Origin of the sequence: Microbacterium amylolyticum (genome assembly GCF_011046975.1) — a bacterium.
GTDB classification, from domain to species: domain Bacteria; phylum Actinomycetota; class Actinomycetes; order Actinomycetales; family Microbacteriaceae; genus Microbacterium; species Microbacterium amylolyticum.
In genome coordinates this window covers 684,469-741,090 of record NZ_CP049253.1, presented here as the reverse complement: position 1 = coordinate 741,090, position 56,622 = coordinate 684,469, and the positions used below count along the sequence as shown (strand labels likewise).

Genomic DNA, 56,622 nt, shown 5'->3' with positions numbered 1-56,622 from the left:
CCGACGGCGATGATGACGAACGGCGTGGCACCGGCAGCGCCACCGTCTGCCCCGTGGCCACCGAACTGGCTCAGGCCATAGACGATTCCGCCGAAAGCGACGACAGACAGCAGAACCGACACAACATCGATCGGCGCCTTTGTGGTCTCGCCGAGATTCGTCATCCACTTCGCACCAGCCGCCATCGCCACAACGGCGATAGGGAGAACGATGCCGAACAACCAGCGCCATCCGAGCGAGTCCAGAATGATCCCGGACATCGTCGGGCCCAGTGCGGGCGCGAGCGAGATCACCATGCCCACGCGGCCCATCATGCGGCCGCGTGAGTGAGCGGGGACGACATTCATCATCGTCGTCATGAGCAGGGGCATCATGATGCCGGTACCCGCCGCCTGGATCACCCGTCCGGTGAGAAGCATCGCGAACGCCTGCGGGCCGAAGGCCACAAGGCACACTGCGGTTCCGGCCGCGAACGTGATGATGGCGGCGAGGAAGACCTGGCGTGTCGTGAATCGCTGCAGGAGGAAGCCCGTCGTCGGAATGACGACAGCCATCGTGAGCATAAAGGCGCTCGTCAGCCACTGCCCCTGCTCCGGGGGAATTCCGAGTGCGGTGTTCAGCTCGGGGATGGCGATGGCCATCGTGGTCTCATTGAGAATGGCGACGAACGCCGCAACGAGGAGCAGCCAGATGACCCGCATTCCAGCGGGATCAATCGTGCCGTTGTTCGCGGGCTGGGCGCGCACGGCGCGAGAAGAGGTTGTCACGAGCGGTACTCCGGTACGGAAGAAGCCTGACTGCCCCGGGCCAGAGGCACAGAGCTCCTCTCGCGGGCAGACGATCCAGGTTAACCGCGCTCTCGGGCAAAATATTCCTGGCTCATGACGGATTCACGGGAAATCCCCGTGTTGGCTTCCGCGTCCTAAGCTCGTGTCGTGAGCATGGAGGATCGATGAGTGGAGGAGGCCGCGGGATGCGCCCCGTGGATGAACAGGCGCAACGCCGAATCAATGCGCAGGCGCCCAAGGTGCCACATCTCGGGCGGCGCGTGATCGCTCTTTTCTCCCCGTACCGCGCACGAATCGCCGTCACCGCTCTGCTCGTCGTCGTCGGCGCAGCACTTGGCGTCGTTCCCGCGCTGATCATCCAACGCCTGTTCGACGACGCACTGTTTCCTGCGGATGGTGTCGTCCAACTGGGCCTGCTGAGCACTCTCGTCGGCGTGATGATCGGTTTGTACGTTCTGAGCGCCGTCGTCAGCGTCGTCCAGACCTGGTTTACCTCGAGCGTCGGCAACCGCGTCACCGGCGATTTGCGTATCCGCATGTTCGAGCACCTTCAAGGGATGGAACTCGGGTTCTTCACACGAACGAAGACCGGAATCATCCAGTCCCGGTTGCAGAACGATGTTGGCGGTGTCTCCGGCGTTCTCACGAGCACGATCACGTCGATCCTCGGCAACACCGTAACGGTGATCGCCTCGATTATCGCGATGGCCCTGATCGACTGGCGGCTGACACTCATCGCGCTTGTGGTGATGCCGCCTCTGATCATGATCCAGCGACGCGTCGGTCAGGTGAGGGCGCGGATCGCCTCGCAGACGCAACAGTCGCTCTCCGAGCTAACGGCGATCACCCAGGAGACGCTGAGCGTGTCCGGCATCCTCCTGTCGAAGTCGTTTAATACGCAGGCAGCAGAATCAGGGCGCTACGCGGCGGAGAACGCGAAGCAGATTCGCTTGCAAGTACGCCAGACCATGAGTGGACAAGGGTTCTTCGCCGTTGTGCAGGTGCTGATGTCGTCCGTTCCTGCGGTGATCTATCTCGCAGCGGGTCTCCTGATTACAGGAGGATTCGGCGCCATGACGGCTGGAACGATCGTGGCGTTCACCACCGTTCAGGCGCGCCTGATGATGCCGCTGACGAGCCTGATGCGCGTTGCGCTGGAGGTGCAGACATCGTCTGCGCTGTTCGCCCGCATCTTCGACTACCTCGATCTGAGCCCCGCCATCGTCGATCGTCCGGATGCGAAGCAGGTCGATGAAGCGGGGGAGGATCTGGGCCGAATCGAGTTTCGCGATGTGCGGTTTCGTTATCCTGACGCCGGGCCCGACGGTCGGCCGACACTCGACGGGGTGTCATTCGTTGCGGAGCCCGGGCAACACGTCGCCTTCGTCGGCCCGTCCGGCGCCGGAAAGACAACGATTCTTTACCTCACGCCCCGGATGTACGAGGTGTCGGAAGGCTCGGTTCTGTTTGCGGGAACCGATGTTCGTGACCTCGAAGCTCGATCGATTATCGACCACGTCGGCATTGTCAGCCAGGAGACGTATCTCTTTCACGCGTCGATACGCGACAATCTGCGCTACGCCAAGCCTGACGCAACGGACGACGAGATCGAGACCGCCTGCCGAAGGGCGAACATTCATCACGTCGTCGAGAGCTTTGATGACGGCTATGACACGATCGTCGGCGAGCGTGGTTATCGGTTGTCCGGCGGTGAGAAACAACGCATCGCCATCGCGCGGGTGCTGCTCAAAGATCCACCCGTTCTTCTTCTCGACGAGGCAACGAGCGCCCTGGACACCGTCAGCGAGAGGGTGGTGCAGGAGGCGATCGATTCCGCGGCACGAGGACGGACGACCGTCACGGTGGCCCATCGCCTCTCGACCGTGATCGACGCAGATATCATCCACGTTGTTGAAGAGGGGCGGATCGTGGAATCCGGAACCCACGATGAACTCCTCGGGCGAGGCGGTCTCTACGCCGCGCTCGCCGCGGAGCAAAGGGCAGCGACGAGAAACCTCGATCGCTGATTAGGCGATCGGCCCCCTGGTCGACAGATCGGGGCCCGCGTTGTACCGGAACAGCTGGGCGGGTCGATGATTGCCCGTGCGAAAGCTGTCTGTGGGAACGAGCGCTTCTGAGCCCTCCAGAAGCCGGCGAAAATTCGACGGGTCGAGGCGGCTGCCGAGAACGGTTTCGTACACGGAGCGGAGCTCCGCCAGGGTGAACTCATCGGGCAGCAGGCCAGCAGCGATCCGGCTATAGCCGACCTTGTTGCGCAGTCGCCACACGGCGTACTCCACGATCGCGTTGTGATCAAACGCCAGGGCCGGGAGGTCATCGACGTCGAACCACTCGACATTGTCTGGCGCACCGTCGGCGGCGCGCTGTGCCTCGACGTGATCGCTGCGGAGCAGAGCCCAGTACACGATCGACACAACACGGGTCGGCGCGCGCTCCACGTCGCCGAACGCATAGAGCTGCTCGAGCCACGTTGGTGCCAGGGCCGTTGTTTCGGCGAGGGTGCGGCTTGCGGCGTCTTCCAAACCCTCATCCTCGCGGAGCCACCCACCGGGAAGCGCCCACATTCCGTCATGGGGATCTCGTGTGCGCTTGACGAGGGGAATCATCAGAGAATCCCCCTCTGTGCGCGCACGCAACGAGAAGATCACCGTTGACACAGCAATGCGTATGTCGTGATTCAGCGGTGTGTGCACTCTTCGAGCCTACATTTTCGTTCGTCAGAGGCGATGGGAGGAAACCGCTTCGCTGAGTGCCGTCGCAACGGGAGTGAGGTCGGCGCGCAGCGTTCGCGGAAGCGAAAAGCGCAGCGCGGTGCGAGCAGTCGATTCGTCCATGCCCAGAGCCAGGAGCACGTGGGAGGGCTCGGTGTTGCGCGCGGAGCACGCGGATCCGCTGGAGGCCGTGATGCCGCGCTGTTCAAGATCGAGGAGGAGCGTTTCGCCGTTGACACCGTCGATTGTGAAGCTGGCAACGTGCGGCAGTCGGTCCCTGGGGTGACCCGTCAGACGGGCTCCCGGCACCTGCCGCAGAACGTCGGTAATGAACCGGTCGCGGATGGCGGAAAGTCGCGGCGCGGCCTCCGCCCGTTCCGTCTCGGCGAGTTCGAGGGCGGTCGCGAGGCCGACGGCTCCGGCGACGGACTCCGTTCCTGATCGTCGCCCGCGTTCCTGCCCGCCGCCGTGCAGCAGCGGTTCGAGAGGAATCCCCGCTCGAATCGCGACGGCGCCCGTTCCCTTTGGTGCGCCGATCTTATGACCGGAAACAGCGATCGCGTCCCCGCGAGGAACGGGGCACCACCCGATGCCCTGAACGGCATCGATGTGCAGGGGGACGCGCGCCTTTCGGCAGATCTCCCATATCTCCGCGATCGGCTGCACGGTTCCAACCTCGTTGTTTGCGTGACCGATGGCAACAACGGCTGTGTCATCGCGCAGCGCGGACGCCAGGCTGGTCTCATCGATCCGGCCGTTCAGATCCACGGGGAGGAAGGTCACCTCGGCGCCATGAACACGGCTGAGGTAGTCGACCGAGGCGAGAACGGAAGAGTGCTCGATCGGGGCCGTGATGATGTGCCGAGCGCCGCTTTCTAGCCCCGCCGCGATAGCGATGCCCTTGATGCCGAGGTTGTTCGCCTCCGTGCCGCCGGAGGTGAAGATCACATCATTCGTGCGGACACCCAGCACGTGGGCGACGCGCCGCCTGGCGTCCGCGAGGGCCGCCGCCGCACGTTCTCCGATCTGATGGCTACTGGAGGGATTGCCGAACTCGCTCGTCAGAAAAGGCGTCATCGCCTCGAGTACCTCGCGACGCACGGGCGCCGTGGCGGCGTTATCGAGGTACAGCATCGATGTCCAGGCCGAGGTCGAGAGCCCGCGCGGAGTGCGTCAGCGCGCCGACGGAGATCACATCGACACCCGTTCGCGCGATATCGCCAACGGTGTCGAGCGAAACCCCTCCCGATGCTTCGACGACGGCACGACCATCCACGATGGCAACACCGGTACGAAGATCATCGACCGAGAAGTTATCGAGCATGATCGTGTCGACGCCGGCGGCGACGACGGCCTCGATCTGATCGACGCGGTCAACCTCCACCTCGAGATGCGCCGTGTGCGGCAGTCGCGCGCGGACATTGCGGAGCGCATCGGTGAGCGATCCTTCTGCCCCCCGCATTAAGAGCGCCAGGTGATTGTCCTTCGCCATGACAGCGTCCGAGAGGGAGAAGCGATGGTTGCTTCCGCCGCCGGAGCGAACGGCGTGCCGTTCGAGAGCGCGCAGCCCCGGCGTGGTCTTTCGCGTATCTGCAATACGGGCACGCGTGTCGACAACGGCACGCACATAGCGATTCGTCAGCGTGGCGATCCCCGTCATGCGCTGAGTGAGATTGAGCCCGACGCGCTCGGCCGTGAGAATGCCGCGAGCCGGTCCGGTGACGGTTGCCAGCTGCGCTCCTTCGCCGAACATGTCGCCATCCTGCGCGTGCGTCTCTACCGTGATGCGCGGGTCGGTCAGTCGGAACGCCGCGGCAAACAGGTCTATGCCCGAGAGCACCCCGCCCTCGCGCGCAACAAGAAGAGCTCGGGCAGTGGCGTCGGCCGGGATGAGAGATTCGCTGGTGAGATCTCCCCAGGGGGCGTCCTCATCGAGCGCGGCGGCGACCACACCGTCGATCTGACGTACGGTGAGCATCAGGCGGCCTCCAAGGAGCGTTCGGTGTCTGACCTTACGTGCGCTCCGACGGAGTCGCGACGCACGATGGCCGCATGGACGATAGCGCGGGAAACGATGAGCAGGTTGCGATCCTCGACCTCTCGTGGGGACACCGGTTCGGGAACATCGTGCAGCCAGGCGTCGATCGTCCTGCTGGCTGCTCCGAGTCGCTCGCCGCTGCGCACGAGCCCCGCTGACTCCCACATGAGTTGTTGGAGTTTGCCCCGATCGAACGCCGCGTGACGGCGCGCAGGAACGGTCCGGGAGATGGGCCGGGATCGCCGTGAGCGGTTCGGTGCGACCGCCGCGGCAGTTCGGCCAGCGATCGCCCCGAACACGGCCCCCTCGAGAAGCGAGTTCGAGGCCAGCCGGTTGGCGCCGTGCACTCCGGTGCGGGCGACCTCTCCGGCAGCAAAAAGGCGCTCGACGCTCGTGCGTCCACGAAGATCCGCCTCGACGCCGCCCATCAGATAGTGAGCGGCGGGCCGCACGGCGATCGGATGACGCCCCCAGTCCAGGCCGCGCTCGCGCACGGCGCGGTCGATCGTGGGAAAACGTCGAGCGAGGAACTCTGAGCCGAGCGCCGTCGCATCGAGCAACACGGGGCGGCCGTCCTGGGAAGCTTCCGCCTCAGCGATCGCTCTCGCGACAACGTCGCGTGGCGCGAGTTCGGCGTCGGGATGGGCATCGGCGGTAAAACGCCGGCCGGACTCGTCGATGAGAACCGCGCCCTCGCCCCTCACCGCCTCAGAGACGAGGAACGTCCCACCGTCGGCGAGCGTTGTGGGGTGAAACTGAACGAACTCCATATCGCGAACCGCGGCGCCGGCGCGGATGGCGGCGGCGATTCCGTCGCCCGTGGCAACGGAGGGGTTCGTTGTGTGCGCATACGCTTGGCCGGCTCCGCCCGTGGCCAGAACGACCGCGTCCGCGCTGATCCGCGTGACGACACCTGCCGCGCTCATCACATCGGCTCCCGTCGTTACCCCGTTCACGATGACGAGGTCGACGAGGGTGAGGTTCTCTCGAATGGTGATGGATTCGGCCCGGGTCGCGGCCAGCAGAGCGCGCTGAATCTCGCGTCCCGTTGCGTCTCCTCCTGCGTGCAGGATCCGTGCGAAGGAATGCGCGCCTTCGAGGCCTCCCGCGAGTTCTCCGGAGGGGGAGCGATCGAAGGCGACACCCCTGTCGATCAGCTCGGCAATCCGGTCCGTTCCGTCTCGGACAAGAAGCGACACAGCAGCCTCATCGGCGATTCCAGAGGCTGCGCGGAGCGTATCGCGCTCGTGAGATTCGTGCGTGTCGCCGGGAAAAACAACACCAGCGATTCCTCCCTGTGCGGAGGATGTGGCCGCGTCATCCGCCCGCCTTTTCGTGACAACGGTGACGTTCGCTCCCGCAGCCCGGGCGTGCAGAGCGGCTGTCAGTCCCGCGACCCCCGAACCGACCACGAGAACGTGGGTCATGACGGCTTCGCTTCAAGCATCCGTTCGAGCGCGACGCGAGCCGGGTCGGCGACCGCGTCGGGGACCTCGATCTGGTTCTGAACCGTTCCGTCCACGAGACCCTCCAGTACCCAGGCGAGATAGCCCGGGTGGATGCGGTACATCGTCGAGCAGGGGCAGACGACGGGGTCGAGGCAGAAGATCTCGTGCTGCGGGTTCTGCGCAGCGAGGCGCTGAACCAAGTTGATTTCGGTGCCAATCGCGAATGTCGTCGGCTCGGTCGCGCCCTCGATCGCCCGACGAATGACGTCGGTCGATCCCGATTCGTCTGCCGCGTCGACAACCGCCATCGGGGACTCGGGGTGGACGATCACGCGGACGCCCGGGTGCTCAGCGCGAGCCTTGTCGATTTGGTCAACCGTGAACCGGCGGTGAACGGAGCAGAAGCCGTGCCAGAGGATCACGCGCCCCTCCGCGATCTCCTCGGCGCTTGAGCCTCCGAGCGGTCGGTTCGGATTCCACATCGGCATCTGATCGAGGGAAACCCCCATCGCCTTTGCCGTGTTGCGTCCCAGATGCTGGTCGGGAAAGAACAGCACCCGGCGACCACGCTGAAACGCCCAGTCGAGAACGGTGCGCGCGTTCGACGATGTGCACACGATTCCGCCGTGACGGCCGACAAAGCCCTTGATGGCCGCCGAGGAATTCATATAGGTGACAGGGATCACCGGGAGCAGACCATCCTCGTCCGGCGTATCGAGATCCCCGAGAACGTCGGCGAGCTGCTCCCAGCAGTCTTCGACCTGATCGATATCCGCCATGTCCGCCATGGAACAGCCCGCGGCCAGGTTCGGGAGGATGACCTTTTGCGTGGGTCCGGAGAGGAGGTCAGCGGTTTCTGCCATGAAGTGGACGCCGCAGAACACGATCGCCTCGGCCTCGGGGTGTGCCTTTGCGGCCTGAGCGAGCTGGAACGAGTCGCCGACGTAGTCGGCGTGCTGCACCACCTCGTCCCGCTGATAAAAGTGGCCGAGGATGACAACGCGGTCTCCGAGCGTCTGCTTCGCAGCGACAATTCGCTCCGTGAGCTCCTCGTCGGACGCTGTCCGGTAGCGAACGGGAAGCTCACCCTGCCGAGGAGCGCCAGCGGGAATGACGTCACCCATCGATGATCCCGGCCCGTATCCCGGAACCTGATCGAAGGACCATGGCGCATCGGCAAGATCGGACGAGCAGGTATCGCCCGCTCCGCCGGCCGCGATGAGGCGGATCTGTTCGTCAACGGACGCGCCAGACGGGCGCTCCTGAAGGGTGATCTGCTGTGCGGCCATGTTCTTCCTCGGTTTCGCGAGTATTGGTCAAAATGACGCGAAGGGTGCGAGGTCAGGTTAGGTGCATCTGACCATAAGGGCAAATGCGGGGCGAAACTCACGGTTCCGATAGGGTCGTCGAGATGACACGGGGTGTCCCCGCCGGGGACTGAGAACACACCCGATGAACCTGATCTCGTTGACGCGAGCGGAGGGATGTCGATGGCAATGCACAACGCCACAGGGCGAAAGACCGCGAAAAACCGGAGCGGGGACGCCTCATGAGGCGTCCCGTCGACCTGAGCACCTATCTCGTCGCGGACCTCGCTACGCTGGATCACCGCGACGCGGCTGATGTCGTGCGTGCTGCTGTTGACGGCGGCGCGACAATCGTGCAGGTGCGCGGCAAAGACGTCGGGGCAACGCGGCTCCTCGAGGTCGTCATCGCCTGCGCCGAGGCGAACGCGGGGCGCGCCACGCTGGTCGTGAACGACCGCATCGACGTGTACCTCGCAGCCCGAGCTGCCGGTGCCGACGTCCATGGCGTCCACATCGGACAGAGCGACGTCCCCCCGGTCTCGGCGCGGCAGATTGTCGGGCCCGACGCGATCATCGGCCTGAGCGCCAGCACACCCGAGAACCTCGACCGCGTGCGGGCATTGCCTCCCGGAACCGTCGACTACCTCGGAACCGGAGCCGTGCGTGCGACTCCGACAAAGCGCGATCACCCCGTTCCCCTCGGCTGGGACGGGCTCGCACGTGCGATTGCCAGCGCCGGAGGGCTTCCCTGTGTGGCGATTGGTGGGCTCGGCCCCGGCGATGCCGCTGACGCCTATGCTGCCGGAGCAGACGGAGTCGCTGTCGTTCGCGCAATCTGCCTGGCGGACGACCCTGCGGGCGCGGCGCGCGAGCTCCGACGAGAATGGAGCCGCGTTTCGGCGCCCGTTCCCAACATCCTCGCGATCGCCGGCTCTGATCCGTCGGGAGGCGCCGGTATCCAAGCCGACCTCAAGACGATTCAGGCGACGGGTGGATACGGCATGGCCGCTATCACGGCGCTCACAGCACAGAACACCCAGGGCGTCAGCGGAGTGCACGTGCCCCCGCTGTCATTTCTTCGCGCACAGCTCGATGCGATCGCGAGCGATGTGACGATCGATGCCATCAAAATCGGCATGCTCGGAACAGCCGATGTGATCCAGACGGTGACGACCTGGCTCGACGGGCTCGGCACCATACCGGCCGTTGTTCTCGACCCGGTCATGGTGGCAACAAGCGGCGACCGGCTTCTTGATGACGAATCGGAACGCGCGCTCTTCGCCCTGATTGATCGCGCCGATGTCGTCACCCCGAATCTGGTCGAGCTGGCGGCACTCACGGGCGGAGACGTCGCACAAACATGGGACGAGGCTCTGACGCAGGCGAGGGCGCTTGCCGCGCGGCACGCCGTTCTGGTTCTGGCTAAGGGCGGGCATCTGCGCGGAAGCGCCTGCCCCGACGCCCTCGTGGGGACGGACGGGCCGATCATTCAGATGGATGGCCCCCGGATCGTCACCGAGAACACCCACGGAACGGGATGCTCGTTGTCATCCGCGCTGGCATCACTTCAGGCTCGCACCGGTGATTGGGCATGGTCGACGCGGCTCGCGCGGGACTGGTTGCGCGGAGCGATCACCGCGGCGGACACGCTCGCGGTCGGCGGCCCCGGCGGGCACGGGCCGCTCGATCATGCGCACGCGATCCGCACGGGCGCGCGTCCGCCACGCCTCGCCGCCGAGCCCGATTTCTGGTGGGAGCAGATCGCCCAGATTCGCGCCGATATCGATGCCGGAGACTTCGTTCGTCAACTCGCCCAGGGAACGCTCCCCGCCGAACGCTTTGACCACTATTTGCAGCAGGACGCGCTCTACCTCCAGGCGTATGCACGGGTTTTGCGGAGCGCGGCAGATCTGGCCCCCACCCGCGAGGAACGCGACTTCTGGGCCGCTTCCGCTGAGGGCTGTCTGGTCGCAGAGATGGAGCTTCACCGCTCACGAGGCGCTGATGCCCGCGCAGAGGAATCTGCCGAAACCGCCGCGTATCTCCGGCACCTGCGTGATGCGGCAGAGGCGTCCGACTACGCGCTGCTTGTCGCCGCTGTTCTTCCGTGCTTTTGGATCTACGACGATCTCGGCAGGAGGCTTGCCGCGGCCTCCTCTGAGGGACACCCATACGCTGACTGGCTCGCGACGTACGGCGACCCGGCATTCACCCGTGCCACACAGCAGGCGATCGAGGTGGCACGACGTGCGGCGCGGCGTGAGTCCGATGCGGGGCTCGCGAGGATGATGTCCGCGTTTACGCGCTCGTCCGAGCTCGAGAAGGACTTTTTCGCCCAGCGCCCGCGCGTCTTAGTCTCGCGATAGGACGGCAATGGGCGCGCCCCGAAGGACGCGCCCATTGCCGTGTGGCTTACTCGGCCGGAATCACCAGGCCGTCGTATGCCTCCTCGAGCCAGGCGGCTGCTTCTTCGGACGTCAGCAGCTCATACAGCGTTTCGATGCGCGGGTCGTCAGCGAGCTCGGCCCGCGTGGCCAGAACGTTGAAGTAGCGGCTGTCGAGACCCTCCGTCAAGATCTGCAGCTCGCTGGAGAGACCCGCGGGAGCGGCAAAGCTGAAGTTCACGATCGAGGCGTCCTTCTCCTGCAGTGCCTGCGGCAGGCTGGCCGCCTCAACCTCGTCGAAGCGGAAGTTGCGGGGGTTGGCCGTGATGTCCGACACCGTCGAGGGGTTGTCGTTCACCTCGATCAGACCAGCATCCGCGAGCAGCAGCAGTGCGCGGGACTCGTTCGACGGGTCGTTCGGCAGCGCGATACTCGCTCCGTCCGGCAGGTCGTCGATCGAATCTACGGTCTGCGAGTACAGGGCCAGCGGCGGGAGGTAGACAGGGCCGACCGCCGTGAGGTCGTCGTCCGCGTTGTCGTTGTACATCAGCAGGAACGGTTCGTGCTGGAACAGGTTGGCGTCGTTCGTTCCGTCGGACAGCGCCGGGTTGGGCGTGTTGTAGTCGCTGTACTCCTGGATGTTGATCGTGAGTCCGGCGTCCGGCGCCAGCTCATCCGCGACGAAACGCAGCAGCTCAGCGGCGGGCATCGCAGTGGCACCGACCGAGAGGGTGTTCTCATCGTCGCCCTCACCGCCGGCACATCCAGCGAGTGTGAGCGAGAGGGCCGCGGCGGCGGCGAAACCGATGGTGGGGCGCGTAAAGCGAGACATGGTGTGTCCTTTCGGGTGCTGTGAAAGTGCGGGTCAGCTGGCGGGCTGCCGGGCGGAAGCGGGGGCCGGGCGGTCTGCGCTGCGACCTCTGTCGAGGCGTTTCGCGAGCCACTCACCGAATGACTGGAGTGCCTGCACCAGAACAACGAGAACGACGATGACGCAGATGATGTATTCCGTGCTGTAGCGCTGATACCCGTAGCGAACAGCGAGATCGCCGAGTCCTCCCGCGCCGATCGTGCCGGTGATCGCGGAGAAGTTGATGATCGAGACCACTGTCGTGGCGAATCCGCGGATCATGCCGGGAAGCGCCTCGGCGATGAGCACCTTCGACACAATCGCCCAGCGCGTTGATCCGAGCGCCTCCGCGGCCTCCACCTTGCCGGGGTCGACCTCGCGCAGTGAGATCTCCGCGAGCCGGGCGAAGAACGGAATCGCGCATATCGACAGCGGGACGATGGCCGCTGTCGTGCTGAATGCGCTGCCGAGGAGCAATCGCGTGAAGGGGATCAGCGCGATCATCAGGATGAGGAAGGGAATCGATCGCGTGAGGTTGACGACGATCGTGAGCGCAACATTGATTCCCCGGCCGAGTCCGCGCCGTCCGAACGGCGCCTGCAGTACGCCACCGCGATCGGTTGTGACGAGAAGAACGCCAAGCGCGAGGCCGACGATGAACGTGACGATCATCGTCACACCCACCATGTAGAGCGTCTCGTACGTCGCCTTCCAGAGATTCGCCAGAAGCGTCGGCCAGAAGTCCGGGCTCGATGTGTCGATCATGCGACGACCTCCACGACGATTCCTTGGTGTTGTAGCGAGGCGACGGCAGCATCCACATTGGCACCGGACGGAAGAGCCAGGCGTGTGCGTCCCGTCTGTTCGCCATCGATCGTCTCGATTGCCGCTCCGAGCAGACCAACGTCGAGCCCCTGTTCGCGGGCGAGGCGCGCGATGACGGGGTCTTGCGCGGTCAGCTCCGTGAACGTCAAGTCGAGCACGGTGGTGCCGGGCGACCTCGGTGCCTCTCCGAGGGGAAACAGCTGCCGCGCGATGAGGGAGCCCGGGCGCAGGAGAATGTCCCGCAGTCGCCCGCCCTCGACGATGCGGCCATGCTGCATGAGCGCTGCCGATGTGCAGATCTGTTTGACGACGTCCATCTCGTGGGTGATGAGGAGAATGGTGAGGCCCAGTTCGCGGTTGAGCTGTTTAAGGAGGCCGAGAATTTGCGCGGTTGTTTCCGGATCGAGAGCGCTCGTTGCCTCATCGCTGAGGAGAACCCGGGGGTTCGTCGCGAGCGCCCTGGCGATCCCCACGCGCTGCTTCTGTCCGCCCGACAGCTGAGCGGGATAGTGATCTGCCCGGTCGGCGAGGCCCACGAGATCGAGGATCTCGCGGATTCGGGTGTTTCGCCGCGCCTTGTTCATCCCGACGGCTTCCAGAGCCAGCGAAACGTTCCCGGCAACGGTGCGGCGCGACAGCAGGTTGAAGTGCTGGAAGATCATGCCGATGCCGTGTCGTGCTGCGCGAAGTTCGTCGCCGGAGAGGTTTGTGATGCGCGTCCCCGCAACGTCGACGGTGCCAGAATCGGGGGATTCCAGACCATTGATTGTGCGAATCAGAGTGGATTTCCCCGCGCCCGATGTGCCGACAACGCCGAAGATGTCTCCCTCAGCGACGTCGAGGGAGACATCGTCGAGAGCGCGTGTTTCGCCGTACGCCTTGATGAGATGGGAAGCGGTGATCATAACCGGGCAATCGTTCGTGAGTCAGGTTGCGGTGGCGGTGAGGAACATCAGGGTTGTGCGGGTGCGTGACGACGCGATATTGTCCGAACAGTTCTCAGCAGGGAAGCGTGAACACGGAGGCGCGGTGCTCACGACCGTGATCGCCCCGGTCGGGGTGTCTTCACTCACCGCTCTGAATCGTACGCACTCGCGGATCACGCTGTCACCTTCGGGGAAAGACGACGTCATCTCTGCGCGGAGTGGGTGGACGGGGCATGCGGAGGCGAAATCCGTGTGCTTTGGGTTCGATCGAACCGGTTCAACGTCCCGATGAACCCACCATCACATGCGCGTCCGAAGGGGATTACGCGATGACGCAAAAGTCCATCGACGGCGTCGGCATCGTCATCCGAGAGGATGGCGCATCGCTGTCCAACGGGGACATTCGCGTCGAGCTGAGCACGGCGTCCGGACACCACGAGATCGTCGGCTACGAGGTGAACAGATGCGAGCTCGGCGTAGAGCTCATGGTGTCGATCTGGCCGCAGATCTCCGTCGAGTCGGAGAACTTCTCCTCCCTTCGCGCCAACAACATGCTTGTTCGCTCTGATCGCGGGCTCGATGTGCAGATGAGTTTTCAGGGGCCGATCGTCAACCTCGTCCGCTCCGCATGGGCGGGAAGTCAGCGCTACGGCGCACTCGCGTGGTCAGGGGATATCTCGTCAACGTGGTCCGACTTTGCACGACAGATCACCGCTGGAATCCACATGGGAGTTGCCGGGATCGCGTGGTTCACCACCGACATTGGGGGGTTTCACGGGGCAACGTGAACGACCCCGAGTTTCGCGAGCTTCTTGTGCGCTGGTTCCAATTGGGGGCGCTCAGCCCCGTGATGCGGTTGCACGGAGACCGATTGCCGTACGAAGACATCACCGCGGCGGACGGCACCCCGCGGCTCCGCTCCGGCGGACCGAACGAACTGTGGAGCTACGGCGACGAGGTGTACGAGATCCTCTCGACGTACGTGCACCTCCGCGAACAGATGCGCGACGACGTCAGAGAAGTCATGCGGAGCGCTCACGAAGACGGTCAGCCCGTGATGCGGGGCCTGTTTCACGACTTCCCCCAGACGATCGTCGTTGACGCGCCGCTCGAGGTGATTCCGCTGTTCACGCGTGACGGCGCTCGCATACCGATCCCGTCCTGACGCCTGTATCGTTGACGTCACAACTGCACACGCGCCCCATGACCCGCGCGGGAGAGCGCCGAGCACCACTCGGCCACCGAAGGAGCAAGCCTCCCCGCCAATCTCTCAGGTACCGCTACCGCGACGGACAGGGCAACTCTGAAAAGCGCAGCCAGTGCTGCCGCCGACGGTGAAAGACGCACATCGCGTCGAAACTCTCAGGCTCATGACAGAGGGGGAGTTCTCGTCACCTCATCCGAGGGGGCAACGACAGGAGAACTCCCGTGACACCACCGAACCTCCGAGAAACGCCGCTGACCAGTGAGCACATCGCGCTCGGCGCGGCTCTCACCGACTTCGGCGGGTGGCGGATGCCCGTTCGCTACACATCCGACCTCGCGGAACATCACGCAGTTCGCCAGGCGGCCGGCCTTTTCGACGTTTCGCACATGGGCGAGATTCTCGTCACCGGACCGGAAGCGGCGGACTTTCTCGACTACGCGCTGGCGGGGCGGATTTCCTCGGTTGCGGGTGGCCGTGCGAAGTACACGATGATCCTGGACGCCACCGGCGGGATCATCGACGATCTCATCGTGTATCGCATGGACGACGATCGATTTCTCATCGTCGCGAACGCCGGCAACCGCGACATCGTCGCTCGCGAGCTACAGGAGCGCGTCAACCCCTTCGCGTTTCGACGCACGACCGATCTCGTGGACGATAACGGATCGTTTGCGTTCACCTCCGGTACGCCCGGCATCACGATCGAAGATGTTTCGGACTCATTCGCGCTGATCGCCCTCCAAGGCCCGGCGGCGCACGCGATTCTTCCGCTGATTGACGGGATCGGCGCGATCGACGATCTCGATGCTCTGAAGAACTATGCGTGGTGCCCGGCCACTTTCCATGATGCGCCCCTCGTCCTCGCTCGCACGGGCTACACGGGCGAGGATGGATTCGAGATGCTCGTTCCCGCAGGAAAGGCCGTTGAGCTGTGGCGAGCAGCGCTCGCCGCTGGTGCGCCGCATGGCCTCGTTCCCGCAGGGCTCGCCGCGCGCGACACCCTCCGACTCGAGGCAGGCATGCCGCTCTACGGCAGCGAGCTGACGCGTGACACCGCTCCGTGGCAGGCCGGTCTCGAGCGGGTGATTCCCGCGGGTAAGGCCGGTTTCGTCGGCGAGCAGGCTCAGGCAGCTCGTCCCGATGCGCGCATTCTCGTCGGACTCGTCACGGACGGTCGTCGCGCCGGACGTTCCGGTTACGCGGTCCTCCGCGACGACCAGCCCGTCGGCGTGGTCACATCCGGAGCCCTCAGCCCGACCCTCGGCCATCCCATCGCCATGGCATACATCGACGCGGATGCCGCCGACGCCGAAGACCTCGCAATCGATGTGCGAGGAACACCCGTCCCCGCACGAATTACCACCCTCCCCTTCTACCGCCGGAGCGCACGATGACCGACCTCACCGCACTCACTTACACCGCCGAGCACGAGTGGATTGCCACTGATGGCGACACTGTCACGATTGGCATCACCGATCACGCCGCCGATCAGCTCGGGGACGTCGTCTACGTGGACCTGCCCGCCGTCGGCACCACCATCACGGCCGGCCAGGTCTTCGGCGAGATCGAATCAACCAAGTCCGTCTCGGAGCTCTACGCACCGGTGACGGGGGAGGTCCTCGAGATCAATGCCGATGTCGATGCTGACCCGTCGACCGTCAACGCCGACGCCTTCGGCGCCGGGTGGCTGGTGCGCGTGCGGGTTTCGGCCCACGCGGACGGGCTCCTCGACCGCGCCGCATACATCGCGCTGACGGGGCAGCCCGCGTGAGCGTCGATTTCGCAGAGCGCCACATCGGTCCGTCCGCGGCCGACCAGGAGCAGATGACGTCTGTGCTCGGCGTCGACCGTGCGCACAACACGATCTCACCGGCAGCAGATCTCCTGGGACGCGCGATTCCGCGGGCCATTCGCAGCGAAACGGCAGGGATCGTCCCGGGAATCGGCGTCGCAGAGCAGCAGGCTCTCGCGGAGCTGCGCCAGCTCGCCGCCAGGAACGTCATTCTCACTCCCATGATCGGGTTGGGTTACAGCGACACCGTGACGCCCTCCGTCATCCAGAGGAACGTCTTCGAGAACCCCTCCTGGTACACGGCCTATACGCCGTACCAGCCCGAGATTTCTCAAGGCCGGCTCGAGGCGCTGCTGAACTTCCAGACAATGGTCGGTGACCTTGCGGGGCTGCCCGTCGCCAACGCATCGATGCTCGACGAAGCCACCGCTGTCGCCGAGGCCATGCTCCTCGCGCGCCGCGCCATGCGGGGGAAGACGTCAGACGTCTTCGTCGTCGACCGCGACGCGCTCCCGCAGTCGATCGACCTTCTGCGTGTACGCGCAGACGCCCTGGGAATCACCCTGGACATCCGGGACCTTGCCGGCGGGGAACCACTCCCAGACGACTGCTTTGGCGTTCTCCTTCAGTACCCCGGCGCCTCGGGGCGAGTCTGGGACCCAGCTGGCGTCATCGAACGCGCACACGCTGCCGGTGCGCAGGCCATCGTCGCAGCAGACATCATGGCGCTTGTCCTCCTCGCCTCGCCCGGGTCGATGGGGGCAGACATCGTCGTCGGGTCGACCCAACGCTTCGGCGTTCCGCTGGGATTCGGCGGACCCCATGCCGGGTTTATGGCTGTGCGTGCGGGGCTGGAACGACAGCTGCCAGGGCGTCTCGTTGGCGTCTCGAAAGACGCGGACGGCAACATGGCATACCGCCTCGCGTTGCAGACCCGCGAACAGCACATCCGACGCGAAAAGGCCACGAGCAACATCTGCACCGCTCAGGTGCTGCTGGCCGTGATGGCAGCCATGTACGCGGTCTACCACGGCCCGGACGGCCTTCGCCGCATCGCCTCGCGCATCGCCGAGAACACCGCGCTCCTGCGCGAATGGCTCCTCGCCGGCGGCGTTGATGTTGTGAGCGATGCTGTCTTCGACACGATTGAGGCACGACCCGCGGGAGGATCAGATGCTGCGCTCGCCGCGGCACGCTCCGCCGGTGTTCTGGTGCGTCGCGTCGATGACGCCACGGTCGCTGTCGCCGTTGGCGAAGCGACAACGGTCAGCGATCTCGCTCGCGTTGCGACGGCGCTCGGCGGGGATGTTCCGGCAACCTTCGGGATTTTCGACGGCGCCGGAACGGGCCGCGTCCCGCACGATCTGTTGCGATCGGACGAGATTCTCACGCACCCCGTTTTCCGCGAGCACCACTCGGAAACGGCCATGATGCGCTACCTCAAGAGCCTCGCCGACAAGGATTACGCGCTCGATCGCGGCATGATCCCGCTGGGCTCATGCACGATGAAGCTCAATCCCGCCGCGGCCATGCAGGCCGTGTCCTGGCCTGAGTTCAGCCGCATCCATCCCTTCGCCCCGAGGGAGACGGTCGCGGGCTATCTGGAGCTCATCGCCCAGCTCGAGGAGTGGCTCGCGGACCTCACCGGCTATGACGCGGTTTCGTTGCAGCCAAACGCCGGGTCGCAGGGGGAGCTCGCCGGTCTTCTGGCGATCCGCCGCTACCACCTCGCGCGCGGCGACGACGGACGTGACGTGTGTCTCATCCCCTCATCTGCCCATGGCACCAACGCCGCATCGGCTGTCCTCGCCGGAATGCGCGTTGTCGTGGTCGCGTGCGACGAATCGGGCGACATCGACCTTGATGACCTCCGGAAGAAGATCGCCGAACATCAGGAAGCCCTCGGCGCGATCATGGTCACCTACCCGTCGACGCACGGGGTCTACGAGGAGGGCATCCTCGAGCTCACCGCCGCGGTCCACGAGGCGGGCGGCCAGGTGTACATCGACGGCGCCAACCTCAACGCCCTTGTCGGCTATGCCCGATTCGGCGATCTGGGCGGCGACGTCTCGCACCTCAACCTGCACAAGACGTTTGCGATTCCGCACGGCGGTGGCGGACCCGGCGTCGGCCCCGTTGCGGCGAAAAGCCACCTCGTACCGTTCCTTCCGTCACATGATCTGGCACAGGTCGACCGCGACGGGATCGGACCGGTCTCGGCTGCGCCGTACGGATCGCCCAGTATCCTCCCCATCACGTGGGCGTACATCCGCATGCTGGGCCTCGAAGGGCTCACCGCGGCGACCGGCGCGGCCGTTCTGAACGCTAACCACATCGCCAGGCGCCTGGCGGATCACTTCCCGATTCTCTACACGGGCCCGGAGGGCCTCGTCGCGCACGAGTGCATCGTTGATGTGCGACCGCTGACACGCGAGACGGGCATCACGGTCGACGATGTCGCAAAGCGCCTGGTCGACTATGGGTTCCACGCGCCGACGATGTCGTTCCCGGTTGCGGGAACGCTCATGGTCGAACCGACGGAATCAGAAGATGTCGCTGAGCTCGATCGCTTTTGTGATGCGATGATCTCGATCGCCCGTGAGGCGCGCCGGGTGGCAGAGGGGGAGTGGCCTGCGGACAACAACCCGCTCGTCAACGCTCCGCACACGGCGGCGTCGCTCGTGACGGAGTGGGCGCACCCGTATACCCGTGAAGAAGCGGTCTACCCGGCGGGCGTGACGGCCGCGAAGTACTGGCCACCGGTCCGTCGCGTCGACCAGGCGTACGGCGACCGCAACCTTGTGTGCGCCTGCCCGCCCCCGGAGGCGTTCGCCGGCTAGCGCCCGCCCGCTTCCGCCCACTGAATCGGCCTGACTTTCGTTCCGTTCTTCAAGCAAGGATGGAACACGATGAATCAGAAGTACTCGCCAGAGATGCGTGAGCGTGCGTTGCGGATGCTCGCAGAGACGCGGCCGTCGCACCCGAACATGATGAGCGCGGTCCGTCACGTCGCTGGCCTACTCGGGATGAGCCCGGAGACGCTACGGCTCTGGCAACGCCGATACGAGGTCGACGCTGGCGTGAAGCCGGGATTGACGACCGATGCTGCGGCGGAGATCAAGCGCCTGCAGAAGGAGAACGCTGAGCTGCGTAAGGCGAACGAAATTCTGAAGGCTGCGAGCGTGTTTTTCGCGAAGGAGCTCGACCGCCCCTGACCGAGATGATCCGGTTCATCAACGAGTACCGGGATCGTTTCGGGGTCGAGCTCATCTGCCGGGTGTTGCGCCCAGCAGTTCAAGGGTTTCTCACCGCTCGCGGGTATCGTGCCGCGGTCGTCCGTGCGCCATCGGCCCGGCAGCTGAAAGACGAACTCCTCGTCCCGGAGGTCGCGAGACTGCATGCGGAGAACTACGGCGTCTACTCGCGCCGGAAGATGCACGCCCTCCTGCGCCGTCAAGGATGGGAGATCGGCCGCGATCAGACCGAACGACTTATGCGCCTGGCCGGGGTCCGCGGCGTGAGGAAGTCGAAGCGGGTGTTCACCACGCGCTCCGACAAGACCGCGACGCTGCCGGGCGACCTCGTCAACCGGCGGTTCACCGCGCCAGCGCCTCGTCGCCTCTGGGTCTGCGACGTGACCTACGTGGCCACGTGGTCCGGGTTTGCCTACGTCACGTTCGTCACCGACGTCTACTCGCGACGCATCGTCGGGTGGAACGTCGCGGCGACGCTGCGCTCGGAGATTCTGCCGTTGCAGGCCCTCGACATGGCTGCCTGGAACGTTGGCGGGCGTCTCGACGGACTCATTCATCACGCGGATCATGGGTCGAATTACACCGCGATGGTCTACACCGACCCGACTTTTATCAGGTTAGTGCCCCGCGGAGACGCGGGTTTTGATCGCCTCAACAACTGCCGCGGCGTCCTCGTCGAGAGGGACCGCGGTCGCGACCTCCTGGTCGCCGATGGTCACGACGCCCTCGCGGTAGACGCGTAGCGTCCGGACGATCTTCCGGATGGACCAGCCCGTGGTCTCTTCGATCCAACGCGACACCGCGAGGGACGCGATCACGATCTGCAGGTGTGCGTCGATCGAGTCCCGCAATCGCGCGTAGATCGGCCGCGCCTTCAAGTCGCCCTTCGACATGCGGAAGCTCTTCTCGACCTGCAGGAGCCGGTGATACGAAGCGATGACGAACTCTGCTGGTTCATCGACGAGATTCGTCACGTAGCCCTTGATGCCCGCCAATGCGCGTGCCTTGTCCTCGAGCTCACGGTTGACGGTCTTGTCGCCGCCGGTGAGCTTGACGAACCTGTTGCGCTTGACCGGTGTCTTCCCGGCGATGGCGTTCTCGGCCTTCGAGACCTGCTCCGCGATGCCTTTGAGCGTCCGGCGAGCGTTGTCGTGCTTGTAGCGGTAGTAGTAGACCTGATCACGTCGGCCATCCGTGGGGCCGGCGGGCCAGGGCTGTGTGAACACGTGTCCGTCGGGAATCGGCTCCCCGGGATGCTCGTTCCGCCAGCGCTCGATCACATACGGGACCTTCGGGGTCTTCGCGCCGAGGATGAAGTTCAACCCCGCCTGCTCGATGGCCTTCTGGTTCGCCTTGGACACCATGCCCGCGTCCGCGACGACCGTGATGTTTGACAGGCCGTGCGCCGTCATGAACGCCTCAAGCGTCGGCAGCATCGTCGCAGTCTCTGCTTTGTTGCCCTCGAACGCCTCAACCCGCAACGGGAATCCCGCCGCATCAGTGAGCAGGCCAACAGTGATCTGCGGCTCCAGGCGCCGCTCCTTGCTGAACCCGGGCTCACGGAACCCGTCACCCTCGTGAGCTTCGTAGTAGAGCGTGGTCACGTCGTAGAGCACCAGCGCCGCAGGACCGAGCTCCGCGTTCGAGGCGAGAACTCGCGCGAGATCATCTCGGAACGTGTCGGTTGCAAACACCGGCAACCGCCGATTGATCGTCGGATACGACACCGATGAGACACCCGCCTCTTCGAGCACCCGCGGGGTATCGAGCTTGCTGGTCGGCTCGATGATCCGCGCGAGCACGAGCTGCCGGAAGACGTCATCTGCCCCATCGACATCGCCAAACCGAAGCGCATCGAACGCGAGATTCAGACACCTCCAGAGCGGACCCATCGTCAACCGCATCGGCAACGGTCCACCCCGGTCTGGATCTGGCTCCAGCCCGAGGTCCAGCTCGGGCTGGGAGCCTGCGAGTTTCTGCCTCCCCGCGGCCTTCAGCAGCGCGACGTCCTCGGGCGTATGCGCGGACCCGAGGTGCTCGACGATCCGCCGCGAGCCCTGCTTCTTCTCCACGATCTGCACCGCGGTCGCGCCAGAGGCGGTCTTCACGGTGCGCAGATACGGAGACACCCCTCAAGATTAGTGCCCCGAAACGGGCCCGCATCGCGAGAAAACCCCAGGTCAAGACACCCCGACATCACGAACCGTCCTCACGGTGATAAAAGTCGGGTTACACCGCGATGGTCTACACCGACCGTATCGTCGAACTCGGCGCCATCCCATCCACCGGGACCGTCGGCGACAGCTACGACGATGCCCTCGCAGAGGCGATCAACAACCTCTACAAGACCGAACTGATTCGTCAGCGAGGACCCTGGCGGACGGTTGAGCAGGTCGAGCTCGCGACCCTCGAATACGTGTGGTGGTGGAACAACTCCCGCCTCCACGGAGAACTCGACATGCGCACCCCGCTCGAGGTCGAAGACGCGTACTACGCTGGCCTGGAATCAGCTGGTCCGGCACCTGCCGGACAAGGCTCCCGATAGGAACGAAAGTCAGGCCGATTCATATTCCCAGAGCCATCGAGGTCAGTCTGCGTCTAGTGGTTGACTGTCCTCGGTCTGGCGCATGCGCCCGGCCAGCAATGCGATCAACGCGAGAGCTGGCGGAATGACTCCCGCAATCACAAAGATGATGGGGATGGGAACCAACAGTGAGAGCGGCCCTGCGATGGCGATTGAGACCGGCATGAACGCGATCGAAACGAAGAAGTCGAGGCTGGCGACTCGGCCGATCATGTCGAGCGGCACCAACCGTTGTAGCAATGTTCCCCACACGACAACGCCAGCCCCGGTGAGTGCACCGACGACAAAGAGCGCGGAGAGCATGAGGATCAAATTGTCGGCAACGCCAATGACCGCAAGAGGTAGTGTTCCTCCACCCCAGCACAGGATCATAAACGTCAAGTACCGACGAGGAAGCTTCAACGACGACACGATCAGCGAACCGACAGCCCCACCTATCCCATAGGCGGCCAGAAGGAACCCGAAAGTAGCTTCAGCATCCTCGAATCGGTCGCGGGTGAGGAACGGGAGGAGAACTTCGATCGGGCCTTGGACAATGAGCGCAAGCGAAGACCCGAAGATCAGCGTCCAAAGCAACCAGCGTGTACGAGCCACGTAGGCAACGCCCGCACGAAGGTCACCCCAGACGCTCGGGCGATCCTCGGGAGGAGTGGGCTCAGTGTGTTCGTCACGACGGCTAAGAAACAACGTGATGACGAAAGCAATCGCGTACGAAGCCGCGACGATGACCGCTCCGATAGCGGGGAAGAACATACCGACGATGACTCCACCGAGGGCCGGGCCCAGCCCTTGCCCCATCGATGGACGGAGCGCCCCTTCGAGCCCATTCGCGGCCAGGAGTTGCTCCGGCGGAAGGACCACAGGTAGGTAAGCGCTGTACGCAGGGTAGAAAAAGGCGCTCCCGGCACCCATCGCGAACGAGGCTGCGGCGACGTGCCAAAGTTCGATATTCCCGGTGAGCGACAGGACCGCCACGGCGGTCATGATCGCGGCCGTTGAGCCCTGCACTGTAATGAGAATCCGCCGTTTGGAGAACCGGTCTGCGACAACCCCACCGAGAACGGAGAACGCAAACAGGCCAAGACTCATTCCGGTTGCAACCGCCGACAAGGCAAGTGGGCTGTCATCGAGTGCGAGTACTTGGAAGACCATGACGATCGTCCACATACCGGTCCCGAATACCTCGATGCTGACGGCGGCAAACAGGAGACGGTAATCACGTGATGCCAATGGGCGGAGTGCGCGTAGCTTGATGGTGTTGCTCATACCATTGCCTCGCCTTCAGCCATCGCCATCAGATGTACATGAGGCCATTGGGCGACATCGCGCAGGAGTTGCCGATCGTGGGTCGACAGTACGACGGCCGCTTGGGTAGCCCCGAGTGCCTCGGTGAGTTCGTCAACGAGCGCGATGGAGAGGTGGTTGGTGGGCTCGTCTAGTAGTAGCACGTGCGGGCGTGCCGCGAGTACGAGCGCCAGATCGAGGCGTCGTTGTTGACCCATCGATAGTTCACCCACTCGTTTGCCTGCCTCGCGCGATCGCAGCAGTCCAAGTTGACCGAGACCGACCGCCTCAGATGATTGAAGCGTTCCTTGACCGACGAGTTCGTCGAGGTGTCGGGCGTATACCTCGTTCGCCCGGCGATCAGGCGGCAGCATCGTCTCCTGACGAAGAAAACCCAAACGCGTGCCACGGGATGTCCGCACTGTTCCCGTATCTGGCAGTAGTTCGCCCGCCGCGATACTCAGGAGCGTCGACTTTCCGGCCCCGTTCGAGCCGGTGACCACGAGCCTGCCGCGGTGCGAGAGTTCGAACGACACTGGCTGCGCTAACCGCCCGGCAAGGCTCACGTTGTCGATGTTAAGTAGCACCGCCCCTTTTCGTGTGGGCAGGTCGGGGAGCTGGAATAGCTGCGGTGGTTCAGGTACCGTCACCGCGTGTGCTTCGAGTGCTTCCTGGCGTCGGTGCACGCTCTGCACCAGCCCGCCCGCGCGCGTCGCGCGGCCGTGCTTCGGTGACCCCTTCTCCGGTCGCCAACCCGATACGAGTCGGTTCTGTGCAGCGCTGAGACTGTCCTGTAGCCGGGCTTGCTCCTGCTGCTGGCGGTCGTACTCCTGCTCCCAGCGTTCCCGCTCGGCCACGCGCCCTTCTCGGTATCCCGCGTACCCGTTGCCGTAGATGCGGGGGCGATCATCAGGTGTCGGATCGAGGTCGACCACCGTCTCCGCAATGTCAGAGAGCAGCGCGCGATCGTGGCTGACGATGACGACACCACCGTTGCGCGTGCGGAGTTGCATGGTCAAGAAATCAAGTCCGCTGCGGTCGAGGTGATTGGTGGGCTCGTCCAGCAGTAAGAAATCATCTTCAGCCCCCAACAGGCAGGCCAACCGCACTCGATATCGCTGCCCCACAGACAGATCAGCGAGCAACCGCGTCATGTCGGTTTCGGCGTCGAGTGCTTCGAGCGCGATTTGTACCCGGCGCTCGGCATCCCAAGCGTCGAGCGCTTCCGCATCTTCCAAGGCCGCAGCGTACTGCTCTGCGGCCTCGCTACTCCCTTCCGCGAGAGCGGCAGCGGCGTCGTCGAGTGTGGCCAGCGCTGCGAGCGGTTCGGCGATGGCCTCCGCGACGGCCTGCCCAACGGTTCGGTTGTCGGTGGAGTCCATCTCTTGTTCAGCGAGCCCGAGCGTGCCGATGCGCTGGATCGTTCCACTATCAGGTGCCAGCATGCCCGCGAGCGCGTGCAGAAGTGTGGTCTTTCCGCGCCCGTTCTCTCCGACGATCGCCACACGGGACGCGGGAGTGACGACGAGATCGACATGGTTGAGCACCGGGGTTACGCCTCGCATTACGGAGACGTCGGAAGCGGTGAGTTGCGCGCGATGGCGCGCCGGATGACGGTTAGTAGGGGTAAGCATTCAAATCCTTCAGCAAGGCGCACCGCGACGAGCCAAACAGCCAGCGGGCACGCAAATGACGGGGACCCTTCCAGGGTCAGAACGAGCAGCCATCGCTAGCTCGGAGTTGCTCAACGAGCGCGGTAGGCCTACTCAACCGTCACAGGAAATACAAATGCATGCTTCAAATGTACCCCATAAGGGCGGCAACGCTCAGTCCCCACCTCCGCAACCAAGCATGTAAATGTCGATAGCAGTGCCGACCTCTCAAAGCAGACTGCGAAGCGACGCAAGCCACCGCCGGCGCGTCTCTTCCGGTGATTGTGACCGGCCCGACACCTCGGTAGCGAGAGAGAGGTAAAGCCCCACGAGAATCTGTGGACACAAGTCAGATGTGTCGGCGGGGTCTATGCCGAGGCGGCGAACGTAGGCATCGCGCAGCCGGATGCTAAGTGACTCATGGAGGTAGGCGAGTTGGCGCTGAACGCGCGCATCGTCGCCAAGCTGATTGCGAATCGCCTGTCGTCGCCTGTCCAGTTCGGTCGTCGGGATCAAGAAGAGTTGCGCAGTCGCCCAGTCAAGCGTCTCGATCGCGTTGAAGTGTGAAGGCGCTGTAAGTACAAGCTCAGCGAGATGCTCTGTGTGATCGTCGACCCCCACCGGATGTCCGAAGAGCCAGTTATCCACAGCCCGGCCAGAGAGTCGCGAATCACTGAATCATCGGTGGCATGACGTTCTCTTTCACCGATCCGCCCGTTTCGCTCCTGCGCCCGCCCATTCCTCTTGTCGCCCGAAAGCATCCGGGGCGACGATATGACGCCGCGGTCGAACGCGGCGATTTGCTCCGCATACGCAGCGGAATTTACGTCGACCGCAGCGACTGGAAGGAGCTTCCCCGGTGGGAGCGATATCTGATGCGCGTTCACGCGGTGGCCGCGAAGCTTCCGCAGGCCGTTTTCACATTTGAGTCCGCGGCAGTGCTCATGGGACTTCCCGTCGTCGGCGATTTTCACACCGTGCACCTCCTGACGACCAAACACGGAACCGCTGGGCGTCGCGGTGATCTCCAATACCACTTCTTCACTGATGACCGCGAGGCGATCACGGTATCGGGCATCGCGATGACTCCGCCCGGCGATACGGCAATTGACATTGCGCGGGTTCGACACCCGGCCTATGCGCTTGCCGTGGCGGACACCGTCGTCCGTGATGTCGGTACGTCGCCCAGCGCTCTGCTGGAGACGAATGACCAACGATCTAGTCGCCGGGGGAGAGGGACCGCGATGTGGCCGCTTGCGAACGCAACTCCGCTAGCGGAAAGCCCTCTCGAATCGATGAGCCGCGCAGTGTGCGAATGGCTCGGGTTTCCGTCACCAGAGCTTCAGGTTCCTTTTCACGTTCCCGGAGTGGGGGAGGTGCGGGTTGACAACTATTGGCGGGAGTACGACATCATCGGCGAGGCGGACGGTCGTCAGAAATACGCGAAATCAGGTACGGCGGGGCTTGACGCTCTGTGGTCAGAAAAGAATCGGGAGGACGGCCTGCGTCAAAGCGTCAAGGGATTCGCGCGATGGGGGTGGGATCACCTGCGCCGGACAACGAAACTCGAGGACGTTTTGTTGAGGGCCGGTCTCCCGCGTGTCAACGAACAGAAGCCCCTACCGTTGCGTTCGCTGGCGGCGCTGCTCTGAGAGTGACAGCCTGCGCCAATTCATGATTTCTGGCACTTTTCTCACCCGGACAGGGTGAGAAAAGTGCCAGAAATCATGAATTGAGCCCTGCCCTCAGCCCTGCGTTCGGAGGGCAGGGAGGATACGGGTGACCATCAGCGGGGCGAGGTCGTCTGTCAGGGGCTGGTTTTCATCTACCCACCGGACCTCCTCGATTTCGGCGGCGGGTGCGATTCCCTGGACGGGCGGGTGCGTGAAAACTGTGCTGTGCACGGTGTATCCCGGTTCGTTTGCGGCGGGAGCGCTGAACACGCCAAGGAGTCGCATCTGGGTGGGGTCGAGGTTGACGCCGATTTCCTCCCGGATTTCGCGAATCCCGGCGTCGACTGCGCTTTCGCCGGGCTCGGGTTTTCCGCCTGGCTGCATGAACATACTGGTGCCGCGCTTGCGGACGGTGAGGATGTGTCCGCTGTCCGCATGACGCAGCACGACGGCCGTGACGTGAACGCGCTTTGTGTCGTGGTCGATCATCGGGAGAACCTCGCCGATCCGTCGTGTTCGAGTGCGACCCTGATGCGATCGCGCATGTCCTCGTTGAGCCCGGCGGCGTCGAGTTCCTTTACCGGGCACCACCACGTCCTGGTGTTCTCCCCGTCTGCCGGGTGAGGAATGCCTCCTTCCGCGCGGAGGCGGAACACGATGTCGAGGTACTGCGCACGGTCGCCGTTCGCATAGGTCATGGGGTCGAGCGCTTTAACCGCGACGAGCGCTTCGGCAACGGCGATGATCCCTGCTTCTTCGGCCACTTCCCGCACAGCGGTGATCGCGGGTTCCTCGCCCGGGTCGACAATCCCGGTCACGGGCGTCACCAAGCCGTTGTCCGCGCGTTCCACGAGCAGAACGTCCTCGTCGCGCACGACAACGGCCGTCACGCCGGTGAGCCAGAGGAGATCGTTGCCGATTTTCTCGCGCAAGGTCAGGATGAAGTCAGGTGTCGCCATGGCTACACACTACGATCGGAGCGCTTGATCCCCGGTCAGTGACCTACGGCAGATAGGGCGCCGCGAGCGGATAGCCGACGAACGCGACGACGTCGAGCAGCGTGTGGGCGACCACGAGCGGCATGACGCGCCCGGTGCGCAGGAAAAGCCAGCCGAAGGCGAGTCCCATGACGACGTTTCCGATGGCCATCGCAGGCCCCTGGTACAGGTGATAGGCACCGCGGAGCAGTGCGACGGCCAGGAGGATCTGCCACGGGCTCCAGGCGAGCTGGCGCAGGCGGGTGATCAGGTAGCCGTTGAGGATCACTTCTTCCAGGAGCCCGGCTCGCGCCGCAGACAGCATGAGTAGGGGGATCGTCCACCAGGCGGCGTCGACGTCTGAGGCCTGTACCTCGAGCGTGAGCCCCATCAGCCTGCTTCCCGCGTAGAGCCCGAGTCCGGGGATGCCGATGGCGGAGAGAAGGGCGATGGCGATCGCGGTATCGCGCCCGAAGCGGCGGAAGTCGAGGCCGATGCGGAGGAGCGCGTTTCGTCCCGGCTCCCATAACAGATAGATCACGAGTGCTACGAGGCAGAGGTCGAAGAACACGTTGAACGTTCGATAGATCGCATCCCAGATGGCCGCGTCGGCGCGGACAGGGTTCAGGGCTGTTGTCTGCTCGGCCAACGGCGCTTCGCGCGTGAGCGAGCGAATGAGTGACAGCACGGAGTAGAGAGCAGATTGCCCGATGGAGAGGGCGAGAACGATGCCGACTTCCCACGCAAGACGCGTGCGGGAAACGGGAGCAATGTCTGTCAGAGCCACGACTGTCAGGGTGCCATAAGGATGCGGACGTATCTTTCGATGAGCTCGATCACAGGAAAATATCAGCACTCTGCTCAACGCTGACCAAGCTGAATACTTCCTGTGGAAGATCTTGCGATTCAATTTTGTGCATTTCGTCGATGCGCTTAGAGTCGCTCCGCGGTCCGCCCCACGGCAGCACATCCAGTCGGACCGCCAAAACACCCCTAACAAGGAGCACAAGTGAAGCGCAACAAGATCGCCCTCTCCGGGCTCGCGCTCGCCGGTGTCGTCAGCCTCACTCTCGCCGGTTGCGCGAGCGGAGCAGGCAACAACGACGCTGACGGGGACATCATCCGCGTGAACGGTACCGAACCTCAGGTTGGTCTGTTCTCGACCGACACCAATGAGGTCGGCGGCGGAAAGATCGTCGACAGCATTTTCTCTGGTCTCATCACCTACGAAGCTGATGGAACAACCGTTCTCGACGTTGCCGAGGACATCTCGATCGACTCGGACAACCAGCTCACGGTCACGATTCGTGAGGGTCTCGAGTTCACGAACGGTGAAGAGATCACCGCGGATAACTTCATCAACGCCTGGAACTACGGCGCAGCGCTCGACAACGAGCAGCGCCAGGCGTACTTCTACTCGTACATCGCTGGATACAGCGCCGAGGAGAACGTCGATGAGCTGTCCGGTCTCGAGCAGATCGACGACCACACCTTCACCATTACGACCGAGGGCACTCCCGCAGCTGACTTCGCAGAGCGCCTCGGTTACTCGGCGTACTACCCGATGCCCGATGTAGCGTTCGAGGACATGGCCGCATTCGGCGAGAACCCCGTCGGCAACGGCCCGTACATGCTCGCCGAAGAGGGCGCATGGCAGCACAACGTGCAGATCGATCTCGTGGCGAACCCGAGCTACGACGGTCCCCGCACACCGAAGAACGACGGTCTCCGTATCGTCTTCTACGCGAACGAGGAAGCGGCGTACGCCGACCTCCAGGCGGGCAACCTTGACATCCTCGACAACGTTCCGCAGTCGATGTTCAGCGTGTACGAGGATGACTTCCCCGGCCGTACCGTCAACATGGGTACGGCTCTGAACCAGACGATCACGATCCCGGGGTGGCTCGAGCACTTCTCGGGTGGAGAAGGGCAGCTGCGCCGCCAGGCGATCTCGATGGCGATCGACCGCGAGGAGATCGCCGACGTGATCTTCCACGGCTCGCGCCTGCCGATGGTGGACTTCTCATCCCCCGTCGTTGAGGGATGGAGCGACGAGATCGAGGGCAACGAGGTTCTGTCGTTCAACCCGGAAAAGGCCGCAGAACTTTGGGCTCAGGCCGACGAGATCGCGCCGTTCAGCGGATCGTTCAAGATCGGCTACAACGCCGACTCGAGCCACGAGGCATGGGTGGAGGCTGTGGCAAACCAGCTCCGCACGAACCTCGAGATCGACGCATCGGGTGACGCTTACCCGACCTTCGCCGAGTTCCGCTCGCAGATCACCGCCGGCCAGATTGACAGCGCGTTCCGTACCGGATGGCAAGCCGACTACCCCGGACTGTACAACTTCCTCGGCCCGCTGTTCGCCACGGGAGCGTCGTCGAACGACGGCAAGTTCTCGTCCGAGGCGTTCGATGGACTTCTGAGCGAGGGCCTCGAGTTCGTTGGTGTCGACAACATCGCGGCAGCGGAGAAGTTCAACGAGGCGCAGTCCGTCCTCCTGGCGGAGCTGCCCGCGATCCCGCTGTTCTACCAGAACGCCGTTGGCGCTTGGACGGAGAACGTCGAGAACGTGGAGTTCGCCTGGAACTCGGTTCCCGTGTACACCGAGGTCACGGTCGCACCGTAACGACACCTCGCATCATCACATTCCCGGGGCGGTGGCTTCCACCGCCCCGGGCCCATGTTCGGAAAACTTGAGGAAGGACGAGGATGGCGAGCTACATCCTCCGAAGAGTTCTGCAGGTGATCCCCGTGTTCTTCGGGGCGACGCTGCTGATCTACTTCATGGTGTTCTCCATGCCGGGCGACCCGATCGCCGGCATGTTTGGAGACCGCACGCCGCCCGAGGCACAGCTTGAGGCGCTTCGCGCGCGCTATGGCTTCGACGACCCGTTCATCGTGCAGTACGCGAACTACCTTCTGGGGGTGTTCCAGGGCGACCTGGGGCAGACGTTCTCCGGACGCGAGGTGTCGGCTGTTCTAGCCGAGACCTTCCCCGTCACGCTGATGCTGGCGGTCGAAGCGATTGCGATCGGTGTTGTTCTCGCTGTTCTGATCGGAACGATCTCGGCGATCTGGAAGGGCGGCATCCTCGATAACGCGATGTTGGTTGTCGCACTGCTCTTCGTCGCCGTTCCCGTCTTTGTCATCGGTATCGTCGCGCAGCTCGTCTTCGGTGTTCAGCTCGGCTGGTTCTCGCCGACCGTCGGGGCAAACGCGGGCTGGAACAGTCTGTGGCTTCCCGCGATCACACTCGCGCTGGGCCTGTACGCAACGAGCATGCGTCTGACGCGCTCGTCGACGATCGAGACGCTCGGACAGGATTGGGTGCGAACGGCGTATGCAAAGGGCCTCCCGCGGCGCCGTGTGATTCCCGTTCACGTGATGCGCAATTCGCTGATCCCCACCGTGACCGATATGGGAACGCAGCTCGGCACGCTGATGGTCGGAGCAACCGTCACCGAGGGCATCTTCAATGTACCCGGTGTCGGTAACACGCTGTTCCAAGCGGTGATCCGCGGTGACAACCAGACGGTTGTGTCCTTCGTCACCGTCTTTGTTATCGCCTACGTCTTCATCAACCTCGCCATCGACCTGCTTTACGGTGTGCTCGACCCGAGGATTCGCTATGTCAAGTAACGCCAACCGTCACGAGCACTACGTTGCGCCCGTTGTTGGTCACAGGCTTGTTGTCGACGAGGTGCGCGTCAGCGAAAAGAAGAGCACGCTGTGGCTCGATGCCTGGCGTGACCTGCGCAAGCGTCCCACTTTCTGGATTTCGCTTGCGGCTGTCGCCCTCATCGTTGTGATGGCCGTCTGGCCGACACTGTTCACGTCGGTGAATCCCACCGCCGGTGCGCTTTCGCGCAGCAACGCGGGGGCGGAGCCCGGCCATCCGCTGGGCTTTGACAAACAGGGCTACGACATCTGGGCGCGCCTCGTCCATGGCGCGAGCACCTCGCTGCTCGTGGGACTGATGGCGACGGCGATCAGCACGGTGCTCGGAATTGTCATGGGTGCCTTCGCCGGTTTCTACGGCGGGTGGGTCGACTCGCTGCTGTCTCGCGTTGGCGACATCTTCTTCACGATTCCCTACATCCTTGCGGGAATCGTCGTGATGTCGGTTCTGCGTGACGGCCGTAACGAGTTCGTTCTGGCGCTGGCGATCGGTGGTTTCGCCTGGGCGTCCGTCGCACGAATCGTCCGTGCTGAGGTGCTTCGTGTGAAGCAGTCGGACTATGTCATGGCCTCGATCGCTCTCGGGATGAGCCGCTTCAAGACTCTTGTCGTTCACGTGCTTCCGAACGCGATGGCCCCCGTGATTGTCGTTGCGACGATCACTCTTGGTCAGGCCATCGTTGCGGAGTCCACGCTGGCCTTCCTGGGCCTCGGCCTCGACGGTGCATCGTGGGGACGGGACATCAGTTCTGCTCAGATCGACATTCGTGTGGCTCCCATGCCGCTCGTGTGGCCGTCGATCGCCCTCGGCGTCACGGTTCTCGCATTCATCACGCTCGGTGAGCTGCTGCGAGATGCACTCGATCCGAAGGCGAGGGCTCAGCGATGAGTGAGAAAGAGATGAATATGGATGCGCCTATCGTCAGCGTCCGCGATCTCCGCATCTCGTTCGGGACCGGAAAGAACCAGCGCGAGGTTGTGCACGGCGTCAACCTCGATGTGTTCCCTGGCGAGTCGGTGGCGATCGTGGGGGAGTCCGGGTCGGGGAAGTCGACGACGGCGACCGCGATTATCGACCTCCTCCCCGGAACCGGTCAGGTGACCGGTGGATCGATCATGTTCGGCGGACGTGATCTGACTCGCGTGACGCGTTCGGAGCGCGAGCAGGTTCGTGGGAGCCAGATCGGCTTCGTTCCGCAGGACCCGATGTCGAACCTGAACCCCGTCTGGTCTGTGGGCTTCCAGGTGAAGGAGACGATCCGCGCCAATGGTTTGGCGAAGGGGCGTAAGGAGGTGCACGACCTCGCTGTCGACGTTCTGAAGAAGGCCGGTCTGGCCGATGCTGAGCGCCGTATGCACCAGTTCCCGCACCAGTTCTCGGGCGGCATGCGTCAGCGAGCGCTCATCGGTATCGGCCTTGCCGCCGATCCGCAGCTTCTGATCGCTGACGAACCAACGAGCGCCCTCGATGTGACGGTGCAGCGCGTGATCCTCGATCACCTCTCCGAGCGCATTCGCGAGCAGGGGACGTCGATGCTGTTCATTACGCACGACCTCGGTCTCGCGGCTGATCGTGCCGACCGCATCATCGTCATGAGCAAGGGCGAGATCGTCGAATCGGGCCCCAGCCGCACGATTTTGGAAAAGCCGCAGCATCCCTACACACAGCGTCTTGTGGCGGCGGCGCCGAGCCTGGCGTCGCAGCGCATCCAAGTGGAGGCGCTGGAGGAGGGCATCGAGACGACGACGGATGTTCTGCAGCAGGCGGCTCCTGTGATCGAGGTGAAGAACCTTGTCAAGGAGTACCGCATTCGTGGCGGGGGTTTCCGTAGCGAGCCGTTCCGCGCCGTAGACGACATCTCCTTCCAGATTCCGAAGGGAAAGACCCTCGCGCTCGTCGGTGAGTCTGGCTCGGGGAAGTCGACGACCGCGAAGATGGTGCTGCAGCTCGAGAAGCCGACGAGCGGATCCGTTCTTGTTGACGGCCGTGACGTTGTTGATCTTTCGCGTCGTGAATTGTTCGGTCTGCGTCGCCGGATGCAGCCGGTGTTCCAGGACCCGTACGGTTCGCTCGATCCGCTGCGGTCCATCGGTGCTCTGATCGCAGAGCCCCTGAAGATCCACGGGGTCGGCGATCAGGAGTCGCGTCGTGCGCGGGCGCTCGAACTGCTCGAACAGGTTGCGTTGCCGAAGGCTCTCGCGTCGCGCTATCCGAACGAGCTCTCGGGCGGGCAGCGTCAGCGTGTGGCGATTGCGCGCGCTCTTGCGCTCAAGCCCGATGTCGTCGTTCTCGACGAGGCGGTCTCGGCTCTCGACGTTCTGGTGCAGGACCAGGTGCTGCAGTTGTTGGCAGAGCTGCAGAGCGAACTCGGTCTGACGTACCTCTTCATCACGCATGACCTCGCGGTCGTTCGTGTTGCCGCAGACCTCGTCGCAGTGATGGAGAAGGGGCGAATTGTGGAGCAGGGTTCGGTTGATTCGATCTTCGCGAATCCCTCTCAGGAATACACGCGCCGTCTGCTCGACGCGATTCCCGGCGCTGATCTGGCGCGCGGGGCATAAAGCGAGTCTCGGCGGCGGGGCGTCCTCTTTCCAAGGGGGCGTCCCGCTTCCGCGACCTCAGTAGGCTGGACATCATGTCTCAACCCACCAATCGGATCGTTTTCCGCTCCACATCGGGGTGGGTATCGCTTGCGCTTGTCGCTGTTGTCAGCGCGGTGTTGCTGGGCGACGTCGCGATCCGTTCGAGTCTCTACGATGCGTTCCTCGTGGCGCCGTGGTTGCTTGCCGTCGCCTGGTTCGTCTGGGTGTTCTCGGCGTGGCCGCAGATTGACGCCGACTCGGCCGGTGTTCGCCTGCGCAACCCCCTGCGAGTGATTGACATTCCGTGGGCGCGAGTCGAGAGCATTCGCCTGCGCTTCCAGGCTGAGTTCACCCTGCGCGACGGGGGACGGGTCACGGCATGGGGCGGCGCGGGTCGACGCATGCGCGGACCGCGCAAAAACGGGGGAGAGGATCCGGCCGAGCTCCAGGTGGAGGCGCTGGAACAACTGCACGAGGAATCTGGTCCGAGTGATCGTGCTGTTTCGCGCACGTTTGATCCGCTGACGGTCGGTATCGGCGTGCTGGTCCTGATCTGGCTGGGCGGCTCTGTGACCCTCGCCGGCGGACTGTCGATCTAGCTGATTCGGGCGCCCCGCGCTCTCACAGGGCCACACGGTAGGATCGTGATGCCCTGAATCCGGGGCGCCTCCCTAATTCTGCGAAGGACCCCTTCATGGCGCTTGCCCACCGCTCCGATCTCCGCAACGTCGCGATCGTCGCTCACGTCGACCACGGCAAGACGACGCTGGTTGACGCCATGCTGCGGCAGACCGGTTCCTTCGGCGACCACGAGCAGGTCGACGATCGCGCCATGGACTCGAATGACCTCGAGCGCGAAAAGGGAATCACGATTCTCGCCAAGAACACGGCGATCAGCTACAAGGGCATCCACACGGACTCCCCGATCACGATCAACGTGATCGACACACCGGGTCACGCCGACTTCGGTGGTGAGGTCGAGCGCGGCCTGTCGATGGTTCACGGTGTCGTTCTTCTTGTCGATGCATCCGAGGGCCCGCTTCCTCAGACGCGCTTCGTTTTGCGCAAGGCGCTTGAGTCGAAGCTCCCCGTGATTCTGCTGGTCAACAAGACCGACCGCCCCGACGCCCGTATCGAGGAGGTCGAGGGCGAAGCCCAGGACCTGCTCCTCGGCCTCGCCGGTGACCTGGCTGATGACGTCCCTGATCTCGACATCGATGCCTTGCTCGACGTTCCCGTTGTGTACGCGTCGGGTCGTGCGGGTGCGGCCAGCCTCAACCGTCCTGCTGACGGCGAGCTGCCGGACAACGATGATCTTGAGCCGCTCTTCGAGGCGATTCTGAAGCACGTTCCCGCACCGTCTTACGACGACGAGGCCCCGCTGCAGGCGTGGGTCACCAACCTCGACTCCTCGTCCTTCCTCGGCCGCCTCGCCCTGCTGCGCATCTTCAATGGCACGCTGAAGAAGGGCCAGACCGTTGCGTGGGTCCGTCAGGACGGCAACGTGCAGAACGCACGCATCACCGAGCTGCAGATGACGAAGGCGCTGACGCGCTACCCGGCTGAGCAGGCCGGCCCCGGCGACATCGCCGTTATCGCCGGCTTCGAGGACATCATGATCGGCGAGACGATCGCTGACCCCGAGGACGTTCGCCCGCTGCCGCAGATCACCGTTGACGAGCCCTCGATCTCGATGACCATCGGCACGAACACCTCGCCTCTCGTGGGTAAGGTCAAGGGCCACAAGCTCACGGGGCGCATGGTCAAGGACCGTCTGGACCGCGAGCTGATCGGTAACGTGTCGATCCGCGTGAACGACATCGGCAAGCCCGACGCGTGGGAGGTGCAGGGCCGCGGCGAGCTGCAGCTCGCGATTCTCGTCGAGAACATGCGTCGCGAAGGCTTCGAGCTGACGGTCGGCAAGCCCCAGGTCGTCACCAAGCGTGACGAAAACGGCAAGCTCCTCGAGCCGTACGAGCACCTGACGATCGACACGCCGGAGGAGTACCTCGGCGCGATTACGCAGCTGCTCGCCGCGCGCAAGGGTCGCATGGACGGCATGACGAACAACGGTACCGGGTGGATCCGGATGGAGTTCATTGTTCCGTCGCGTGGACTGATCGGCTTCCGCACCCAGTTCCTGTCCATCACTCGCGGAACGGGAATCGCGAACGCGCTTTCGCACGGCTATGACGAGTGGGCAGGACAGATCGTTGCGCGTCAGTCGGGATCGATTGTTGCCGACCGCTCTGGTGTTGTGACGCCGTTCGCCATGATCGCTCTCCAGGAGCGGATGTCGTTCTTCGTCAAGCCGACGGAGGAAGTTTACGAGGGCATGGTGATCGGCGAGAACTCGCGCGCTGATGACATGGACGTGAACATCACGAAGGAAAAGAAGCTGACGAACATGCGTTCGGCGACGTCTGACTCCTTTGAGTCGATGACGCCGCCGCGCCAGCTGTCGCTCGAAGAGTCGCTGGAATTCGCCGGCGAGGACGAGTGCGTTGAGGTGACCCCCGAGGTTGTCCGTATCCGTAAGGTCGCGCTGAGCGCAAACGAGCGCGCGCGTTCGGCCTCGCGCCTCAAGCGTCAGGGCTGATCCCGCCGTGTCCGCCTGGATCGCGCGCGCCACGGGATGGCTTCTAGCCCTTGTGGCGGGTGCGGTCTTTGGCGTTGCCGGCACAATTAGCCACCCGCTGCTCGTCGGCGGGTGGCTTCCCCTGGGGATGATCGTTGGCGGGATCGCCTGTTTTGGGCTGCTGATCGCGATCCGCCTGCTCATCGAGGACCGGGGCGCGGTGATCGCCGCTGGTCTCGGCATGATCGTGATGCTCGTCGCATTCTCGGGGCGTGGCCCGGGGGGTTCCGTTGTCGTTCCGCAGGCCGCGGAGGGGGAAGTTCCTCTCGGGAGCATCTGGTCCCTTGTGCTTGTCGGAGCCGTTTTGCTGGTGTGCGCGTGGCCGAACATCGCGCGCTTGCGTGCCCTGAGCTCGACATCGCGTCACGGAACGACACAGTAAGGCTCACCTTCGGAGCGTTCCTGCTCAGCCACGCGTAGGATTGGTGATGTGACTTACGTGATCGCCCTTCCCTGCGTGGATGTCAAAGACCGCGCCTGCATCGATGAGTGCCCTGTCGACTGCATCTACGAGGGTGAACGCAGTCTCTACATTCACCCCGATGAGTGCGTGGACTGTGGTGCCTGCGAGCCCGTTTGCCCCGTCGAGGCGATCTACTACGAGGATGATCTGCCCGATGAGTGGCAGGACTACTACAAGGCCAACGTCGAGTTCTTCGACGATGTGGGATCGCCGGGCGGTGCCGCCAAGGTCGGCGTGATCGCCAAAGACCACCCGGTCATTTCTGCGTTGCCTCCACAGGGCGAGTAGACGAATGGGCATCAGCGACCTCGATGACTACCCCTGGGATAGCGTCGAGCCGCTGCGAACGCGCGCGGCTGCGCATCGCGATGGGCTGTGTGATCTGTCGATCGGTTCTCCCGTTGACCCGACGCCACAGATCATCCGCGATGCGCTGAACGCGGCGACGGACGCACACGCGTACCCCGCGACGGCTGGCTCTGCCGAGGTGCGTGAGGCCATCGTTGAGTGGTACGCGCGTCGCCGTGGCGTGCCGGGCCTCAGCGCTCGAAATGTCCTCCCCACGATCGGGTCGAAGGAACTCGTCGCGCTGCTGCCCACGCTGCTCGGCCTCGGCGAGGGCGATGTCGTCGTTCACCCGCGTGCGGCGTACCCCACGTATGAGGTCGGGGCACGCGTTGCGAATGCAACGCCCGTCGCTGCCGACGACCCTTCCGCGTGGCCCGAGGGAACGAAGCTGGTCTGGATTAACTCACCCGGGAACCCTGATGGGCGGGTGTGGGACGTTTCGTCGCTGCGCGCGGCGGTGATTCGAGCGCGTGAAATCGGCGCAATGATCGCCAGCGATGAGTGTTACGCAGAGCTGGGTTGGGATGCGCCGTGGGACAGCGAGACGATTCCCAGCATCTTGGACCCTCGTGTGGCGGGCGCGGACCGCGCGAATCTGCTCAGCGTGTATTCGTTGAGCAAGCAGTCGAACCTCGCTGGCTATCGCGCGGCATTCGTCGCCGGAAGCGGGCAGATGGTCGCGCAGCTTCTGAAGAATCGCAAGCACCTCGGACTGATGCCACCGGCACCCGTTCAGCACGCGATGGCAGTTGCTCTCGCTGACGACGCACATGTCGCGCACCAAAAGGGCCTCTACCGCGCCCGTCGAGACCGGCTGAAGCCTGCTCTGGAATCGGCGGGATTCCGTGTTGACGCCTCGGAAGCAGGGCTGTACCTCTGGGCGACCGAGGGCCTAGATGCCTGGGAAACGATGGCGCGGCTCGCTGATCTTGGCATCCTTGCTGGCCCGGGTGTCTTTTACGGGGATTTCTTTCCGCAGCATGTGCGCCTGTCGTTGACGGCGACGGACGCCAGTATCGACGCAGCGGCGAGCCGGCTCGAACGCGCCTGAGCACGTTGCTCCGCACGAGAAGATCCTTGGTGGGAATCCTCAACATAAGGCCCATGGATACTGCCGATTTTCACAGTGCCGGGGTGGTGCCGTTAGGCTAGGGCAGGACCTCCCGCAACCAACCCAGCGGGCGAGTTCCACCGAAAGCACAACACGCGAGGAGGCGCCGTGAGCGAAGCGGGAATGATGCCCGAGAAGGCCACATTGACCGTCGGAGACAAGACCGCTGAGTTCCCCGTTCTGCCGTCCGTCGAGGGGAAGCCGTCGATCGACGTTTCGACCCTGTCGAAGCAGACGGGATACACCGCACTCGACTACGGCTTCGTGAACACGGCGTCGACCAAGTCCGAGATCACCTACATCGATGGTGAAGCGGGAATTCTGCGCTACCGCGGATATCCGATCGATCAGCTTGCCGATAACGCGAGCTTCCTCGAGGTGGCCTGGCTGCTGATCTATGGCGAGCTTCCGACGGCCGATGAGCTGGCGGGCTTTGACGAGAAGATCCGTCGGCACACGCTGCTCCACGAAGATCTGAAGAACTTCTTCTCTGCGCTGCCGTCGAGCGCGCACCCGATGTCGGTTCTGTCGTCCGCGACGGCCGCTCTGTCGACGTATTACGAGGATGGCTCCGACCCCGCCAATCCCGAGCACGTCGAGACGAACATCATCCGACTGCTGGCGAAACTGCCCGTCATCGCGGCGTACGCGCACAAGAAGTCGATCGGGCAGGCGTTCCTGTACCCGGACAACTCGCTGAGCTACGTCGAGAACTTCCTGCGCTTGAACTTCGGCAACATGGCGGAGCCGTACGAGATCAACCCGGTCATGGTGCGTGCTCTCGAGCGTCTGCTGATTCTGCACGAGGACCACGAGCAGAACGCATCCACTTCCACGGTGCGCCTCGTTGCGTCGACGGGTGCCGATCAGTTCGCCTCGATCTCCGCAGGTATCCACGCGCTGTCCGGTCCTCTTCACGGCGGGGCAAACGAAGCCGTTTTGAAGATGCTGGGTGACATTCGCGATTCGGGCGAGGGCGTTCACCGGTTCGTCGAGCGGGTCAAGAACAAGGAAGCCGGTGTGAAGCTCATGGGCTTCGGGCACCGTGTGTACAAGAACTACGATCCGCGCGCGAAGATCGTGAAGCAGTCTGCCGATGAGGTCCTCGCGGCGCTGGGAGTCAACGACCCCCTTCTCGACATCGCGAAGGAACTCGAGGAGATTGCCCTCGCAGACGAGTACTTCCAGTCGCGCAACCTGTACCCCAACGTCGACTTCTACACGGGCGTGATCTACAAGGCCATGGGCTTCCCCGAGCGGGTCTTCACGGTGCTTTTCGCCATCGGTCGTCTTCCCGGTTGGCTCGCCCAGTGGCGCGAGCAGAACCTTGACGGACAGGGCCGTATCGGCCGTCCGCAGCAGTTGTTCCTCGGTCAGCCGGAGCGCCAGTACCCGGCGAAGTAACTCCGATAGACAAAAGAGCCGCCCCGAGGGGCGGCTCTTTTCGTGCGGCATACGCGTGGTTATGCGTGGAGCGTTTCGTTCAGGGTGACACCGACGCCGGAGCGCTTGCGCGCTTCGATGGCGCCCGAGACCGAGTTACGGATGAACAGCACGCCATTCACGCCGGACAGCTGTGCCCCCTTGACGATCTGCGGCGCGCCGTCTGCTGTTCTGGCCTCGTCGGCGAGAACGACCTTCGTCCCGGCCGTGACGTACAGTCCCGCCTCGACAACGCAGTCGTCTCCGAGCGAGATGCCGATTCCGGCGTTGGCACCGAGAAGGGTCCGTTCGCCAATCGACACGCGGTGGCTGCCTCCTCCGGACAGGGTGCCCATGATCGAGGCACCTCCTCCGACATCTGAGCCATCGCCGACTACGACGCCCTGCGAAATGCGCCCCTCGACCATGGAGGCGCCGAGCGTGCCGGCGTTGAAGTTGACGAAGCCCTCGTGCATCACGACGGTGCCTGATGCGAGGTGAGCGCCAAGACGAATGCGCGAGGCATCACCGATGCGAACGCCGTCGGGCAGAACGTAGTCGGTCAGCCGCGGGAATTTGTCCTGTGCGTAGACCTGAACACCAGCGGCACGCAGCGCGGGCAGCGTGGCCGCTGCGACGGCAGGAACCATCGGCCCCCGGTTGGTCCAGGCGTTGTTTGGTAGGTGCGGGAAGATGCCATCGAGGCTGATCGTGTTCGGCGCCACGAGGAGATGCGAGAGTGCGTGCAGACGCAGGTAGGCGTCCGAGGTGCCGGTGACGGGGCCGTCGAGGTCGATCTCGATAGCCACCGCCTGCGTTGTCACGCCACGGATATCGTCCGCGGACTCCGCAGGAGCGAGAGCGGCGAGTTCCGCATCAACATCGCGGTCGGCCAACGCCGTCAGAGTGGGAGAGGGGTACCAGGTGTCGAGAACCGTGCCGTCGGCCGCAATCGTTGCGAGTCCGACGCCGGATGCCCAGCGCGTGTCAGTCATATGACAAGGCTATCGGCCGTCGGCGCGGCGGTTGTTGGGGAACGTCGCCGATAGGCTGGAGGAATGCTCGATCTCACTGGTTCCTCCGCGTCCATCACACGCGCGATCTGCGATATCCCGAGCGTCTCGGGCGACGAGGGCACTCTTGCTGATGCCATTGCCGACGCGCTTGTTCCGCTGGCACATCTGGACGTCGTGCGCGATGGCGATGCGATCATCGCCCGGACGAACCTGGGACGAGAGCGTCGGGTGATCATCGCCGGCCATATCGACACGGTTCCGGTCAACGACAATCTGCCGACGCGCGAGGTCATAGAAAACGGAGAGCAGCTGATCTGGGGACGCGGCACCGTCGACATGAAGGCGGGTGTCGCTGTTCAGCTCAAGCTCGCAGCCGAGCTGACGGATCCCGCCGTCGACATCACGTGGGTCTGGTATGACCACGAGGAGGTCGAGGCGACGAAGAACGGCCTCGGCCGCCTTGCTCGTACCCATGCGGACCTGCTCACGGGCGACTTTGCCATTCTCGGCGAACCGTCGAACGGCGCGGTCGAAGGCGGTTGCAACGGAACACTTCGCGTCATTGTCCGCACCCGCGGAACGCGTGCGCACAGCGCCCGGTGGTGGATGGGGGACAACGCCATTCACGCGGTCGCTCCCATTCTGACGCGGCTTGCGGCGTACCAGCCGCGGACGATCTCGGTGGAGGGCCTCGACTACCGCGAGGGACTGAATGCCGTCCGCATCAGTGGTGGCGTCGCCGGCAACGTGATCCCCGATCTGTGTGAGGTCGAGGTGAATTACCGGTTCGCGCCAGATAAGTCGGGTGACGAAGCACTCGCCCATGTGCGCGAGGTTCTTCATGGTTTTGAGATCGAGCTCACCGACATGTCGCCGGGAGCTCGTCCGGGTCTCGACGCTCCTGTTGCCCAGAACTTCCTCGCGGCGGTTGGCGGCGAGGCGAGGCCGAAGTACGGGTGGACAGACGTCGCGCGCTTCAGTGAGCTGGGGATTCCCGCGGTGAACTACGGCCCCGGAGATCCGCAGCTGGCCCACCACGATGAGGAACGCGTTCCCGTTTCCCAGATCGTCGACGTCGAGCGGGGCCTGCGGGAATGGCTGACACGACGCTAACGCCTGCAGGGCGCGCGTCGTTGATGTGGCGCTCGCTCGCGCCGTGGGTGCGTGTTCTCGTGGTGTACGCGACGGCGCGGGCCCTCACAACAGCGCTGATGCTGCTCAGCTCGGCCATGGCTCCCGCCGACGGTCGTCACGGCGCCAACCCGCCGTTGCGCGCCTACGTCGTCGGATGGGACGGTGCCTGGTACCGAGAAATTGCGCTGAACGGCTACCCGACCGTTCTCCCGACGAACGACGCTGGGCAGGTCGTCGAGAACGCCTGGGCGTTTATGCCGGTGTATCCCTTCCTCGCCCGGCTTCTTGCCGCGCTCGTGCCGGGCGCGGGCTTCGGGTCGGACGATGTGTGGGCGGTTGCCGGTGCCTGGGCCTGGTGTGCGCTGCTCATCTCTCTGCTTGCGGGGTACGGCGCGTGCTTCGTCCTTTACGCGTTGCTGCGGCACCGGTTGGGCGCGTCAGCAGCCATGTGGGCTGTTGCCCTGTTCGCTTGTAACCCGTTCGCCCTTCTGTTTCAGGTGGCGTACGCCGAGTCCCTGTTCCTGCTTCTGATTTTCTGTGCCATCTTGTGCCTCGAGCATCGGCGATGGTGGTTCCTTTACCCTCTCGCCATCGTGATGGCGTTTACCCGGCCCGGTGAGCTTGCGCTGCCGTTGACGGTGGCGTTGTTCGGGATTTGGCGCCTGTTTCATCGCCGGGAACAGCCGCTGCACCGGGCGGAAGTTGCCCACATCCTTGGGGTGGGCGCAGTCGGAACAGCAGCCGGATTCGCTTGGCCGGTCATCGTCACTGCTGTGACGGGCTCCGCAACGGGATACCTCGATACCGAGCTCGCCTGGCGACGCGGGTGGGTGGATGGCGCCGAGGGGTTCTTTCCGGGCGAGGGGTGGATTCACGGAGCGCAGGCATGGGCGGGGATCTGGGGCGTTCCCACGGGACTGGTCTTGGCTCTTGTTCTCGTCCTCGCTGTCGGCGCCGTCGGGGTGTTTTTCACGCCGGCCGTTCGCAGACTGAGCCTCGAGGCGCGCCTCTGGTGCGCCAGCTACCTCGTCTATGTGGCACTCGTTGTGTTTCCGCAGTCCAGTGCGCCGCGCCTCCTGCTTCCCGTGGCTATCCTGTGTGGTGCCGTTGCGGCGATCCCGCTCGGACGCTTCGCCCGGCTCACGGTTCTCCTCGGAAGCATCGCGTTGCAGTTCGTCTGGCTTCACGGCACGTACGGCATCGGCAATACGTACTACCTCGTGCCGTAGAAAGATGCGCCCCGGCGGCGCGGAGAAACGCCGTGTGATCGGCGGACGCGAGATACTAGTCATGGACGCACACGTGCCGCCCGATAAAATGGGAGGCACCAATCAGGAAGGGGAGCCACGTATGGCTGCTATGAAGCCGCGCACCGGAGACGGACCCATGGAGGCCGTGAAGGAGGGGCGCCTCATTATCGTTCGCGTGCCGCTGGAAGGCGGCGGCCGCCTCGTCGTGTCTGTGAACGACGACGAGGCCAAGGAGCTTCACACGGTGCTCAGCTCCGTGGTAGAAGCAGCCTGAGCTGCCTCGATGATCAGAGGGCCGGAACCGCGTCTGCGGTTCCGGCCCTCTCGTCGTTTCGGACCTAGCCCGCTGAAGTTGTGATCTGCAGGAGCCCCTCGCCGACGGGGTTGAGTGCTGCGACGACCTCCGTTGTTGACATGGTCTGGGCGATGATTTCCCGGAATTCCGTTGTGATGCTGTCGCGGGCGACAGGGTCGGCCACACGCCCGCCGTGCAAAACCCGCGGAACGAGAACCGTTCCGCCCGGCCTCGCGAGCCGCAGGCCGTGCGACACGTAATCGAGAACGGAGTCGGGGTCGGCGTCAACGAACACGACGTCGTACGCGGCATCGTTCATGCGCGGAAGAACGTCTGCGGCGCGGCCGGTGATGCCGCGAACGCGTGCGGCAGGGATGCGCGAAGCGGCGAACGCTGCCCGCGCCGCTGCGAGATGTTCTGGCTCATTGTCGATCGTTGTGAGAACCGCGCGTGGCGCTCCGTTCAGGAGCCACAGCCCCGACACGCCGGCACCCGTTCCGATCTCGATCATCGTCCGCGCGCCGGTTGCCGCGGCGAGAACGGCCGTCTGCGCACCAACGGCGGGGCTAATGGGGGCGGCACCGAGTTCGAGCGCGTGCTGGCGTGCGCGAGCGATATGTTCGGGCTCGACGGTCGCCTCACGGGCGAATCGTGCGACGGCGCTCTCATTCATATGATCAACTCTACGGCTCGCGGGTACGTGTCCTCTGCGGGTGGGCCCGGCCGGGCGAGATAACCTGAAAGACATGTTCAGCGGGTTCGCGATCGAGCAGATCGTCATCATCGTCGTTGTTGCGGCGATTCTCATCGGACCCGAGCGCCTTCCGCAGGCCGCTGAGTGGCTCGGGCGCACGGTCCGACAGGTGAAGACGTATGTCAGCGGCGCACGGGAACGCGTCGAAGAAGAGATGGGGGAAGAGTTCTCCGATGTCGACTGGCAGAAGCTCGACCCTCGTCAATACGACCCGCGTCGAATCATCCGCGATGCTCTTCTCGAGGACGACACTCCCGCACGCCCGTCATCTGCGCCGAGCCGGATGGCGGTGACGCCGCCTCGGACAGCACCGCTGATCGCTCACACGTTTGCGGCGGACGATCTCCCGCCCTACGACGACGAAGCGACGTAAGACGCGCGGGCGGTTCTACATCGCTGTGATGTGCTCGCGCAGACGAGAGGCTTCCTCGGCGGGCATGCCGTATGTGTGTTCCGGAGCGGGGTACGCGCCGGAGCGCACCTCGTCGGCGTACGCGGTGACCCCTTCGATCATCGTCTCGCGAACGTTGGCGTAGCGCCGAACGAAGCGAGCGGCTGGGCCAGCGAAGATGCCGAGAAGGTCATGGAAGACAAGAACCTGGCCATCGGTGTCGGGACCGGCGCCGATACCAATGACGGGAATGGTGATCCGCGGCATGATCGCCGCGCACGCCTGGACGGGAATGGCTTCGGCGACGATGGCGAAGCAACCGGCCTCTTCCAGCTCGATCGCGGCGCGGAGCACGGCAACGGCGTCGTCGGCCGTTTGGCCGCGCGCGCGGAAACCACCCGTTGCGTTCGCCGTCTGCGGGGTGAGACCAACGTGGCCCATGACAGGGATGCCGGCGCGCACGATCGCCGCTGCGCGTGATGCGGACTGTCCGCCGCCTTCGAGCTTCACGGCGTCGCAGCCCGCCTCCTTGACGAAGCGGATTGCCGTGGCAACAGCCTGCTGATCCGAGACTTCGTAGGACCCGAAAGGCAGGTCGGCGACCAGAAGCGGCGCTGTGGCGCCCCGTCGGACGGCGGCGGCGAGCATGATCATCTCGTCGATGGTGACGGGGACCGTGCTGTCGTAGCCGAGCACGGTCATGGCGGCCGAGTCGCCGATCAGGATGACGTCAACCCCTGCTGCATCTGCCACCTGAGCGCTCGGGTGATCGTATGCGGTGACCATCACGATCGGTTCGTGACGCGCCTTTTTCGCAACGAGGTCGGCGATGCGCACCACCGGGGCGGCGGCGCGGTGAGCGCTCATGCCGTCGCAGCCGTGAGGAGGTGGCCGGAGATACCGTCCACAGCGGCGATGGCGTTGGCGGCGTCGACGTGAACAACCCGTGGTTCGTGATCGTCCAGCTCTTCCTCGTCGTATTCGGCGTAGGAGACGACGATGATCGTGTCACCCGTGTGGACAAGGCGTGCGGCGGCTCCGTTGAGCTGCATGTCTCCCGAGCCGCGTTCACCCAGAATCGCGTAGGTCTCGAAACGCGCCCCGTTGTCAACGTCGAGCACGTGAACTTGCTCGTTCTCGCGAATGTCCGCCGCCTCCAGGAGGAGGGGGTCCACCGTGATGGACCCGACATAGTTGAGGTCGCTTCCGGTGACGGTTGCGCGGTGGATTTTTGACTTGAGCATGATGCGTCGCATCAGGCGTCTCCTCCCAGGGTGCGGTTGTCGATGAGGCGGGCTGCGCCGACACGAGCCGCAACGGCGAGGATGGCCTCGTCGGTGACGGTCTCGCCGACGGCCGCAAGGTCGTCTGCTCGGCGAAGCTCGAGGTATTCGGGGCTGATTCCGTCTGCGTCGAGAACGCGGCGCGCCGCCGACAGAAGGGCCGCCGTGTTGCGCTCGCCTGTGGCAAAGGCGGCGTTCGCTGCCGTCAGGGCGGCGTTCAGAGCGGTCGCTCGGCGCCGATCGCTCGGCGTCAGGTACACATTCCGTGAACTCATGGCGAGCCCATCGTCTTCGCGAACGATCGGGCAGGCAACAATGCGCACATCGAGGTTGAGATCGCGCACGAGGCGGCGAATGACGACCACCTGCTGCGCATCCTTTTGGCCAAAATAGGCGGTGTCGGGCTGGACGATCGTGAAGAGCTTTGTGACAACCGTGGCAACGCCGTCGAAATGCTCGGCGCCGCGCACGGCTCCGCAGAGGATTTCTGTGACACCCGTGATGTGGATGGTCGTTGCGAATCCGCCCGGGTAGATCTCGGACGCGGTGGGAGCGAACAGAACGTCAACGCCGGCGTCGCGCGCGAGATCAGCGTCGCGCTTTTCGTCCCGTGGATACGCTGCGAGGTCCTCATTCGGGCCGAACTGCGCGGGGTTGACGAAGAGCGAGGCGACGACGAGCCCGCCGTCCACACGCGCTGCCCGCATGAGCGCACGGTGCCCGTCATGGAAGGCGCCCATGGTCGGGACAAATCCGATGTGTTGGCCCGCCGTGCGGGCCTCCCTCACGACCTGTCTCATGTCGGAGATGGTTCGGACAATCCTCATGCCGGCTCCTCCCGGGTCATTGCCGTCATGTAGGCCACGAGGGCGTGGAACAGCGCACGGGTTTCTTCCGTCGTGTTGGCGACGGCTGCGCGCTGCCGGTCGACGGTGTGCTGATCACCGCGCGCAACCGGACCGGTCAGGGCAGAGCTGCCGAAGGCGATCCAGTTCTCCAGCGCGCGCCGGGCGAGGGGGGCGAACATTTCTCGTGTCTGCTCTGGCGTAAATCCTGCCGTCCCGGCAACGCGTTCGGCCGCATCGCACACGGCGACAACGGCGCCCGATGCGATCGACGCGGCGGCGTGATAGGCGGCGCGTTGCTCATTCGACAGGGGGAAGGGGCGTGCTCCGAGCAGGCGGGCGAGGCGCTCAGCGGCCTGTTCAGCGCGGGGCGAGGTTCCCGCGATGCCACAGGCCACCTCGCGGAACGCCTCTGCTCCCTCGCTTCCCGTGAATGTCTGGAGCGGATGAATGCCGAAGTCGACCCCGACAACCGGCGTTGCCCCGGAAACATGGCCGATCAGGTCGGCGCGACCCGTTGCTGCACCCGCTGCCGCGGGGATGTCGCGGTCCGGAACGCACAGGAGAGCAAGGTCGGCGCGGGCGATCTCCTCGCCCCGCCCTGTCGGTCCGCTCACGCGCACGCCACGTTCGCGCAACGCGCGTGCGAGAGCGCGGCCGATCCGGCCGGCTCCGATGATGCTCACGTGAGGGAGCGAAGGGGAGGAGAGAGTGTCCATAATCGTGTTGCGCGATGTTGTGCGCCACACGAGTATCCATTTCTGGCACGGGCCGAACCAAATCCGAGATCGATATGCTCAGGATTCTCCGTCGCAAACATGCGCTCTTGGTTAAAAGACGCGCGAAGTCTTGTGCATAGTGATTTCATGCTACCGCGGGGCGACGGGGAGTCGCCGTCCGGCCAGGCCGCGGCCGTTCAATGTGAGGCGATCGGCGAGAGCGTGAATCGCCCGCGCGCTGGGGTCTTCTGGATGAGAAACAACGATGGGGTCACCCGCGTCGCCATCTGCTCGGAGCGCTTGACTGAGCGGAATCGAAGCAAGCACCTCGACCGCTTCTCCCTCCTCGCTCAGTGCTGCGGCAACCTCGTCACCGCCGCCCGAACCGAAAAGATCGAGAACCTGTCCATCCGGCATCGTCATCGCCGCCATGTTCTCGACAACACCGATCACCCTCTGTCCGACCTGCCGCGCGACCAACCCGGATCGGATCGCGACGTCGCTCGCCGCTGGCTGGGGTGTTGTGACCACGAGAACCTCTGCTCCCGGCAACAGATGCCCGGCGGAGATCGCGATGTCCCCCGTGCCCGGCGGCATGTCCAGGAGCAAAACATCGAGATCGCCGAAGAACACATCGGTCAGAAACTGTTCCAGTGTTCTGTGCAACATCGGTCCCCGCCACATCACGGCACCGGGCGTCGATCCGTCGGACTGCCGCAGGAACATGCCGATGGAAATCGTCTTCACATCGTGAGCGACCGGCGGCAAGATCAAATCGCCCACCTGGGTCGGGCTCGGCACCTCGCCGTCCTGTGCGAGGCCAAGCAACTGGGGAATCGAAAAACCATGAACGTCGGCGTCGATAAGCCCGACCTTGAGCCCTTTTTGCGCAAGGGCTACAGCGAGATTCGCCGTGACCGTGGACTTTCCGACACCGCCCTTGCCGCTTGTCACCGCGATCACTCGGGTCAGCGTGCCCTCGCCGAACGGATTGCGCTTGTGCGGGCCCTTCAGGCGTTCCGTGAGCTCTTTTCGTTGCTGCGGCGTCATCACCCCGAGCTCGACGTCGACGGAGCGACCATCTGATGCGCCTTCTGCCGCCGCACGCACCTCGCGCTCGATCCGGTCGGAGGCGGGGCACCCGACGATCGTGAGCGCGATCTCGACGTGCACGCCGTCCGGTGTCTCGGTGACGGACCGCACCATGTCCAGTTCGGAGAGGGGGCGGCGCAGCTCGGGGTCGCTGACACGTCCGACGGCGTCGCGGACGCGCTCGGCCAGGGAGGGGGCATCAGCGGTGTGTGTCACGCTAACCAGCCTACTGTCGTCGCGCCGAGCGCTCCTCGGTCAGGAGATGTTGTGCGTCGTGCCCTTATGGCATAGCTGCCTCACAGCCGGCGCAGAGGCTCAGCAGCGACCGGCCAGCGCCACGCATGGGAGAATCGGACCATGAGCTTGATCAACGGACCCGGCCGCACGCCAGAGGTGGGCGAGACCGTCGCGACCTACAAGAAGTACGAGGGAGCGCAGAAGGCGGTCTCGACGCTGATCGAGAAGAACGTTCCGGCGCGCGATATCGCCATTGTCGGTTCCGGTTTGCGTTCGATCGAAAAGGTCACGGGGAAGCTCGGCTGGGGCCGAGCCGCTCTTCAGGGCGCCATCAACGGCACGATGATGGGCCTGCTGTTCGCCGCCTTCGTCGTGATCTGGTCGCCGGGTAGCGACATCGCACTGCTCGGAGGCATCCTTCTCGTCGGTGTTTCCGTCGGAATGATGTTTCGCGTTATCGGTTACATGATCGTGCGGCGTCGTCGTGACTACGCCAGCATCATGGCCGTTGCGGCCGAACACTACGAGGTGACGGTTTCCGCTCAGCACACGACGTCCGCGCGCGAGGCGCTGGGAACATCAAAGCCTCGTACGGTTGCGCCACAGCCGTCATCGAGTGAGCCGCCCCGCTATGGCGTTCGTGTTGTTGACGGAGCGCAGCAGGATCCCTCCGCGGCGCCCCGCCCCGGGGCCAATGCCGCCGTTCCCGCGCCAGAGACGACGAACCCGGCGTCCTCCGAAGAGAACGCCGGGCCGTCAGAAACAGCTGCTCAGCGCGACTGAGCGATCCACGCTTCGATCTCGTCCGCCGTGCGGGGAATCGCCGCCGAGAGATTGACGGGGCCGTCCTCCGTCATGAGGATGTCGTCCTCGATTCGAACGCCGATGCCACGGTACTCCTCCGGAACCGTCAGATCGTCGATTTGGAAATACATGCCAGGCTCGATCGTGAAGACCATGCCGGGCAGCACCTCACCGTCGTAATACATCTCGCGGCGAGCGGCCGCGCAATCGTGAACGTCGAGGCCCAGGTGGTGACTGGTGCCATGCACCATGTATCGCCGCTGGTGGCCGCCGAGCGTCGCGTGCAGGGCCTCCTCTGGCGTGACCGGGAGCAGACCCCACTCCGCGGTTCGTTGCGCAATGACCGCCATCGCGGTGTTGTGCAGCTCCCGGAACTTCATCCCGGGCCGCGCGGCGTCGAATGCCGCGTCTGCGGCCTCGCGAACTGCCTCATAGATCTTCCGCTGAACGGGAGAGAACGTTCCGCTCACGGGTAGTGTACGGGTGATATCGGCCGTGTACAGGCTGTCGACCTCGACGCCGGCGTCCACCAGGATGAGATCCCCGGGGAGCACGGCTCCGTCGTTCCGCGTCCAGTGCAGATAACACGCGTGAGGACCGGAGGCCGCAATCGTGTCGTAGCCCTCCCAATTTCCATCGCTTCGCGCGCGCAGGTGGAAAACTCCCTCCACCATGCGCTCACCCCGCGGGTGCTCGATGATGCGGGGGAGCTCGCGAACGATGTCGTCAAAGCCCTGTGCTGTTGTGTCAACCGCGAGCTGCATCTGCGCAATTTCGTAGTCGTCCTTCACGAGACGCATTTCCGAGACGAAGGAGGTGAGCCCGTCATGTTCTTCGACGACGAGATCGTCCTCTGTCGGCTCGAACGATTCGATGTGATCGGTTGCGATGCCGAGATCGGCGGCAACGGCAGCGAGGGACGGGCGTGGCCCGACCCAGAACTCGCCGATCGTCGCGTCGCGGTAGAACTCCTCGGTCTCACGCGTCGCGCGGTCGCGAACGAAGAGCGTGACATCGTGGCCGTCATCCGTCGGGTCAAAGACGAGAACCGAGTCGGCAACGGAGTCGGCTCCCCACCCCGTCAGGTGTGCGAATGCCGAGTGCGGTCGGAACGGATAGTCCGTGTCGTTGCTGCGCTGCTTGTACTCGCCCGCCGGAATCACGAGCCGCCTCCCGGGGAACTCCGCGCTGAGAGTCGCGCGGCGGCGTTCCGCAAACGGCGCCTGTGCCCGCGGAGAGGGAAGTGTGTCGGGGCGGTCCGCCCATCCCGTCGAGATCGTGTCGAGGAAGCCCTGGGGGTACGGCTGCCGCCGGTTCGTATTCGAGTTCGACTCTTCGGCCTTCTGGGCCTCGGCAGTCGTCTGGTCGTCGCCGGTGCTGGTCATACGTCCAGGGTACGACGAGCGAGATGGCGAGGCGGTGAGCGCCGAAAAAACTGCTGCGCTACTCCGTGTCGGCGGCGTCGAGTTGCACGATGAGCGGGCGATGGTCGCTACCCGCATCGTCGAGGCTCGTGAGAACCACGCTTCCCGTCGCCACCCACTGGGACGTGTGAAGAACGTGGTCGATGGGGGCCCCGAGCAGCGACGGAAGGCTTGTCGGCCAGGTGCCGACTGCGCCGTCGCCGGTTGCGGTCGCGGCATCACGGCACCAGCCGAGATCGTTGTCCTCGGCGCCAAGGCGAGCCATGTGATCGATCGTCGCGTTGAAATCGCCCGCAAGGATCACGTTGCCGTCAACGCACTGATCGGCGAGCCATGCCAGATCGGTCCGCCAGGCATCCATGTATTCCGGGCGGGGAGACACCGCGTGAGCGGCCACGATGATCGGTCCGTCGTGTTCAATCGGCATCGCGATGGCCGTCGGCAACATGGTCGTGCCATCTCGTGAGGCATCGATGACGGCATAGTCGCCGAGCTCCGGAGAGATCAAGAAGGTGGTCTGCCACGCCTGCGGGCCGTGTTCGATATCGGCGTTGTACTGTTCGCCGAGCACCCACATGGGCCGGCCGAGATCACGCATGAGAACCGCGGCCTCTTCGCCAACGCCGTGCGCCGTTTCCGGCAGGACGACGATGTCAGCCTCCATGGCGACGGCTGTCTGCGCGATGGAGTCGGAGCCCGCGGCGTTACCCGCCGTGTTCCACGTCATCACGCGCAAGGACGTATCGGTCTTTGCGGGGAGATCAGACGAACCGTATCCGCGCATGCCGAGGATGACGCCGCTGGCGACAGCCGCGAGCATGCTGACGATCGCCATCGATAGCGCAAAGCCGCGGATCTTTCGTGCGGCGGCAAACAGCAGGAAAAGCAGGGTGAGCGCTGCAAAGACGACAACGAGAGCGCCACGCATCGCGATGATCTGCGCGAAGGGCAGCGTGTTCTCGAGCCGGAAGAACTGCGGCCAGGTTGCGACGGCTACCGCGCAGGCGTAGAGCACCGTGACGAGGATTCCGAGCGATCGCAACACGCGGCCGACCATACGCACGATGTCTGAGAAACCAGCGCGGGGATGGCGCGTGCCGAGGCATCAGGCAGGTATCTCACAGAATAGGCTCGCGGTGTGTCCTCTCTTCGATCCGCCGGCGACGATGCCCCGCGGCAGCTCGCCGATCTGCACATGCATTCCGATCACTCGGACGGCACGGAGCCTCCTGCCGAGGTGATGCGCGCCGCATACGAGGCGGGCGTGCGAACGGCGGCGCTCACGGATCACGACACCATCACAGGGTGGGCGGCCGCTGCTCGCGCCGCGCGCGGCCGGGGGATGACGTTTATCCCTGGGGCTGAGATTTCGACGCGTCACGGTGGCGGAAGCGTGCACGTTCTCGCGTATCTCTTCGATCCGGAGGCCGCGAGATTGGCTGCTCTCATGCGTCGCGTGCGGGAGGACCGCGTTGTGCGCGCGGAGCGCTTTGTCGCGCGTCTTGCTCGCGATCTGCCGATTACGTGGGACGCCGTGCTCGAACAGCGAACTGGGGATGCCACGGTCGGTCGTCCGCACATTGCCGATGCCCTGATTGCTCAGGGAATTGTGGCATCGCGTGAAGAGGCTTTTGCGCGGCTACTCTCCCCGTCAGGGAAGTACTACGTCGGGCACTACGCGCCAAGCCCGCGCGAGGTTGTCGAGGCCATCGTCGCCGCGGGCGGTGTCGCGATCATCGCGCACCCCGCCGGACGCGGCATGCTCTCCGATGCGGCCGTCACGCACCTCATCGACGCAGGACTTGCGGGATTCGAGCTGGCGCACAGGGAGAACAGCGCGGAGGGCGTCGCACACCTTCGCCGATTCGTGGCGAAACACGACCTCATCGTTACGGGAGCCAGTGATTACCACGGAGAAGGAAAGCCGAATCGCCCCGGCGAGAACACGACATCGACCGAGATGGTTGAGCGCATCCTCGCCAGGGCGACGGGAACGGAAGTGATCCGCGGCTGAGGCTCGCCTTAGCCGGAGACCTGAGGCGTGCCGCCGGAGGGACGACGGCGACGGCGACGGCGACGCGAGGGCGTTCCGCTCGATCCGTCGCGGTGCTCCTTGCCCTGGCCGTCGTGTGTGCCCTGTCCGTCGGCGGACGGTGCTTCTTCGGCTGTAGCTGCCCTCTCGGCACTGCTCGGACGGCGGCGACGCGCACGCTCTGCAGGCTTCTTGTCTTCTTCTTTTTTGCGCGGGGCCGTTGCGATGCGACCCTTTGTGCCTTCAGGGATGTTCAGATCGGTGTACAGGTGAGGGCTCGTCGAATAGGTCTCGACGGGCTCGGGCTGTCCGAAGTCGAGCGCGCGGTTGATGAGCACCCACTTGTGCAGATCAGCCCAGTCGACAAACGTCACGGCCGTGCCGGTGCGACCAGCGCGACCGGTACGACCGACGCGGTGCAGATAGGTCTTCTCGTCGTCGGGAATCGTGTGGTTGATGACGAGCGTGACGTCGTTGACGTCGATACCGCGTGCGGCCACGTCCGTCGCGACCATCACGTCGCGCTTTCCGGCCTTGAACGCTGCCATCGAGCGCTCGCGCTGCTCCTGACCCATGTCGCCATGCACACCACCGACGTTGAAGCCGCGGTCGCTGAGCTCGTCAACGAGCCGCTGCGCCGCGCGCTTGGTGCGTGTAAAGATCACCGTCTTGCCGCGGTCGGTTGCCTGCAGCATACGACCGATGACCTCGTCCTTGTCGAGCTGGTGGGCGCGGTAGACGATGTGCTTGATGTTCGCCTGCGTCAGCCCCTCGTCGGGGTCGGAGGCGCGCATGTGGATGGGGTTCGACATGAACCGACGCGCGAGTGCCACAATCGGCCCCGGCATCGTCGCGCTGAACAGCTGTGTGTGGCGCTTGGGAGCAACCTTGAGGAAGATCTTCTCGATATCGGACAGGAATCCGAGGTCAAGCATCTTGTCGGCCTCATCGAGGACCACCTCCGTTGCGCTGGAGAGATCGAGCAGACGCTGGCCTACGAGGTCGATGAGACGTCCCGGCGTTCCGACGACGATTTGCGCGCCCGCCTTGAGCTGCTCGATCTGGCCCTCGTAGGCCTTGCCTCCGTAGATGGCCACAACGTGCGTTGAGCGTCCGCTGGTCAGCAGATCCAGGTCTTCGTACACCTGTGTTGCGAGTTCGCGGGTGGGGACGACGATGAGGGCCTTGACGCCGTGCTCCGGGTTCGGGCCGAGGCGTTGGACGAGGGGAATGCCAAATCCAAAGGTCTTGCCCGTTCCGGTCTTGGCCTGGCCGATGACGTCCTGGCCGGGCATCGAGATCGGGATCGTCTGCTCCTGGATCGGGAAAGCATCGACGATGCCCCGCGACGCGAGCGCGTCAACGATGTCTTGGTCGACACCAAGTTCGGCGAACGTAGTCATATTCAGCTGCTGCCTGTCTCGGCGGAGCGGCGCGGATGGCGCGGCTTCCGTCGGCGATTGCGTCCACGCCTATTCCGTTTCCGCTGCAGGCGCGGCGCCCCGATCCTGTGTCGGGGACGCCATCAGCGTACCCCTCGGAGACGAGCGAACGCCGCATTGCAGGTGCTGAGCGGAACGCTGGAGTAGCCTCTGAGCGTGGTGAACTGGCTCTTCTGGCGTCGCGAACGGCCGACGCGCGTCCTACGGTTGCGTGCTCGCGGCGAACTCGGCGACGCGGTTCGCGTTGACTTCGCCGAGCTTGCGCCCGACGTCGAAGTCTTCCTCGGACAGGCGGCCTACCTTCAGCTCGGTTATTTCGAGACGCTGTCGCGCCTGATCCGCTCGACACCGGAACTGGACGAGAAAGAGGCGCTCTCTCTCGCGGCAGGCGCAGCGCTGCGCAAGCATCGCGGCATCGTCGACATCATTCGTGATCGCGGGCTTGATCCCACGGAGGTCATGGCGCCGTTCCAGGAAGCGCTTGACGCGTTTCGGTGGAAGACCATCGGGGCGAGGCCACGCGAGACGATGCTCTCCGTTCAGATCACGGCCGGGATGCTCGACGACTTCTACGTCGCCCTTGCCGCAAGCTATGGCGAGACGGGACGTCGCGCGTCACGTGTGCTGGCTTCGGCCCCCGACCGGCAACAGGTGACGGACCTGCTGACAGCGACGATCGAGGCGGACGACGAGATGCGCGGGCTGCTGTCGATGTGGGCCAGGCGCCTCGTCGGCGACACTCTGCTGGTGGCGCGCGCCGCACTGCGTCCGACGCGTCTCGCCCAGCACGACGAGAAGAAGGTCGAGCCCGTTTTCACGGCTCTCGTCTCGGCACACTCCCAGCGTATGTCCGCGCTCGGACTATCGGCATAGCTCAGCCTCTCGGCCGCTGGGCAGTCGAGAGGCTGAGGGTGAGACGGCGTTAGGCGACGAAACCGACGCGACGCGTCTCGTCGGAGCCGATCTCGACATAGGCCAGAGCGGATGCCGGGACGACGTATGTGCTGCCCTTGACGTCGGTGAAGGACAGCGATGCGGACTTCGTCTCGAGAGCCGATGCGACCTTCGCGCTGATGTCTTCGCGCGCCTCGCTCGTTTCGAAGCTCAGCTCGCGGCCGGTGTTCATCATGCCGATGCGGATCTCCACGGAGGTGCCTTTCGTCGCAGTTCAGATGCGGCCGATGCCGCTTCATCACTCTATTGCAGGTGACAGGTGGGGTGACCTGTCTCACGCCGAGGGCGAACACGGCGCTGCCGAGGAATGTCGGAAGTGATCACTACCGTGGACACCATGGCGCACACATCACCCGAGAACGTCGCGTGGGACCCGGAGCAGAAGCGCGTCATCGACGCCGATCCCACCCAGAGCGCTGTTGTTGTCGGGGCTGCGGGTTCGGGCAAGACCAGCGTCATCACGGCCCGCACGTCCCGACTGATCGGCGGCGACGCTCCTCAGCTGTCTCCTGAGGAGCTCATGGTGCTCACACCGTCACGTGTGTCGGCAACGCGTTTGCGCGATCACCTGGGTCTCGCCGCTGGTGTCGCCACACCCGGGCCGCTCGCGCGGTCGGTGGGCGCTCTTGCCTTTCACATCGTGCGCTCCGATGCCGCGGCGCGTGGTGAGGACGCACCACAGCTCCTGACGGGTGCGGATCAAGACCGCATCCTTGCCCACATCATTGAGGGCGATATCGCCGACGGTCGAATCACGTGGCCAGCGCACCTCAGCGTCGACGTCCGGCGCACTCGCGATTTCCGGTCCGAGCTTCGTGCCTTTCTCGACTCCGCGATCGAGCTCGATGTCTCCTCGGAAGAGCTCAGCGCGCTGAGCGGCGGTGAATGGTCGCCCGTCGCGCAGCTGCTGTCGGAATACGCAGACGTCGTTTCACAGATGCGCACGTCGTCGCGCGACGCCGCCGAGCTCATCAGCGAGGCCG

At 64.4% G+C, this 56,622-nt stretch carries 53 protein-coding genes, 2 pseudogenes and 3 riboswitches (2 of these 58 cut by a window edge); of the genes and pseudogenes, 29 read left to right on the top strand and 26 right to left on the bottom strand.

Features of this window, described 5'->3' with window-relative positions; all coding sequences use genetic code 11:
* Positions 1-767, bottom strand: partial view of an MDR family MFS transporter gene (locus tag G6N81_RS03700; protein ID WP_378731338.1) — the 5' portion only. The gene continues 727 nt to the left of window position 1, outside the view; only the first 767 of its 1,494 coding nucleotides appear in the window; it begins with the start codon at positions 765-767; its stop codon lies off the left edge, out of view.
* 185 nt (positions 768-952) lie between these two features.
* On the opposite strand from G6N81_RS03700, the gene G6N81_RS03695 reads away from it, so the two are divergent.
* The gene (locus tag G6N81_RS03695) at positions 953-2,815 is read left to right on the top strand and encodes an ABC transporter ATP-binding protein (protein ID WP_165133233.1); all 1,863 of its coding nucleotides are present in this window, start codon (positions 953-955) and stop codon (positions 2,813-2,815) included.
* Here the strand turns inward: G6N81_RS03695 and G6N81_RS03690 are convergent, their stop codons facing one another.
* The 5 genes from G6N81_RS03690 to nadA are packed head-to-tail and all read right to left on the bottom strand — an operon-like array spanning position 2,816 to position 8,295.
* Entirely contained in the window at positions 2,816-3,466 is a 651-nt protein-coding gene (locus G6N81_RS03690; RefSeq protein WP_241245104.1) for an NUDIX hydrolase, read from the bottom strand. It abuts the gene before it with no gap.
* Between the two features lie 60 nt (positions 3,467-3,526).
* Entirely contained in the window at positions 3,527-4,654 is a 1,128-nt protein-coding gene (locus G6N81_RS03685) for a cysteine desulfurase family protein (RefSeq protein ID WP_165133230.1), read from the bottom strand.
* Positions 4,638-5,498 carry a carboxylating nicotinate-nucleotide diphosphorylase gene (nadC, locus tag G6N81_RS03680; protein WP_165133227.1) on the bottom strand — a complete coding sequence of 287 codons (861 nt, stop codon included), beginning with the start codon at positions 5,496-5,498 and terminating at the stop codon, positions 4,638-4,640. The genes G6N81_RS03685 and nadC overlap by 17 nt, the downstream gene beginning before the upstream one ends.
* Positions 5,498-6,985 (bottom strand): L-aspartate oxidase, encoded by a 1,488-nt coding sequence (gene nadB, locus G6N81_RS03675; RefSeq protein ID WP_165133224.1) that lies wholly within the window; start codon positions 6,983-6,985, stop codon positions 5,498-5,500. The genes nadC and nadB overlap by 1 nt, the downstream gene beginning before the upstream one ends.
* Positions 6,982-8,295: a quinolinate synthase NadA gene (gene nadA, locus G6N81_RS03670; RefSeq protein WP_165133221.1), complete on the bottom strand. Its 1,314-nt coding sequence runs from the start codon at positions 8,293-8,295 to the stop codon at positions 6,982-6,984. Before nadA ends, nadB begins: the two co-directional genes overlap by 4 nt.
* A 118-nt stretch (positions 8,296-8,413) precedes the next feature.
* Positions 8,414-8,508, top strand: a riboswitch (TPP riboswitch).
* Between the two features lie 47 nt (positions 8,509-8,555).
* Here nadA and thiD point away from each other — a divergent pair.
* Complete coding sequence (thiD, locus tag G6N81_RS03665) at positions 8,556-10,679, top strand: bifunctional hydroxymethylpyrimidine kinase/phosphomethylpyrimidine kinase (protein ID WP_165133218.1); 2,124 nt, start codon at positions 8,556-8,558, stop codon at positions 10,677-10,679.
* A 46-nt stretch (positions 10,680-10,725) separates the two neighbouring features.
* Here the strand turns inward: thiD and G6N81_RS03660 are convergent, their stop codons facing one another.
* Genes G6N81_RS03660 through G6N81_RS03650 form a run of 3 tightly spaced genes read right to left on the bottom strand, consistent with a single transcriptional unit; the run spans position 10,726 to position 13,277 of the window.
* Complete coding sequence (locus G6N81_RS03660; RefSeq protein WP_165133215.1) at positions 10,726-11,529, bottom strand: MetQ/NlpA family ABC transporter substrate-binding protein; 804 nt, start codon at positions 11,527-11,529, stop codon at positions 10,726-10,728.
* A gap of 33 nt (positions 11,530-11,562) precedes the next feature.
* Positions 11,563-12,312: a methionine ABC transporter permease gene (locus G6N81_RS03655; RefSeq protein ID WP_165133212.1), complete on the bottom strand. Its 750-nt coding sequence runs from the start codon at positions 12,310-12,312 to the stop codon at positions 11,563-11,565.
* Entirely contained in the window at positions 12,309-13,277 is a 969-nt protein-coding gene (locus G6N81_RS03650) for a methionine ABC transporter ATP-binding protein (protein WP_165133209.1), read from the bottom strand. Before G6N81_RS03650 ends, G6N81_RS03655 begins: the two co-directional genes overlap by 4 nt.
* Positions 13,278-13,627: 350 nt before the next feature.
* Between G6N81_RS03650 and G6N81_RS12675 the strand changes: the two genes are divergently transcribed.
* From G6N81_RS12675 to G6N81_RS12665, 7 genes and pseudogenes are all read left to right on the top strand, one after another.
* On the top strand, positions 13,628-14,086 hold the full coding sequence (locus tag G6N81_RS12675; RefSeq protein WP_241245055.1) for a TIM-barrel domain-containing protein: 459 nt from the start codon (positions 13,628-13,630) through the stop codon (positions 14,084-14,086).
* Positions 14,083-14,463, top strand: a complete 381-nt coding sequence (locus tag G6N81_RS12670; RefSeq protein ID WP_241245054.1) for a TIM-barrel domain-containing protein — start codon at positions 14,083-14,085, stop codon at positions 14,461-14,463. The genes G6N81_RS12675 and G6N81_RS12670 overlap by 4 nt, the downstream gene beginning before the upstream one ends.
* Positions 14,464-14,501: 38 nt before the next feature.
* Positions 14,502-14,594, top strand: a riboswitch (glycine riboswitch).
* Positions 14,595-14,685, top strand: a riboswitch (glycine riboswitch).
* 41 nt (positions 14,686-14,726) lie between these two features.
* Complete coding sequence (gene gcvT, locus G6N81_RS03640; protein ID WP_165133206.1) at positions 14,727-15,899, top strand: glycine cleavage system aminomethyltransferase GcvT; 1,173 nt, start codon at positions 14,727-14,729, stop codon at positions 15,897-15,899.
* Positions 15,896-16,276, top strand: coding sequence for a glycine cleavage system protein GcvH (gene gcvH, locus G6N81_RS03635; RefSeq protein ID WP_165133203.1), 381 nt, complete (start codon positions 15,896-15,898; stop codon positions 16,274-16,276). Before gcvT ends, gcvH begins: the two co-directional genes overlap by 4 nt.
* A 53-nt stretch (positions 16,277-16,329) precedes the next feature.
* Complete coding sequence (gene gcvP / locus G6N81_RS03630) at positions 16,330-19,137, top strand: aminomethyl-transferring glycine dehydrogenase (RefSeq protein WP_241245103.1); 2,808 nt, start codon at positions 16,330-16,332, stop codon at positions 19,135-19,137.
* 69 nt (positions 19,138-19,206) lie between these two features.
* Positions 19,207-19,512, top strand: a complete 306-nt coding sequence (locus G6N81_RS03625) for a transposase (protein WP_165133197.1) — start codon at positions 19,207-19,209, stop codon at positions 19,510-19,512.
* Positions 19,513-19,517: 5 nt separating this feature from the next.
* A pseudogene (locus G6N81_RS12665) lies at positions 19,518-20,090 on the top strand (IS3 family transposase); the annotation flags it as partial.
* Between the two features lie 78 nt (positions 20,091-20,168).
* Here G6N81_RS12665 and G6N81_RS03615 read toward each other — a convergent pair.
* Positions 20,169-21,680, bottom strand: coding sequence for an IS1634 family transposase (locus G6N81_RS03615; protein ID WP_420901781.1), 1,512 nt, complete (start codon positions 21,678-21,680; stop codon positions 20,169-20,171).
* Positions 21,681-21,829: 149 nt separating this feature from the next.
* Between G6N81_RS03615 and G6N81_RS03610 the strand changes: the two are divergent.
* Positions 21,830-22,096, top strand: a pseudogene (locus G6N81_RS03610) (IS3 family transposase); the annotation flags it as partial.
* A 42-nt stretch (positions 22,097-22,138) separates the two neighbouring features.
* On the opposite strand, the gene G6N81_RS03605 reads toward G6N81_RS03610, so the two are convergent.
* A complete protein-coding gene (locus tag G6N81_RS03605; protein WP_165133188.1) occupies positions 22,139-23,401 on the bottom strand; it encodes an MFS transporter in 1,263 nt (420 codons plus the stop codon).
* Positions 23,398-25,053 (bottom strand): ATP-binding cassette domain-containing protein, encoded by a 1,656-nt coding sequence (locus G6N81_RS03600; RefSeq protein ID WP_165133186.1) that lies wholly within the window; start codon positions 25,051-25,053, stop codon positions 23,398-23,400. Before G6N81_RS03600 ends, G6N81_RS03605 begins: the two co-directional genes overlap by 4 nt.
* Before the next feature lie 707 nt (positions 25,054-25,760).
* Here G6N81_RS03600 and G6N81_RS03595 point away from each other — a divergent pair.
* Positions 25,761-26,723, top strand: a complete 963-nt coding sequence (locus G6N81_RS03595; RefSeq protein ID WP_165133184.1) for a hypothetical protein — start codon at positions 25,761-25,763, stop codon at positions 26,721-26,723.
* A 93-nt stretch (positions 26,724-26,816) separates the two neighbouring features.
* Here G6N81_RS03595 and G6N81_RS03590 read toward each other — a convergent pair whose 3' ends face one another.
* The 3 genes from G6N81_RS03590 to G6N81_RS03580 are packed head-to-tail and all read right to left on the bottom strand — an operon-like array spanning position 26,817 to position 28,508.
* Positions 26,817-27,233: an NUDIX hydrolase gene (locus G6N81_RS03590; protein WP_165133182.1), complete on the bottom strand. Its 417-nt coding sequence runs from the start codon at positions 27,231-27,233 to the stop codon at positions 26,817-26,819.
* Positions 27,230-27,703: an NUDIX hydrolase gene (locus G6N81_RS03585; RefSeq protein WP_165133180.1), complete on the bottom strand. Its 474-nt coding sequence runs from the start codon at positions 27,701-27,703 to the stop codon at positions 27,230-27,232. Before G6N81_RS03585 ends, G6N81_RS03590 begins: the two co-directional genes overlap by 4 nt.
* Positions 27,704-27,746: 43 nt before the next feature.
* Positions 27,747-28,508 (bottom strand): CPBP family intramembrane glutamic endopeptidase, encoded by a 762-nt coding sequence (locus G6N81_RS03580; protein WP_241245052.1) that lies wholly within the window; start codon positions 28,506-28,508, stop codon positions 27,747-27,749.
* A 222-nt stretch (positions 28,509-28,730) separates the two neighbouring features.
* Between G6N81_RS03580 and G6N81_RS03575 the strand changes: the two genes are divergently transcribed.
* The 10 genes from G6N81_RS03575 (at position 28,731) to G6N81_RS03530 (ending at position 39,949) form a co-directional block, all read left to right on the top strand.
* Positions 28,731-30,350, top strand: coding sequence for a peptide ABC transporter substrate-binding protein (locus G6N81_RS03575; RefSeq protein ID WP_165133175.1), 1,620 nt, complete (start codon positions 28,731-28,733; stop codon positions 30,348-30,350).
* An 83-nt stretch (positions 30,351-30,433) separates the two neighbouring features.
* Entirely contained in the window at positions 30,434-31,363 is a 930-nt protein-coding gene (locus tag G6N81_RS03570) for an ABC transporter permease (RefSeq protein ID WP_165133173.1), read from the top strand.
* Positions 31,353-32,291 (top strand): ABC transporter permease, encoded by a 939-nt coding sequence (locus tag G6N81_RS03565; RefSeq protein ID WP_165133171.1) that lies wholly within the window; start codon positions 31,353-31,355, stop codon positions 32,289-32,291. The genes G6N81_RS03570 and G6N81_RS03565 overlap by 11 nt, the downstream gene beginning before the upstream one ends.
* Positions 32,288-33,964 carry a dipeptide ABC transporter ATP-binding protein gene (locus G6N81_RS03560; RefSeq protein WP_165133168.1) on the top strand — a complete coding sequence of 559 codons (1,677 nt, stop codon included), beginning with the start codon at positions 32,288-32,290 and terminating at the stop codon, positions 33,962-33,964. The genes G6N81_RS03565 and G6N81_RS03560 overlap by 4 nt, the downstream gene beginning before the upstream one ends.
* A gap of 74 nt (positions 33,965-34,038) precedes the next feature.
* Positions 34,039-34,584: a PH domain-containing protein gene (locus G6N81_RS03555; protein ID WP_165133165.1), complete on the top strand. Its 546-nt coding sequence runs from the start codon at positions 34,039-34,041 to the stop codon at positions 34,582-34,584.
* Between the two features lie 95 nt (positions 34,585-34,679).
* Positions 34,680-36,584: a translational GTPase TypA gene (typA, locus tag G6N81_RS03550; protein WP_165133162.1), complete on the top strand. Its 1,905-nt coding sequence runs from the start codon at positions 34,680-34,682 to the stop codon at positions 36,582-36,584.
* A gap of 7 nt (positions 36,585-36,591) precedes the next feature.
* Positions 36,592-37,005 (top strand): histidinol dehydrogenase, encoded by a 414-nt coding sequence (locus tag G6N81_RS03545; protein WP_165133159.1) that lies wholly within the window; start codon positions 36,592-36,594, stop codon positions 37,003-37,005.
* A 48-nt stretch (positions 37,006-37,053) separates the two neighbouring features.
* Positions 37,054-37,374 carry a ferredoxin gene (fdxA, locus tag G6N81_RS03540; RefSeq protein WP_165133156.1) on the top strand — a complete coding sequence of 107 codons (321 nt, stop codon included), beginning with the start codon at positions 37,054-37,056 and terminating at the stop codon, positions 37,372-37,374.
* A gap of 4 nt (positions 37,375-37,378) precedes the next feature.
* Positions 37,379-38,485 carry a succinyldiaminopimelate transaminase gene (dapC, locus tag G6N81_RS03535; RefSeq protein WP_165133153.1) on the top strand — a complete coding sequence of 369 codons (1,107 nt, stop codon included), beginning with the start codon at positions 37,379-37,381 and terminating at the stop codon, positions 38,483-38,485.
* A gap of 183 nt (positions 38,486-38,668) precedes the next feature.
* Positions 38,669-39,949: a citrate synthase gene (locus G6N81_RS03530; protein ID WP_165137711.1), complete on the top strand. Its 1,281-nt coding sequence runs from the start codon at positions 38,669-38,671 to the stop codon at positions 39,947-39,949.
* Positions 39,950-40,008: 59 nt separating this feature from the next.
* Here G6N81_RS03530 and dapD read toward each other — a convergent pair whose 3' ends face one another.
* Positions 40,009-40,962, bottom strand: a complete 954-nt coding sequence (gene dapD / locus G6N81_RS03525; RefSeq protein WP_165133150.1) for a 2,3,4,5-tetrahydropyridine-2,6-dicarboxylate N-succinyltransferase — start codon at positions 40,960-40,962, stop codon at positions 40,009-40,011.
* A 63-nt stretch (positions 40,963-41,025) separates the two neighbouring features.
* Here dapD and dapE point away from each other — a divergent pair, with 63 nt between their 5' ends.
* The 3 genes from dapE (at position 41,026) to G6N81_RS03510 (ending at position 43,641) form a co-directional block, all read left to right on the top strand.
* Positions 41,026-42,096, top strand: a complete 1,071-nt coding sequence (gene dapE / locus G6N81_RS03520; RefSeq protein WP_165133147.1) for a succinyl-diaminopimelate desuccinylase — start codon at positions 41,026-41,028, stop codon at positions 42,094-42,096.
* On the top strand, positions 42,078-43,346 hold the full coding sequence (locus G6N81_RS03515) for a hypothetical protein (protein ID WP_241245050.1): 1,269 nt from the start codon (positions 42,078-42,080) through the stop codon (positions 43,344-43,346). The genes dapE and G6N81_RS03515 overlap by 19 nt, the downstream gene beginning before the upstream one ends.
* A gap of 121 nt (positions 43,347-43,467) precedes the next feature.
* On the top strand, positions 43,468-43,641 hold the full coding sequence (locus tag G6N81_RS03510; protein ID WP_165133144.1) for a DUF3117 domain-containing protein: 174 nt from the start codon (positions 43,468-43,470) through the stop codon (positions 43,639-43,641).
* 64 nt (positions 43,642-43,705) lie between these two features.
* Here G6N81_RS03510 and G6N81_RS03505 read toward each other — a convergent pair whose 3' ends face one another.
* Positions 43,706-44,335 carry an O-methyltransferase gene (locus G6N81_RS03505; RefSeq protein ID WP_165133141.1) on the bottom strand — a complete coding sequence of 210 codons (630 nt, stop codon included), beginning with the start codon at positions 44,333-44,335 and terminating at the stop codon, positions 43,706-43,708.
* Between the two features lie 73 nt (positions 44,336-44,408).
* Here G6N81_RS03505 and G6N81_RS03500 point away from each other — a divergent pair, with 73 nt between their 5' ends.
* Entirely contained in the window at positions 44,409-44,789 is a 381-nt protein-coding gene (locus G6N81_RS03500; protein ID WP_165133138.1) for a twin-arginine translocase TatA/TatE family subunit, read from the top strand.
* 15 nt (positions 44,790-44,804) lie between these two features.
* Here the strand turns inward: G6N81_RS03500 and panB are convergent, their stop codons facing one another.
* The 5 genes from panB to G6N81_RS03475 form a co-directional block, all read right to left on the bottom strand.
* The gene (gene panB / locus G6N81_RS03495; RefSeq protein WP_165133135.1) at positions 44,805-45,674 is read right to left on the bottom strand and encodes a 3-methyl-2-oxobutanoate hydroxymethyltransferase; all 870 of its coding nucleotides are present in this window, start codon (positions 45,672-45,674) and stop codon (positions 44,805-44,807) included.
* Complete coding sequence (panD, locus tag G6N81_RS03490) at positions 45,671-46,063, bottom strand: aspartate 1-decarboxylase (RefSeq protein ID WP_165133132.1); 393 nt, start codon at positions 46,061-46,063, stop codon at positions 45,671-45,673. Before panD ends, panB begins: the two co-directional genes overlap by 4 nt.
* Positions 46,063-46,890 (bottom strand): pantoate--beta-alanine ligase, encoded by an 828-nt coding sequence (gene panC / locus G6N81_RS03485; RefSeq protein WP_338144002.1) that lies wholly within the window; start codon positions 46,888-46,890, stop codon positions 46,063-46,065. Before panC ends, panD begins: the two co-directional genes overlap by 1 nt.
* Positions 46,891-46,913: 23 nt before the next feature.
* Positions 46,914-47,621 (bottom strand): DUF2520 domain-containing protein, encoded by a 708-nt coding sequence (locus G6N81_RS03480; RefSeq protein ID WP_165133126.1) that lies wholly within the window; start codon positions 47,619-47,621, stop codon positions 46,914-46,916.
* 183 nt (positions 47,622-47,804) lie between these two features.
* Positions 47,805-48,962 (bottom strand): Mrp/NBP35 family ATP-binding protein, encoded by a 1,158-nt coding sequence (locus G6N81_RS03475; RefSeq protein ID WP_165133123.1) that lies wholly within the window; start codon positions 48,960-48,962, stop codon positions 47,805-47,807.
* A gap of 141 nt (positions 48,963-49,103) precedes the next feature.
* Here G6N81_RS03475 and G6N81_RS03470 point away from each other — a divergent pair, with 141 nt between their 5' ends.
* Positions 49,104-49,766 (top strand): YflT domain-containing protein, encoded by a 663-nt coding sequence (locus G6N81_RS03470; RefSeq protein WP_165133120.1) that lies wholly within the window; start codon positions 49,104-49,106, stop codon positions 49,764-49,766.
* On the opposite strand, the gene G6N81_RS03465 is transcribed toward G6N81_RS03470, so the two are convergent.
* Both G6N81_RS03465 and G6N81_RS03460 read right to left on the bottom strand, forming a co-directional pair.
* Complete coding sequence (locus tag G6N81_RS03465) at positions 49,754-51,172, bottom strand: aminopeptidase P family protein (RefSeq protein ID WP_165133117.1); 1,419 nt, start codon at positions 51,170-51,172, stop codon at positions 49,754-49,756. The two genes, G6N81_RS03470 and G6N81_RS03465, sit on opposite strands and share 13 nt — an antisense overlap.
* Before the next feature lie 58 nt (positions 51,173-51,230).
* The gene (locus tag G6N81_RS03460) at positions 51,231-52,256 is read right to left on the bottom strand and encodes an endonuclease/exonuclease/phosphatase family protein (RefSeq protein WP_165133114.1); all 1,026 of its coding nucleotides are present in this window, start codon (positions 52,254-52,256) and stop codon (positions 51,231-51,233) included.
* 150 nt (positions 52,257-52,406) lie between these two features.
* On the opposite strand from G6N81_RS03460, the gene G6N81_RS03455 reads away from it, so the two are divergent.
* Positions 52,407-53,225 (top strand): PHP domain-containing protein, encoded by an 819-nt coding sequence (locus G6N81_RS03455; protein WP_165137685.1) that lies wholly within the window; start codon positions 52,407-52,409, stop codon positions 53,223-53,225.
* A gap of 8 nt (positions 53,226-53,233) precedes the next feature.
* On the opposite strand, the gene G6N81_RS03450 is transcribed toward G6N81_RS03455, so the two are convergent.
* Positions 53,234-54,646: a DEAD/DEAH box helicase gene (locus G6N81_RS03450; protein WP_165133111.1), complete on the bottom strand. Its 1,413-nt coding sequence runs from the start codon at positions 54,644-54,646 to the stop codon at positions 53,234-53,236.
* Between the two features lie 195 nt (positions 54,647-54,841).
* On the opposite strand from G6N81_RS03450, the gene G6N81_RS03445 reads away from it, so the two are divergent.
* Positions 54,842-55,558, top strand: a complete 717-nt coding sequence (locus tag G6N81_RS03445; RefSeq protein WP_165133108.1) for a ferritin-like fold-containing protein — start codon at positions 54,842-54,844, stop codon at positions 55,556-55,558.
* 49 nt (positions 55,559-55,607) lie between these two features.
* Here G6N81_RS03445 and G6N81_RS03440 read toward each other — a convergent pair whose 3' ends face one another.
* Positions 55,608-55,832: a DUF3107 domain-containing protein gene (locus G6N81_RS03440; RefSeq protein ID WP_165133105.1), complete on the bottom strand. Its 225-nt coding sequence runs from the start codon at positions 55,830-55,832 to the stop codon at positions 55,608-55,610.
* A 144-nt stretch (positions 55,833-55,976) separates the two neighbouring features.
* On the opposite strand from G6N81_RS03440, the gene G6N81_RS03435 reads away from it, so the two are divergent.
* A protein-coding gene (locus G6N81_RS03435) for an ATP-dependent helicase (RefSeq protein ID WP_165133102.1) crosses the window boundary here: on the top strand, positions 55,977-56,622 show its beginning. It continues 2,591 nt past the right edge of the window; 646 of the gene's 3,237 nt are visible here — the first part of the coding sequence; the start codon lies at positions 55,977-55,979; its stop codon lies off the right edge, out of view.

What these genes read in the sequence shown, in the direction of transcription:
- G6N81_RS03625 (WP_165133197.1), top strand. Translation starts at nt 19,207, where the DNA reads ATGAATCAGAAGTACTCGCCAGAGATGCGTGAGCGTGCGTTGCGGATG.
- G6N81_RS03470 (WP_165133120.1), top strand. Translation starts at nt 49,104, where the DNA reads ATGAGCTTGATCAACGGACCCGGCCGCACGCCAGAGGTGGGCGAGACC.
- G6N81_RS03660 (WP_165133215.1), bottom strand. Translation starts at nt 11,529, where the DNA reads ATGTCTCGCTTTACGCGCCCCACCATCGGTTTCGCCGCCGCCGCGGCC.
- G6N81_RS03530 (WP_165137711.1), top strand. Translation starts at nt 38,669, where the DNA reads ATGATGCCCGAGAAGGCCACATTGACCGTCGGAGACAAGACCGCTGAG.
- gcvH (WP_165133203.1), top strand. Translation starts at nt 15,896, where the DNA reads ATGACCGACCTCACCGCACTCACTTACACCGCCGAGCACGAGTGGATT.
- G6N81_RS03655 (WP_165133212.1), bottom strand. Translation starts at nt 12,312, where the DNA reads ATGATCGACACATCGAGCCCGGACTTCTGGCCGACGCTTCTGGCGAAT.
- G6N81_RS03695 (WP_165133233.1), top strand. Translation starts at nt 953, where the DNA reads ATGAGTGGAGGAGGCCGCGGGATGCGCCCCGTGGATGAACAGGCGCAA.
- G6N81_RS03595 (WP_165133184.1), top strand. Translation starts at nt 25,761, where the DNA reads ATGACGTTCTCTTTCACCGATCCGCCCGTTTCGCTCCTGCGCCCGCCC.
- G6N81_RS03585 (WP_165133180.1), bottom strand. Translation starts at nt 27,703, where the DNA reads ATGGCGACACCTGACTTCATCCTGACCTTGCGCGAGAAAATCGGCAAC.
- G6N81_RS03455 (WP_165137685.1), top strand. Translation starts at nt 52,407, where the DNA reads ATGCATTCCGATCACTCGGACGGCACGGAGCCTCCTGCCGAGGTGATG.
- dapD (WP_165133150.1), bottom strand. Translation starts at nt 40,962, where the DNA reads ATGACTGACACGCGCTGGGCATCCGGCGTCGGACTCGCAACGATTGCG.
- nadC (WP_165133227.1), bottom strand. Translation starts at nt 5,498, where the DNA reads ATGCTCACCGTACGTCAGATCGACGGTGTGGTCGCCGCCGCGCTCGAT.
- panC (WP_338144002.1), bottom strand. Translation starts at nt 46,890, where the DNA reads ATGAGACAGGTCGTGAGGGAGGCCCGCACGGCGGGCCAACACATCGGA.
- G6N81_RS03515 (WP_241245050.1), top strand. Translation starts at nt 42,078, where the DNA reads ATGGCTGACACGACGCTAACGCCTGCAGGGCGCGCGTCGTTGATGTGG.
- panD (WP_165133132.1), bottom strand. Translation starts at nt 46,063, where the DNA reads ATGCGACGCATCATGCTCAAGTCAAAAATCCACCGCGCAACCGTCACC.
- G6N81_RS03565 (WP_165133171.1), top strand. Translation starts at nt 31,353, where the DNA reads ATGTCAAGTAACGCCAACCGTCACGAGCACTACGTTGCGCCCGTTGTT.
- G6N81_RS03600 (WP_165133186.1), bottom strand. Translation starts at nt 25,053, where the DNA reads ATGCTTACCCCTACTAACCGTCATCCGGCGCGCCATCGCGCGCAACTC.
- G6N81_RS03650 (WP_165133209.1), bottom strand. Translation starts at nt 13,277, where the DNA reads ATGATCACCGCTTCCCATCTCATCAAGGCGTACGGCGAAACACGCGCT.
- dapE (WP_165133147.1), top strand. Translation starts at nt 41,026, where the DNA reads ATGCTCGATCTCACTGGTTCCTCCGCGTCCATCACACGCGCGATCTGC.
- G6N81_RS03685 (WP_165133230.1), bottom strand. Translation starts at nt 4,654, where the DNA reads ATGCTGTACCTCGATAACGCCGCCACGGCGCCCGTGCGTCGCGAGGTA.
- dapC (WP_165133153.1), top strand. Translation starts at nt 37,379, where the DNA reads ATGGGCATCAGCGACCTCGATGACTACCCCTGGGATAGCGTCGAGCCG.
- typA (WP_165133162.1), top strand. Translation starts at nt 34,680, where the DNA reads ATGGCGCTTGCCCACCGCTCCGATCTCCGCAACGTCGCGATCGTCGCT.
- G6N81_RS03465 (WP_165133117.1), bottom strand. Translation starts at nt 51,172, where the DNA reads ATGACCAGCACCGGCGACGACCAGACGACTGCCGAGGCCCAGAAGGCC.
- G6N81_RS03450 (WP_165133111.1), bottom strand. Translation starts at nt 54,646, where the DNA reads ATGACTACGTTCGCCGAACTTGGTGTCGACCAAGACATCGTTGACGCG.
- nadA (WP_165133221.1), bottom strand. Translation starts at nt 8,295, where the DNA reads ATGGCCGCACAGCAGATCACCCTTCAGGAGCGCCCGTCTGGCGCGTCC.
- G6N81_RS03590 (WP_165133182.1), bottom strand. Translation starts at nt 27,233, where the DNA reads ATGATCGACCACGACACAAAGCGCGTTCACGTCACGGCCGTCGTGCTG.
- G6N81_RS03570 (WP_165133173.1), top strand. Translation starts at nt 30,434, where the DNA reads ATGGCGAGCTACATCCTCCGAAGAGTTCTGCAGGTGATCCCCGTGTTC.
- gcvP (WP_241245103.1), top strand. Translation starts at nt 16,330, where the DNA reads ATGACGTCTGTGCTCGGCGTCGACCGTGCGCACAACACGATCTCACCG.
- panB (WP_165133135.1), bottom strand. Translation starts at nt 45,674, where the DNA reads ATGAGCGCTCACCGCGCCGCCGCCCCGGTGGTGCGCATCGCCGACCTC.
- G6N81_RS03500 (WP_165133138.1), top strand. Translation starts at nt 44,409, where the DNA reads ATGTTCAGCGGGTTCGCGATCGAGCAGATCGTCATCATCGTCGTTGTT.
- nadB (WP_165133224.1), bottom strand. Translation starts at nt 6,985, where the DNA reads ATGACCCACGTTCTCGTGGTCGGTTCGGGGGTCGCGGGACTGACAGCC.
- thiD (WP_165133218.1), top strand. Translation starts at nt 8,556, where the DNA reads ATGAGGCGTCCCGTCGACCTGAGCACCTATCTCGTCGCGGACCTCGCT.
- G6N81_RS03605 (WP_165133188.1), bottom strand. Translation starts at nt 23,401, where the DNA reads ATGAGCAACACCATCAAGCTACGCGCACTCCGCCCATTGGCATCACGT.
- G6N81_RS03510 (WP_165133144.1), top strand. Translation starts at nt 43,468, where the DNA reads ATGGCTGCTATGAAGCCGCGCACCGGAGACGGACCCATGGAGGCCGTG.
- G6N81_RS03505 (WP_165133141.1), bottom strand. Translation starts at nt 44,335, where the DNA reads ATGAATGAGAGCGCCGTCGCACGATTCGCCCGTGAGGCGACCGTCGAG.
- G6N81_RS03560 (WP_165133168.1), top strand. Translation starts at nt 32,288, where the DNA reads ATGAGTGAGAAAGAGATGAATATGGATGCGCCTATCGTCAGCGTCCGC.
- G6N81_RS12675 (WP_241245055.1), top strand. Translation starts at nt 13,628, where the DNA reads ATGACGCAAAAGTCCATCGACGGCGTCGGCATCGTCATCCGAGAGGAT.
- G6N81_RS03555 (WP_165133165.1), top strand. Translation starts at nt 34,039, where the DNA reads ATGTCTCAACCCACCAATCGGATCGTTTTCCGCTCCACATCGGGGTGG.